This is a genomic window from Arthrobacter sp. 10T425, assembly GCF_056393985.1.
In genome coordinates this window covers 1-54,650 of record NZ_JBFTGZ010000001.1, presented here as the reverse complement: position 1 = coordinate 54,650, position 54,650 = coordinate 1, and the positions used below count along the sequence as shown (strand labels likewise).

At 67.1% G+C, this 54,650-nt stretch carries 55 protein-coding genes, 5 tRNA genes and 1 other RNA gene (1 of these 61 running past the window's edge); 24 read left to right on the top strand and 37 right to left on the bottom strand.

The features are described 5' to 3' along the window. Both tig and AC1DDH_RS00300 read right to left on the bottom strand, forming a co-directional pair. A protein-coding gene (gene tig, locus AC1DDH_RS00305) for a trigger factor (protein ID WP_476850146.1) crosses the window boundary here: on the bottom strand, positions 1-642 show its 5' end (the start). The gene continues 753 nt to the left of window position 1, outside the view; 642 of the gene's 1,395 nt are visible here — the first part of the coding sequence; it begins with the start codon at positions 640-642; its stop codon lies off the left edge, out of view. 68 nt (positions 643-710) lie between these two features. Continuing rightward, positions 711-785: transfer RNA gene (locus tag AC1DDH_RS00300), tRNA-Pro, on the bottom strand. 132 nt (positions 786-917) lie between these two features. On the opposite strand from AC1DDH_RS00300, the gene AC1DDH_RS00295 reads away from it, so the two are divergent. Beyond that, positions 918-988: transfer RNA gene (locus AC1DDH_RS00295), tRNA-Gly, on the top strand. A gap of 109 nt (positions 989-1,097) precedes the next feature. On the opposite strand, the gene AC1DDH_RS00290 is transcribed toward AC1DDH_RS00295, so the two are convergent. From AC1DDH_RS00290 to AC1DDH_RS00280, 3 genes are all read right to left on the bottom strand, one after another. Then, positions 1,098-2,015, bottom strand: a complete 918-nt coding sequence (locus tag AC1DDH_RS00290; protein ID WP_476954592.1) for an Fpg/Nei family DNA glycosylase — start codon at positions 2,013-2,015, stop codon at positions 1,098-1,100. Beyond that, positions 2,015-2,506, bottom strand: coding sequence for a ribose-5-phosphate isomerase (locus AC1DDH_RS00285; RefSeq protein ID WP_290370304.1), 492 nt, complete (start codon positions 2,504-2,506; stop codon positions 2,015-2,017). Before AC1DDH_RS00285 ends, AC1DDH_RS00290 begins: the two co-directional genes overlap by 1 nt. Before the next feature lie 228 nt (positions 2,507-2,734). Next, on the bottom strand, positions 2,735-3,736 hold the full coding sequence (locus AC1DDH_RS00280) for a hypothetical protein (RefSeq protein ID WP_476954591.1): 1,002 nt from the start codon (positions 3,734-3,736) through the stop codon (positions 2,735-2,737). A 372-nt stretch (positions 3,737-4,108) separates the two neighbouring features. Here AC1DDH_RS00280 and pepN point away from each other — a divergent pair, with 372 nt between their 5' ends. Both pepN and AC1DDH_RS00270 read left to right on the top strand, forming a co-directional pair. Next, positions 4,109-6,664 (top strand): aminopeptidase N, encoded by a 2,556-nt coding sequence (pepN, locus tag AC1DDH_RS00275; RefSeq protein ID WP_476954590.1) that lies wholly within the window; start codon positions 4,109-4,111, stop codon positions 6,662-6,664. Positions 6,665-6,750: 86 nt separating this feature from the next. Next, positions 6,751-7,236 (top strand): OsmC family protein, encoded by a 486-nt coding sequence (locus tag AC1DDH_RS00270; protein WP_476954589.1) that lies wholly within the window; start codon positions 6,751-6,753, stop codon positions 7,234-7,236. A 7-nt stretch (positions 7,237-7,243) separates the two neighbouring features. Here the strand turns inward: AC1DDH_RS00270 and AC1DDH_RS00265 are convergent, their stop codons facing one another. Beyond that, positions 7,244-8,269: an NAD-dependent epimerase/dehydratase family protein gene (locus tag AC1DDH_RS00265; RefSeq protein ID WP_476954588.1), complete on the bottom strand. Its 1,026-nt coding sequence runs from the start codon at positions 8,267-8,269 to the stop codon at positions 7,244-7,246. Positions 8,270-8,406: 137 nt separating this feature from the next. Between AC1DDH_RS00265 and AC1DDH_RS00260 the strand changes: the two genes are divergently transcribed. Together AC1DDH_RS00260 and AC1DDH_RS00255 are read left to right on the top strand one after the other, a co-directional pair. Beyond that, on the top strand, positions 8,407-9,066 hold the full coding sequence (locus AC1DDH_RS00260) for a mechanosensitive ion channel family protein (protein ID WP_028277840.1): 660 nt from the start codon (positions 8,407-8,409) through the stop codon (positions 9,064-9,066). Positions 9,067-9,070: 4 nt separating this feature from the next. Beyond that, complete coding sequence (locus tag AC1DDH_RS00255) at positions 9,071-9,529, top strand: globin (RefSeq protein WP_476873720.1); 459 nt, start codon at positions 9,071-9,073, stop codon at positions 9,527-9,529. 22 nt (positions 9,530-9,551) lie between these two features. Here the strand turns inward: AC1DDH_RS00255 and AC1DDH_RS00250 are convergent, their stop codons facing one another. Next, complete coding sequence (locus AC1DDH_RS00250) at positions 9,552-10,211, bottom strand: DUF8185 domain-containing protein (protein ID WP_476856923.1); 660 nt, start codon at positions 10,209-10,211, stop codon at positions 9,552-9,554. A gap of 62 nt (positions 10,212-10,273) precedes the next feature. Here AC1DDH_RS00250 and AC1DDH_RS00245 point away from each other — a divergent pair, with 62 nt between their 5' ends. Then, entirely contained in the window at positions 10,274-11,236 is a 963-nt protein-coding gene (locus tag AC1DDH_RS00245; protein WP_476873719.1) for an acyl-CoA thioesterase, read from the top strand. A 187-nt stretch (positions 11,237-11,423) separates the two neighbouring features. Here the strand turns inward: AC1DDH_RS00245 and ettA are convergent, their stop codons facing one another. Together ettA and AC1DDH_RS00235 are read right to left on the bottom strand one after the other, a co-directional pair. Then, positions 11,424-13,106, bottom strand: a complete 1,683-nt coding sequence (ettA, locus tag AC1DDH_RS00240) for an energy-dependent translational throttle protein EttA (protein ID WP_026266424.1) — start codon at positions 13,104-13,106, stop codon at positions 11,424-11,426. Positions 13,107-13,189: 83 nt separating this feature from the next. Then, positions 13,190-13,471, bottom strand: coding sequence for a DUF6993 domain-containing protein (locus AC1DDH_RS00235; protein ID WP_476858309.1), 282 nt, complete (start codon positions 13,469-13,471; stop codon positions 13,190-13,192). Between AC1DDH_RS00235 and AC1DDH_RS00230 the strand changes: the two genes are divergently transcribed. Further along, entirely contained in the window at positions 13,470-13,592 is a 123-nt protein-coding gene (locus AC1DDH_RS00230; RefSeq protein ID WP_476954587.1) for a hypothetical protein, read from the top strand. The two genes, AC1DDH_RS00235 and AC1DDH_RS00230, sit on opposite strands and share 2 nt — an antisense overlap. Before the next feature lie 260 nt (positions 13,593-13,852). On the opposite strand, the gene AC1DDH_RS00225 is transcribed toward AC1DDH_RS00230, so the two are convergent. Next, entirely contained in the window at positions 13,853-14,425 is a 573-nt protein-coding gene (locus tag AC1DDH_RS00225; protein WP_476849003.1) for a single-stranded DNA-binding protein, read from the bottom strand. A 245-nt stretch (positions 14,426-14,670) separates the two neighbouring features. Here AC1DDH_RS00225 and AC1DDH_RS00220 point away from each other — a divergent pair. Then, positions 14,671-14,743 (top strand) — tRNA-Arg (locus AC1DDH_RS00220). Positions 14,744-14,819: 76 nt separating this feature from the next. On the opposite strand, the gene AC1DDH_RS00215 is transcribed toward AC1DDH_RS00220, so the two are convergent. Continuing rightward, positions 14,820-15,836, bottom strand: coding sequence for a magnesium and cobalt transport protein CorA (locus AC1DDH_RS00215; RefSeq protein ID WP_243177208.1), 1,017 nt, complete (start codon positions 15,834-15,836; stop codon positions 14,820-14,822). Positions 15,837-16,152: 316 nt separating this feature from the next. Here AC1DDH_RS00215 and AC1DDH_RS00210 point away from each other — a divergent pair, with 316 nt between their 5' ends. Next, positions 16,153-16,656 carry a LapA family protein gene (locus tag AC1DDH_RS00210; protein WP_230008539.1) on the top strand — a complete coding sequence of 168 codons (504 nt, stop codon included), beginning with the start codon at positions 16,153-16,155 and terminating at the stop codon, positions 16,654-16,656. Positions 16,657-16,687: 31 nt separating this feature from the next. Next, positions 16,688-17,335 carry a GNAT family N-acetyltransferase gene (locus tag AC1DDH_RS00205; protein ID WP_476954586.1) on the top strand — a complete coding sequence of 216 codons (648 nt, stop codon included), beginning with the start codon at positions 16,688-16,690 and terminating at the stop codon, positions 17,333-17,335. Here AC1DDH_RS00205 and map read toward each other — a convergent pair. Further along, entirely contained in the window at positions 17,332-18,099 is a 768-nt protein-coding gene (gene map, locus AC1DDH_RS00200) for a type I methionyl aminopeptidase (protein ID WP_476856927.1), read from the bottom strand. The genes AC1DDH_RS00205 and map overlap by 4 nt on opposite strands. Positions 18,100-18,177: 78 nt before the next feature. Here map and AC1DDH_RS00195 point away from each other — a divergent pair, with 78 nt between their 5' ends. Further along, the gene (locus AC1DDH_RS00195; protein WP_476856928.1) at positions 18,178-18,861 is read left to right on the top strand and encodes a DNA alkylation repair protein; all 684 of its coding nucleotides are present in this window, start codon (positions 18,178-18,180) and stop codon (positions 18,859-18,861) included. Positions 18,862-18,873: 12 nt separating this feature from the next. Here the strand turns inward: AC1DDH_RS00195 and mptB are convergent, their stop codons facing one another. Then, entirely contained in the window at positions 18,874-20,499 is a 1,626-nt protein-coding gene (gene mptB / locus AC1DDH_RS00190) for a polyprenol phosphomannose-dependent alpha 1,6 mannosyltransferase MptB (RefSeq protein WP_476954585.1), read from the bottom strand. A gap of 168 nt (positions 20,500-20,667) precedes the next feature. Between mptB and orn the strand changes: the two genes are divergently transcribed. The 4 genes from orn (at position 20,668) to def (ending at position 23,435) form a co-directional block, all read left to right on the top strand. Continuing rightward, positions 20,668-21,300 carry an oligoribonuclease gene (gene orn / locus AC1DDH_RS00185; RefSeq protein WP_476954584.1) on the top strand — a complete coding sequence of 211 codons (633 nt, stop codon included), beginning with the start codon at positions 20,668-20,670 and terminating at the stop codon, positions 21,298-21,300. Positions 21,301-21,501: 201 nt separating this feature from the next. Continuing rightward, positions 21,502-21,574, top strand: a tRNA-His gene (locus AC1DDH_RS00180). 93 nt (positions 21,575-21,667) lie between these two features. After that, positions 21,668-22,822 (top strand): acyl-CoA dehydrogenase family protein, encoded by a 1,155-nt coding sequence (locus AC1DDH_RS00175; RefSeq protein ID WP_476848996.1) that lies wholly within the window; start codon positions 21,668-21,670, stop codon positions 22,820-22,822. 40 nt (positions 22,823-22,862) lie between these two features. Continuing rightward, positions 22,863-23,435 (top strand): peptide deformylase, encoded by a 573-nt coding sequence (gene def / locus AC1DDH_RS00170; protein ID WP_476848995.1) that lies wholly within the window; start codon positions 22,863-22,865, stop codon positions 23,433-23,435. 163 nt (positions 23,436-23,598) lie between these two features. On the opposite strand, the gene AC1DDH_RS00165 is transcribed toward def, so the two are convergent. The 8 genes from AC1DDH_RS00165 to rnpB form a co-directional block, all read right to left on the bottom strand. Then, positions 23,599-24,300: an alpha/beta fold hydrolase gene (locus AC1DDH_RS00165; protein WP_476930785.1), complete on the bottom strand. Its 702-nt coding sequence runs from the start codon at positions 24,298-24,300 to the stop codon at positions 23,599-23,601. A 9-nt stretch (positions 24,301-24,309) separates the two neighbouring features. After that, positions 24,310-24,768 carry a DUF1579 family protein gene (locus AC1DDH_RS00160; protein WP_230011585.1) on the bottom strand — a complete coding sequence of 153 codons (459 nt, stop codon included), beginning with the start codon at positions 24,766-24,768 and terminating at the stop codon, positions 24,310-24,312. Between the two features lie 30 nt (positions 24,769-24,798). Further along, positions 24,799-25,671, bottom strand: a complete 873-nt coding sequence (gene ppk2 / locus AC1DDH_RS00155) for a polyphosphate kinase 2 (protein WP_476954583.1) — start codon at positions 25,669-25,671, stop codon at positions 24,799-24,801. Positions 25,672-25,780: 109 nt separating this feature from the next. Next, entirely contained in the window at positions 25,781-26,578 is a 798-nt protein-coding gene (locus AC1DDH_RS00150; protein ID WP_476954582.1) for an HNH endonuclease family protein, read from the bottom strand. Between the two features lie 109 nt (positions 26,579-26,687). Continuing rightward, positions 26,688-26,897, bottom strand: coding sequence for a hypothetical protein (locus tag AC1DDH_RS00145; RefSeq protein ID WP_018773403.1), 210 nt, complete (start codon positions 26,895-26,897; stop codon positions 26,688-26,690). An 88-nt stretch (positions 26,898-26,985) separates the two neighbouring features. Then, a complete protein-coding gene (locus AC1DDH_RS00140) occupies positions 26,986-28,476 on the bottom strand; it encodes a glyceraldehyde-3-phosphate dehydrogenase (RefSeq protein WP_476954581.1) in 1,491 nt (496 codons plus the stop codon). Between the two features lie 229 nt (positions 28,477-28,705). Further along, positions 28,706-30,346: a GMC family oxidoreductase gene (locus AC1DDH_RS00135; RefSeq protein ID WP_476954753.1), complete on the bottom strand. Its 1,641-nt coding sequence runs from the start codon at positions 30,344-30,346 to the stop codon at positions 28,706-28,708. A gap of 175 nt (positions 30,347-30,521) precedes the next feature. Further along, positions 30,522-30,915: RNase P RNA component class A (rnpB, locus tag AC1DDH_RS00130), an RNA gene on the bottom strand. Positions 30,916-31,027: 112 nt separating this feature from the next. Between rnpB and AC1DDH_RS00125 the strand changes: the two genes are divergently transcribed. Then, entirely contained in the window at positions 31,028-31,879 is an 852-nt protein-coding gene (locus AC1DDH_RS00125; protein ID WP_223917477.1) for a slipin family protein, read from the top strand. Between the two features lie 62 nt (positions 31,880-31,941). Continuing rightward, positions 31,942-32,706 (top strand): YaaA family protein, encoded by a 765-nt coding sequence (locus tag AC1DDH_RS00120; RefSeq protein ID WP_476954580.1) that lies wholly within the window; start codon positions 31,942-31,944, stop codon positions 32,704-32,706. A gap of 15 nt (positions 32,707-32,721) precedes the next feature. Here the strand turns inward: AC1DDH_RS00120 and AC1DDH_RS00115 are convergent, their stop codons facing one another. Next, the gene (locus AC1DDH_RS00115) at positions 32,722-33,459 is read right to left on the bottom strand and encodes a zinc ribbon domain-containing protein (protein ID WP_476954579.1); all 738 of its coding nucleotides are present in this window, start codon (positions 33,457-33,459) and stop codon (positions 32,722-32,724) included. A 123-nt stretch (positions 33,460-33,582) separates the two neighbouring features. After that, positions 33,583-34,506 carry a Nif3-like dinuclear metal center hexameric protein gene (locus AC1DDH_RS00110; protein ID WP_476954578.1) on the bottom strand — a complete coding sequence of 308 codons (924 nt, stop codon included), beginning with the start codon at positions 34,504-34,506 and terminating at the stop codon, positions 33,583-33,585. Positions 34,507-34,605: 99 nt separating this feature from the next. On the opposite strand from AC1DDH_RS00110, the gene msrA reads away from it, so the two are divergent. From msrA to epsC, 3 genes are all read left to right on the top strand, one after another. After that, positions 34,606-35,130: a peptide-methionine (S)-S-oxide reductase MsrA gene (msrA, locus tag AC1DDH_RS00105; RefSeq protein ID WP_476848984.1), complete on the top strand. Its 525-nt coding sequence runs from the start codon at positions 34,606-34,608 to the stop codon at positions 35,128-35,130. 65 nt (positions 35,131-35,195) lie between these two features. After that, positions 35,196-36,131, top strand: coding sequence for a cysteine synthase A (gene cysK / locus AC1DDH_RS00100; protein WP_476873708.1), 936 nt, complete (start codon positions 35,196-35,198; stop codon positions 36,129-36,131). Between the two features lie 34 nt (positions 36,132-36,165). Next, on the top strand, positions 36,166-36,750 hold the full coding sequence (gene epsC / locus AC1DDH_RS00095) for a serine O-acetyltransferase EpsC (protein WP_018773413.1): 585 nt from the start codon (positions 36,166-36,168) through the stop codon (positions 36,748-36,750). Positions 36,751-36,797: 47 nt separating this feature from the next. On the opposite strand, the gene AC1DDH_RS00090 is transcribed toward epsC, so the two are convergent. Together AC1DDH_RS00090 and gndA are read right to left on the bottom strand one after the other, a co-directional pair. Beyond that, positions 36,798-37,640 carry an oxidoreductase gene (locus AC1DDH_RS00090; RefSeq protein ID WP_476954577.1) on the bottom strand — a complete coding sequence of 281 codons (843 nt, stop codon included), beginning with the start codon at positions 37,638-37,640 and terminating at the stop codon, positions 36,798-36,800. Between the two features lie 114 nt (positions 37,641-37,754). Next, the gene (gene gndA, locus AC1DDH_RS00085) at positions 37,755-39,191 is read right to left on the bottom strand and encodes an NADP-dependent phosphogluconate dehydrogenase (protein WP_018773415.1); all 1,437 of its coding nucleotides are present in this window, start codon (positions 39,189-39,191) and stop codon (positions 37,755-37,757) included. Between the two features lie 276 nt (positions 39,192-39,467). Here gndA and AC1DDH_RS00080 point away from each other — a divergent pair, with 276 nt between their 5' ends. Next, positions 39,468-40,196, top strand: coding sequence for a FadR/GntR family transcriptional regulator (locus AC1DDH_RS00080; RefSeq protein ID WP_028277812.1), 729 nt, complete (start codon positions 39,468-39,470; stop codon positions 40,194-40,196). A gap of 38 nt (positions 40,197-40,234) precedes the next feature. On the opposite strand, the gene AC1DDH_RS00075 is transcribed toward AC1DDH_RS00080, so the two are convergent. From AC1DDH_RS00075 to AC1DDH_RS00065, 3 genes are read right to left on the bottom strand one after another with little or no spacing between them, the layout of a single operon-like run. Further along, positions 40,235-41,299 (bottom strand): L-idonate 5-dehydrogenase, encoded by a 1,065-nt coding sequence (locus tag AC1DDH_RS00075; RefSeq protein WP_476954576.1) that lies wholly within the window; start codon positions 41,297-41,299, stop codon positions 40,235-40,237. Further along, positions 41,299-42,069 (bottom strand): SDR family oxidoreductase, encoded by a 771-nt coding sequence (locus tag AC1DDH_RS00070; RefSeq protein WP_476954575.1) that lies wholly within the window; start codon positions 42,067-42,069, stop codon positions 41,299-41,301. Before AC1DDH_RS00070 ends, AC1DDH_RS00075 begins: the two co-directional genes overlap by 1 nt. A gap of 3 nt (positions 42,070-42,072) precedes the next feature. Next, a complete protein-coding gene (locus AC1DDH_RS00065) occupies positions 42,073-43,035 on the bottom strand; it encodes an NAD(P)-dependent oxidoreductase (RefSeq protein ID WP_476954574.1) in 963 nt (320 codons plus the stop codon). Positions 43,036-43,100: 65 nt separating this feature from the next. Between AC1DDH_RS00065 and AC1DDH_RS00060 the strand changes: the two genes are divergently transcribed. After that, on the top strand, positions 43,101-44,165 hold the full coding sequence (locus AC1DDH_RS00060; RefSeq protein WP_476954573.1) for a D-2-hydroxyacid dehydrogenase: 1,065 nt from the start codon (positions 43,101-43,103) through the stop codon (positions 44,163-44,165). 262 nt (positions 44,166-44,427) lie between these two features. On the opposite strand, the gene AC1DDH_RS00055 is transcribed toward AC1DDH_RS00060, so the two are convergent. The 5 genes from AC1DDH_RS00055 to AC1DDH_RS00035 form a co-directional block, all read right to left on the bottom strand. Next, positions 44,428-45,687, bottom strand: a complete 1,260-nt coding sequence (locus AC1DDH_RS00055; protein WP_476886657.1) for an MFS transporter — start codon at positions 45,685-45,687, stop codon at positions 44,428-44,430. Positions 45,688-45,940: 253 nt separating this feature from the next. After that, positions 45,941-46,738, bottom strand: coding sequence for an IclR family transcriptional regulator (locus AC1DDH_RS00050; protein ID WP_476856943.1), 798 nt, complete (start codon positions 46,736-46,738; stop codon positions 45,941-45,943). Positions 46,739-46,904: 166 nt separating this feature from the next. Next, on the bottom strand, positions 46,905-47,735 hold the full coding sequence (locus AC1DDH_RS00045) for a fumarylacetoacetate hydrolase family protein (protein ID WP_476954572.1): 831 nt from the start codon (positions 47,733-47,735) through the stop codon (positions 46,905-46,907). 247 nt (positions 47,736-47,982) lie between these two features. Then, entirely contained in the window at positions 47,983-48,261 is a 279-nt protein-coding gene (locus tag AC1DDH_RS00040) for a hypothetical protein (RefSeq protein WP_476954571.1), read from the bottom strand. A gap of 106 nt (positions 48,262-48,367) precedes the next feature. Then, positions 48,368-49,636 (bottom strand): glycosyltransferase, encoded by a 1,269-nt coding sequence (locus AC1DDH_RS00035; protein ID WP_476856945.1) that lies wholly within the window; start codon positions 49,634-49,636, stop codon positions 48,368-48,370. A 172-nt stretch (positions 49,637-49,808) separates the two neighbouring features. Between AC1DDH_RS00035 and AC1DDH_RS00030 the strand changes: the two genes are divergently transcribed. Continuing rightward, the gene (locus AC1DDH_RS00030; protein ID WP_476954570.1) at positions 49,809-51,650 is read left to right on the top strand and encodes an FAD-dependent oxidoreductase; all 1,842 of its coding nucleotides are present in this window, start codon (positions 49,809-49,811) and stop codon (positions 51,648-51,650) included. A 131-nt stretch (positions 51,651-51,781) separates the two neighbouring features. After that, positions 51,782-51,967, top strand: a complete 186-nt coding sequence (locus AC1DDH_RS00025; protein ID WP_476856947.1) for a hypothetical protein — start codon at positions 51,782-51,784, stop codon at positions 51,965-51,967. 68 nt (positions 51,968-52,035) lie between these two features. On the opposite strand, the gene AC1DDH_RS00020 is transcribed toward AC1DDH_RS00025, so the two are convergent. From AC1DDH_RS00020 to AC1DDH_RS00005, 4 genes are all read right to left on the bottom strand, one after another. Further along, positions 52,036-52,111 (bottom strand) — tRNA-Val (locus AC1DDH_RS00020). A gap of 90 nt (positions 52,112-52,201) precedes the next feature. Next, the gene (locus tag AC1DDH_RS00015; protein WP_476954569.1) at positions 52,202-53,134 is read right to left on the bottom strand and encodes an NAD-dependent protein deacetylase; all 933 of its coding nucleotides are present in this window, start codon (positions 53,132-53,134) and stop codon (positions 52,202-52,204) included. Positions 53,135-53,138: 4 nt separating this feature from the next. Beyond that, entirely contained in the window at positions 53,139-53,654 is a 516-nt protein-coding gene (locus AC1DDH_RS00010) for a peroxiredoxin (RefSeq protein WP_476954568.1), read from the bottom strand. Then, positions 53,651-54,070: a DUF3052 domain-containing protein gene (locus AC1DDH_RS00005; protein WP_018773429.1), complete on the bottom strand. Its 420-nt coding sequence runs from the start codon at positions 54,068-54,070 to the stop codon at positions 53,651-53,653. Before AC1DDH_RS00005 ends, AC1DDH_RS00010 begins: the two co-directional genes overlap by 4 nt. Positions 54,071-54,650 lie beyond the last annotated feature (580 nt).

Below are 54,650 nucleotides of genomic sequence, written 5' to 3'. Positions count from 1 at the left end.
GGCGTCCTCGTCGGCGCTGAGGCCGGTGACGGCCTCGTCGAGGCCTTCGAGCATGGTGCCGGCGCCAACCTGGTAGGACAGGCCGGAAGCGGAGTCAACATCGGCGCCGTCGATCGAGGCTGCGATGTCGATCGTCAGGAAGTCGCCATCGGCGGCCGGGCGGTCCACGGACTTCAGCGTGCCGAAGCGGCCGCGGAGCTCGTCCAGGGCCTTGTCGACGTCGGCGTCGGAGGACTCGGCGGCGGCGACCTCAACCTTGATGCCTGCGTAGTCGGGCAGTTCGATTTCGGGGCGGATGTCAACCTCGGCGTGGAACTTGAGCTCGCCGTCGGTGGCGGACGGGTCCGGAACCTCGGTGATCTCGACCTCGGGACGGCTCAGCGGGCGGATGCCGGTTTCCTGCACGGCGGCCTGGTACCAGCCGTTGAGGCCTTCGTTGATGGCCGTCTCCAGGACGTAGCCGCGGCCAACGCGCTGGTCAATGAGCTTGGAGGGGACCTTGCCCTTGCGGAAACCGGGGACCTGGATCTGCGAAGCAACAGTCTTGTATGCCTCTGCGATGCTGGGCTTCAATTCCTCAAAGGGGACCTCAACATTGAGCTTGACCCGCGTGGGGGTGAGGTTCTCGACAGCGCTCTTCACAGTCTAAGTACTCCTGGTGTGGGGGGTATGGGGTTCTGCATTGCCACGTGCTGGCAGTGCTTGCAGAGTCGGGGTGACAGGATTTGAACCTGCGACTTCCTGCTCCCAAAGCAGGCGCTCTAGCCAAGCTGAGCTACACCCCGTAAGTGCACAGAACAGTCTACGGTCATACTGTGCCGATTTGCACATTTGACACCGGGGCCTTGAATTGGGTTTAGTTGTATCCGGCTTGAACAGCCGCCCGGAAGTTTTGCTGGAGTTCCAGTGAGATCCCCGGGGACGTAGCTTAATGGTAAAGCCTCAGTCTTCCAAACTGATTACGCGGGTTCGATTCCCGTCGTCCCCTCAGAAATATGACGAAAAAAGCCCCTCTCCGGAGGGGCTTTTTTCGTTCCTCTCCAGGCCCCGGCGGCCGGAGCTTGGAAGGGCAGGCGTGCAAGGGCAGGCGTACCGGCTCAGGCCGGCTGGCAGGCCGGGCACCAGTAAAGCTTCCGGGCGCCGAGCTCGGTCAGCGCCACCGGCGTTCCGCAGTCCCTGCAGCCAAGTCCGTGCCGCCGGTAGACGAAGTGCGCCTCCTCCGGGGCCGGCAGGACGCCGCGGGATATGCCGGCTCCGGCCCCGTTCCAGTACTGCGGCGGCGTCGTGATGATCCGGCCGTCCCGGACGCCGTCGGTCATCATGGCCGCGGTGTCGTCCCAGAGCCGGCGGGCCGCGTCCGGTGACAGTTCGGCGCCGGGCAGCCAGGGGTTGAGCCGCTGCCGGAACAGGAGTTCGGCCCGGTAGACGTTCCCGACGCCGGCAATCACCTTTTGGTCCATCAGCAGGGCCGCCAGCGGTGTGCGTTTGGCCGCCACGGTGGCGCTGAAGGTGTCCCGGTCTCCCGGAAGGTTCCGCAGCGGGTCCGGGCCGAGCCGCGCCAGTACGGCCGCCGCTTCCGCGTCCGTGATCGCCTCGCACGTGGTCGCGCCGCGGAGATCGGCCCAGCCGTGCGCGCCGGCGAGCCGGACGCGGACGGCACCGACCGGCGCGGGCGGGCCCTCATATGCGGCGGGACCGGCCGCCTCAGCGTCGTCGTAGACTTCCCGCTCCCCCACCTTCCGGGGCGCGCCAATGCTGGAGGCGCCGCGGAAGGTGGCGTCACCGCCGAAATCCCAGGCGCCATAGAGGCCCAGGTGGACGTGCAGGAAAAGCCCGTGCCCGAACTCCAGGAAGAGGTGCTTCCCGTGCGCCACGGAACTGACGAGGGTGTGGCCGTCCAGCAGCGCCGCGCCCTGGGCAAACCGGCCCTGCGGACTGGAGACCGCGAGCCGCTCCCCCGCGAAGACGTCCCCGAACTGGCGGGCCAGCCGGTGGACGGAATGCCCCTCCGGCACTAGTCGATGACCTCGCCGGTGCGCTCGTACGTGGCGATCTTGCCGATCCGGCGGACGTGGCGCTCATCGTTGCTGAAGGGTTCGGCCAGGAACGCCTCGATGATTTCCGTGGCCTCGTCGACGCTGTGCTGGCGGCCGCCGACGGCGACGACGTTGGCGTCGTTGTGCTCACGTGCCAGCTGGGCGGTGGACAGGTTCCAGGCCAGCGCGGCACGGACGCCCTTGACCTTGTTGGCGGCGATCTGCTCGCCATTGCCAGAGCCGCCGAGGACTATGCCGAGGGCGTGGGTTCCGGCCTCCTGGTCCGCGACGACGGCGAGGGCGGCGTTGATGCAGAACGACGGGTAGTCATCCAGGGCGTCGTAGACCTTCGGTCCGTGGTCCACCACCTCATAGCCCTTGGCGCCGAGGTGGCTGACCAGGTGGGCGCTGAGCTCCATTCCGGCGTGGTCGGTGGCAATGTGCACGCGGGGCAGGTCAGAAATGGTCACGGCTGTTCCGTTCGGTTGCGGCGCCGGGCGGCGGCCGGGGCGGTTGGGGTCTGGCCCAAGCCTACTAGGCCGGGCCTCCCGGGACCTTGCTGCAGCCCGCCGAACCCCTCACTGGACGGTCGTGTTACACAGGCCCGGCACGCCGTCGTACTCCGCCGTCCTGCTCCACCGGGGACCGACACCGGGGACCGACACCGCCGTGCTACACGGCCGTGCTACACGGCCGTGCTACACGGCGGTGGTCCCGCCGTTCCGCCGGGCCCTGTCCGCCACCCGGGACAGCGTTTGGGCGATATTGTCCGCCGCGGTGGCACTGCCGCCGCTCACCGCCAGCCGGCGCCCGTCCGAGCGGTCGATGACCACCGCGGGGCCGCTGCTGACCAGCATCGCGGTGGTATTGCCATGGGTCCGGTAGCCCCACCCGCCATAGTCCGCCGCCGTGACGTCCCTGGGCGTCGCGGCGTCGATGGCCGCGGCCGGAACTTCCATGACCCGGACGAAGCCTGCCGCGAAGACGTGCAGCCCGCCGCGGTCAACCCGGATCCGGGCCACCAGGAACGCCGCGGCCACCAGGGCCGCCGCCACCAGGAGGACAGACAGCCACGGCACGGCAACGGTCAGGAGGGCGGCCGGCAGAAGCGTTGCGATGCCGAGCATGACGAAGATGGAGCTGCGGGCGTGGACCCAGAGGCTGACCCGGTCCCTGGCCAAATCCGGATCCTGTTCGCGTTCAAGCGCCTGTCGGACGGCGACGTCGTCATCGACGGACCAGCGCTCGTCGGCCTTGAAGACAAACCCCATCACGATGCCCAGGCCGAGGGCCGCGCCGCTGCCGAGGGCCAGGACCGAGGCATCCACATGGGATCCCCGCGCATCGGGCAGGCCCAGCTGGCCCACGAGCACGGCGGCGAGGACTGTGGTGACGAACAGGCTCATGGACAGGCCGGCGCCCATCATTATGCGGCGCATCATCGCGGGGCGCGACAGCGGCACGGCCTGCAGCAGCACGGCCCAGCCAATCACCACGATCAGCGAGGCTCCGGCTCCCGCGACCGTCACGAACGGCGCGAAGTCGGCGGCACCGGCGGCGGTCCAGCGGACGGCCAGCGGCTCGGGCAGATCCGGGCGTACCAGAAGCGCACACACCACGAATCCTGCCGCCAGCATCAGGGGGAAACCGATGGCAAAGCGCAGCGCCCTGGCATCGACGGAGTCACGGATCTTTCCCATGCTCCAACGCTACCGCGGACGCCCCTTGATGGATCTGGGGACGTGCGCGCAGGTCAGGAGGTGGACGGGAAGCAAATGTGGGATCAGGCACGTAGTGCGGCGCCCGGACCTCGCCACGAGCAAGAAGAGACCGCCGGGGCAACGTCAACGTGGCCGCCCCAACCGCACCCATCTGACACGAATGGCCGCCAAGGGCATCGGCTAAGCGGCCATTCGTGGCAAATCGTGGACTGGGCGGAAAGGCCTTGGGGCCGGTTGTGACCGGGCTAACTTGCCAAGGGCCGCTAACGTGAAAGAATAATTTCACAGTATCGCCGGCGGCCGCGGCCGGCCGGCAGTATCCATCTTCTTCTGGAGGCCCCTTTGCCCGGTATGAACCTGACCCGCGCCGAAGCCCGCGAGCGCGCCGCCCTGATCGACGTCGACTCCTACGAGGTCAGCCTGGACCTGACCCGCGGCGAGAAGGTCTTCGGCTCCACCACGGCCGTGAAGTTCCGGGCCAAGCCGGGCTCGTCGACCTTCATCGACGCCGTCACCCACGCCGTGCACAGCGTGAGCCTCAACGGCCGCGAACTGGATCCGGCCGAGGTCTCCGACGGCGTCCGGATCCAGCTCCCGGACCTCGCGGCCGAGAACCACCTGCTGGTGGTCGCCGACGCCCCGTACATGAACACCGGTGAAGGCCTGCACCGCTTCGTGGATCCGGTGGACAACGAGGTCTACCTGTACACCCAGTTCGAGGTCCCGGATTCGCGGCGCATGTTCGCCGTCTTTGAACAGCCCGACCTGAAGGCCAGCTTCACGTTCACCGTCACCGCCCCCTCGCACTGGGATGTCGTGTCCAACTCCCCCACCCCGGTGCCGGTGGAGACCATCCCCGGCGCGGATGGGGGCGCCCGCTCTGTCTGGGAGTTCACGCCGACACCGCGGCTGTCCTCCTATGTCACCGCCCTGATCGCCGGGCCGTACCAGTCGGTGCGCAGCGAGGTCATTTCGGCGGCGGGCAAGGTCACCCCGCTGGGCATCTTCGCCCGCAAGTCGCTCATGCAGTACCTCGATGCGGACAACATCTTCGAACTCACCCGGCAGGGCTTCGAGTTCTTCGAGGCCCAGTTCGGCTGCCCGTACCCGTTCGAGAAGTACGACCAGCTCTTCGTGCCGGAGTTCAACGCCGGCGCCATGGAGAACGCCGGGGCCGTCACCATCCTGGAAGGCTACGTCTTCCGCGGCAAGGTCACCGACGCCCAGGTGGAACGCCGCGCCATCACCGTGCTGCACGAGCTCGCGCACATGTGGTTCGGCGACCTCGTCACCATGCGCTGGTGGAACGACCTCTGGCTCAACGAGTCCTTCGCCGAATACATGTCCCACCTGGCCGCCGTCGAGAACACCGAGTTCGGCCACGCCTGGACCACGTTCGCCTCCGTGGAGAAGTCCTGGGCCTACCGGCAGGATCAGCTGCCCACCACGCACCCGATCTTCGCCGAGATCAACGACCTCCAGGACGTCGAGGTGAACTTCGACGGGATCACCTACGCCAAGGGCGCGTCGGTGCTGCGCCAGCTCGTCGCCTGGGTGGGCCCGGAGCAATTCATGTCCGGGGTGCGGGAGTACTTCAGCAAGCACGCCTGGCAGAACACCGAGCTCAGCGACCTCATGGCCGAACTCGAGAAGGCCAGCGGCCGCGACCTGGAACGGTGGGGGCAGCTCTGGCTGGAGACCGCCGGCGTGAACACCCTGACACCGGAAATCTCGGCGGCCGCGGACGGCACCATCGAGTCCTTCGCCATCGTGCAGTCGGCGATCGAGAGCGAACCGACCCTGCGCCCGCACCGCCTCGCGGTCGGCTTCTACAACCTCAACGGGGCCGGCAAGCTGGAGCGGGTGCACCGCGAGGAGCTCGACGTCGACGGCGAGCGCACCGAAGTTCCGGCCCTGGCCGGCCTGGCCCAGCCGGACCTGATCCTGCTCAATGACGACGACCTCGCCTATGCCAAGGTCCGCCTGGATCCGAAGTCCCTCGCCACCGCAACGGCGCACCTGAAGGACTTCAGCCAGAGCCTCCCCCGCACGCTCGTGTGGGGCTCGGCCTGGGATGCGGCGCGCGACGGCGAGTCCCCGGCCCGCGGGTACGTGGAGCTGATCCTCGCCAACATTGCCGAGGAATCCGATTCCTCCGTGATCCTGGTCCAGCTCCGGCAGCTGGCCACCACGCTGACTTTCTACGTGGCCGAGGAGCACCAGGAGGCGACCGCCGTGGCCGCGGCCGACAAGCTCTGGGAGCTCGCCTCGGCGGTGCCGGCCGGCTCGGACGCCCAGCTGCAGTTCGTGAAGTCCTACGCCCTGCTGGCCCGCAGTGCCGGGCAGCTGGACACGGTCTCGGGGCTGCTGGACGGCTCACTTTCCCTCGATGGGCTGAGCGTGGACCAGGACCTGCGGTGGGAGCTGCTGGCCTCCCTCGTGGCCGGCGGCCGCGCCGGGCAGGAGCGGATCGACGAGGAACTGGAGCACGACAACACCTCCAACGGCCAGAACGCGGCGGCCCTGGCCAAGGCCGCCATCCCCACCCCGGAGGCCAAGGCCGCGGCCTGGGAATCGATTGTGGTCAAGGGCGATCTGTCCAACGCCCTGCAGGGCTCCGCGGTGACCGGCTTTACCCGGGTCCTGGACACGTCCCTGCTCGAGCCGTACGCCGAGAAGTACTTCGAGGCCGTCCCCGGCATCATGGCCAGCCGCACCCACGCGCTGGCCTCGCAGATCGTCGTCGGGCTCTACCCGGCCCAGCTGACCACGCAGGCCACGGTGGACCGCACGGATGAGTTCCTGGCCTCGCTGCCGGAGGGCAGTGCGGCGCTGCGCCGGATGATGCTGGAGAACCGCGACGGCGTTGCCCGCGCCCTGCGCGCCCGCCAGGCCGACGTCGGCTAACGACCAAGGCACCGGACCCCCGAAAGCCTGGAACCCCGGTGCCGCCCCTGTGCGGCGCCGGGGTTCTGTCGTTCTAGGCTGGAGTCATGAGCCTTGACGAACATCACTATGCGCTGACCGTCCGCTGGACCGGGAACCGCGGGGCCGGGACGTCCTCGTACCGCGGTTACTCACGGGACCACGACGTCGAGATCCCCGGGCTGCCGGTGCTGCGCGGCTCGGCCGATCCGACCTTCCACGGGGACCGGGAGCGCTACAACCCCGAACAGCTCCTGCTGGCCGCGCTCTCGCAGTGCCACATGCTCTCCTTCCTGCACGTGGCCGTGAAGCGCGGCGTTGTGGTGACGGCCTACGAGGACCGGGCCGAGGGCCTGATGCGGACCAACAGGGACGGCAGCGGGCAGTTCGAATCCGTCACGCTGAGGCCCCGGGTGACGGTGGCGGAAGCGGCGGCTCCGGATGTCCTCGAGGAACTCCACGTGGAGGCCAACAAGGTCTGTTTCATCGCCCGCAGCGTGAACTTCCCGGTGTTGCACGAGCCGACGGCTGTGGTGGAGGGCCAGGCTGACTGAATAGTTTTCAGGCGGCGCCGTCAGCCGGGTCGGCCGAGGCCTCTGTCCGGTACTCGGACACGAGCCGGCGCTCCGTCTCCGGGCTCATTCCGGCCTTGCGTTCACGGCCGAGTCCGCGGCGGCGTTCATCCGCCAGGGTGTCCCGCAGCGTGTCCATCCAGGGCCGGAGCCGCAGCCCTGCTGTCCGGGCAGCGTCGTTGCTGCGGGTCGCGAAGCCCTCGTGGCCTGGCGGCAGCCACAGCGGCAGCGAGTCCGGGCCGGCCCAGTAGTTCGCACCGTGCGACGCCAGCCAGTCCTCGGGGGCGACAACCACCTCTGAGTCGGCGTCGGCGAGCTGGCGGGCTTCCTCCAGGTAGGCGGCAAAGGGCACCGGCTCACCGACGGCGTTCAGCGCCCCTGTGGTTCCGTTTTCGGCGGCGGTGAGGATCCAGGCCGCGAGGTCGCGGACGTCGATGATCTGGGTGGCGTCGGCGGGGATGTCCGGGACCAGGACGGGATCGTTGTCCCGGGCGAATCGGGCCGGCCAGTACCCGTAGCGGTCGGAGCCGTCCCCGGGGCCGCCGATCAGGCCGGCGCGGCACAGATGCGTCTTGTCCCCTGCCAGTTCCCGGGTCAGGTGCTCGATCGCGGACTTGGCCTCGCCGTAGTTTTCCATGGTCAGTTCCGTGCCCGGGGCCAGCGGCGGGAGCATCTGGGCGTCTTCGGCCTCGCCGGCCACTGAGTGGTCAGCGTAGACCGAGCAGCTGGAGATGAAGGTCCAGTGCCGGGCCGAGCCGGCCAGCGTCTCGAGGGCCTCCCGTGCCTGGGCGGGGTCCCGCGAGACGTCGACGACGGCGTCCCACCCGCTGCTGCCGGCGGCCCCTTGGTACGCGGCCTTCCCCTGCGCGCGGTCCGCGCGCAGCCAGGTGGCGCCGTCGGGCGGCGCGGCGGCGGTACCGCGGGCCAGGCACGTAACGTCGTGACCGGCGGCGAGGGCCTGCCGGGCTATTTCAGCTGACAGGAAGACGGTGCCGCCAACGACCAGGATGCGCATGGGGCCACGCTACGGCGCTAATGTTGAAGTAGACCAGAGCGTTATGCGCCCGGCGAACGCCAGCCGTCTTTCCGGACGCCCAGCCCTGCTGCCGGCCGGCAGCAGGGCTGCAGTAAACAAGGAGTTTTCCCTCACCGATGATCAGCCTGACCACCATCGAACCAATCACCGCGCCGGACATCTCGGCTGTCAACCTGCCAGGTGGCCTCATCAGCCTGGGCATCGGCGTCGCCGTGTGGCTGGTGGCATCCTTCGTGATCACCGGAATCACCAAACGGGTCGCGGCGGGCAGCACACTTTTCAAGAAGTCGCACTTCCGCTGGGTGGCTCCGGCGTTCCGCGCCCTGGACCACGAACGCCGCGTCCAGCGGGCAGAGACTATCGGCGCACTGCTCCGCAGCGTGGTCGGCGTCCTGATCGCCGTCCTCACCATCGTGTACGTGCTCAAGTACCTGAACGTGGACGTGGCTCCCATCCTGACGAGCGTCGGGATCCTCGGTGTGGCGATCGGCTTCGGTGCCCAGCAGTTGATCCGCGACTTCCTCGCCGGCATCTTCATTACCTTCGAGGACCAGTACGGCATTGGCGACATTATCGAGACTTCCGAGGTGGTGGGCACGGTCGAGGCCATGAACCTGCGGATCACCCGGGTCCGGGCCGACGACGGCACCATCTGGTACCTGCGCAACGGCGAAATCCTGCGCGTGGGCAACCGCTCCCAGGGCACATACATTCCGCCCGAGACGTCCCCGGCGGACGAGGCCGACAGCGCACCCCAGCAGAAGGCCGGAGAATAGTGAAATGACGATTCCCAGCGCCAGCGACCCCAGCCAGCCCAGGCAGCTGCTGCAGAACGATCCGTTCAGCCAGCCCGGCTACACGGACAACTTCTATGACGCCGTGGGCGGCCACGAGACATTTGTGAAGCTCATCGACGTCTTCTACGACGGCGTCGCAACAGATCCGCTGTTGCGCGCCATGTACCCGGAAGAGGACCTTGGCCCGGCCAAGCGGCGCTTCCTGATGTTCCTGGAACAGTACTGGGGCGGGCCGACGACGTACGGCGAGGAGCGCGGGCATCCGCGGCTGCGGATGCGCCACATGCCGTTCCGGGTGACGCCGGAGGCCAAGGAGCGCTGGCTGTTCCACATGCGTGCCGCGGTGGATGCCCTGGAACTGCCGCCGCTGTATGAGGGAACGCTCTGGGATTACATGGAGCGGGCAGCCCTGTCCATGGTGAACAGCCCGTCAGAGGCCTGAGTGCGGAGGGCGCCGGAGCTTCCTAGAGCCCGGTGCCGGTCCGGACCAGCACGTGGCCGCGGGTGCCGCTGAGCCGGAACCAGCGCCCGGCGCGGTAGAGCCGTTGTTCGCTCTCTGCCAGGAAACCCAGGGTGAGCGCGGCGAACGCGGCCCCGGCCGGCAGGCCGCCGGCGTCGGGCAGTTCCCGGCCCCAGACCGTTGCCCTGGCGTTGTTGACGATCAGCGCACCGGGCTTGTCCGGAATGATCGCGGCGATCTCCCTGATCCCGGCCTCCGCTGCGGTCCGCAGGGCAGTGTCCTGGACGGTGCCGAGCAGTTCCCAGCCGGCCCGCGGCGCGCCGATCCCGGCCCACGACTCGCTGACGGTCACCGGCGGGACGGGAAGTTCGACGTCGTGCTCCCCCGCCCGTGCCAGGCGGTCCAGCACGGCGGACAGCGGCACTGTCACGTCAGTGTCCGCCGGCTGCGCCAGCGCCATGGTCCGCAGGCCCAGGATGGTGGGGGTGGATTCGCCCAGGAGCCGGGGCCGCAGGACGCAGACGTAGGCGGCCAGGACGGGGCCCGCGGCCTGGAGCCGGATGGCGCCGTCGTCAATGGACCTGGCGCGCGTCGCGAAGGTGCGCAGGTCGTCGAGGTCGCGGGGATCGGTGAACTGCAGGGGCTGGGTTAGGACATCAGACACACTACTGACTCTACCGGCTGCGCTTCTTTGGAGCGGCGCTGGACGCCGTCTAGAGTCAGACCATGACTGAAGCCGAAGCCGGACTGCTGGGGCTCCCGACCCAGGACCCCACCTCCTCGCTCATCCAACTTCTCAACCTCGGCGAGCTCGAGGGCGCCCGGACGGACGAGGACATCTTCATGGGTCCCTCCCAGCAACAGCCCAAGCAGCGCGTCTTTGGCGGCCAGGTGCTGGCGCAGTCCCTGATAGCCGGCAGCCGCACCGTCGATCCGGATCGCAGCGTGCACTCCATGCACGGTTACTTCCTCCGGCCCGGAGACGCCAACAAGCCGATCACCTTCGGTGTGCAGCGACTGCGCGACGGGCGGTCCTTCTCGGCCCGCCGGGTCCACGCCTATCAGGAGGGCATGCCCATCCTGTCGATGATCGCGTCCTTCCAGGCCGAGGACGACGGGATCGAGCACCAGTCCGAGATGCCCGCCGGGATCCCGGACCCCGAATCGCTGCCGAGCACGGCCGACCTGCTGGGCAAGTTCGATCACCCCGTGGCCCGGCACTGGGCCTACGAGCGGCCGTTCGACATCCGCCACGTCGATCCGGCGCTGTATGTCTCGGCCAAGGGACCCCGGGAAGCCCGCAACGCCGTGTGGATGAAGACGTTCGGTCCGATGCCCGACGACGCCGGCCTGCACCGGGCGGCCCTGGCCTACGCGAGCGACTACACTTTGCTCGAATCCATCCTCCGCAAGCACGGCATGAGCTGGATTACGCCGGGGATGTCCGTGGCAAGCCTGGACCACGCCATGTGGTGGCACCGGCCGGTCAGGGTCGACGAGTGGCTCCTGTACGTCCAGGAATCGCCCAGCGCGCAGGGCGCACGGGGCCTCGCGACGGGCAAAATCTTCAGCCGGGACGGCCGGCACGTGGCGACGGTGGCCCAGGAAGGCATGATCCGCGTCCCGAACGACTTCAAAAACACCGACCTGAAGAACACGGAGAAGGGCGCCGTGCAGGCCGCCGTCTGATCGAGGGCGCTGCAGCACCAGATCCGCAAGGCCAAGGGCTGCCAGTACTCCCCAGCAGCGGCTGGCACACGGCGTCAACGGCACACAGGCCCACCGCACACAGGTCCACTGCACACAAAAAGCCGGCTCCCCCTGAAGCAGTTCAGGCGGGAGCCGGCTTTTTCGTGGCGCTGTAAGCCTTGCGGGCTTAGTCGCGGGTGAGGCGGCGGTGGGTTACGCGGTGCGGCTTGGCCGCATCCGGGCCCAGGCGCTCGACCTTGTTCTCCTCGTAGGACTCGAAGTTGCCCTCGAACCAGTACCACTTGGACGGGTTCTCCTCGTCGCCTTCGTAGGCGAGGATGTGGGTGGCCACCCGGTCCAGGAACCAGCGGTCGTGCGAGACGACGACGGCGCAGCCCGGGAATTCGAGCAGGGCGTTTTCGAGGCTGCTGAGGGTTTCGACGTCGAGGTCGTTGGTCGGTTCGTCGAGGAGCAGCAGGTTGCCACCCTGCTTGAGGGTCAGCGCCAGGTTGAGGCGGTTGCGCTCACCACCGGAGAGCACCCCGGCCTTCTTCTGCTGGTCCGGGCCCTTGAAGCCGAAAGCGGCCACGTAGGCGCGGGACGGCATTTCGACGTGGCCGACCTGGATGTAGTCGAGGCCGTCGGAGACGACTTCCCACAGGGTCTTGTTCGGGTCAATGCCGCCGCGGCTCTGGTCGGCGTAGGAGATCTTGACGGAATCGCCGATCTTCAGTTCGCCGCCGTCGAGCGGTTCCAGGCCCACGATGGTCTTGAAGAGGGTCGATTTGCCGACGCCGTTGGGGCCGATGACGCCGACGATGCCGTTGCGGGGCAGGCTGAAGGACAGTCCGTCGATCAGGGTGCGGTCATCAAAGCCCTTCTGGAGCCCCTTGGCCTCCAGCACGAGTCCGCCCAGGCGCGGGCCCGGCGGGATCTGGATCTCTTCGAAGTCGAGCTTGCGGGTACGGTCTGCCTCGGCAGCCATTTCCTCGTAGCGGGCCAGACGGGCCTTGGACTTGGTCTGGCGTCCCTTGGCGTTGGACCGGACCCATTCGAGTTCCTCGGTCAGGCGCTTGGCCTGCTTGGCGTCCTTCTTGCCCTGGACCTCCAGACGGGCGCGCTTCTTCTCCAGGTACGTGGAGTAGTTGCCCTCGTACGGGTACAGGTGGCCGCGGTCGACTTCGGCGATCCACTCGGCCACGTGGTCGAGGAAGTACCGGTCGTGGGTGACGGCAAGGACGGCACCGGAGTAGCTGGAGAGGTGCTGCTCCAGCCACAGCACGCTCTCGGCGTCAAGGTGGTTGGTGGGCTCGTCGAGGAGCAACAGGTCCGGCTTCTGCAGCAGGAGCTTGCACAGCGCGACGCGGCGGCGCTCACCACCGGAGAGCAGGGTGACGTCGGCGTCGGCGGGCGGGCAGCGCAGTGCGTCCATGGCCTGTTCCAGCTGGGAATCGATGTCCCAGGCGTCGGCCGCGTCGATCGCTTCCTGCAGCTGTCCCATTTCCTCGAGGAGGGCATCGTAGTCAGCGTCGGGGCTGGCCATTTCCTCGGAGATCGCGTTGAAGCGCTGGATCTTGCCGTAGATTTCGCCGACGCCTTCCTGGACGTTGCCCAGGACGGTCTTGTCTTCGTTCAGCGGCGGCTCCTGCAGCAGGATGCCTACCGTGTAGCCGGGGCTGAGCCGGGCCTCACCGTTGGAGGGAGTGTCCAGGCCGGCCATGATCTTGAGAATGGTGGACTTACCGGCACCATTCGGGCCGACAACGCCAATCTTGGCCCCCGGGAAGAAGGACATGCTTACGTCATCGAGGATGAGTTTTTCGCCGACAGCCTTACGGGCCTTGGTCATTGTGTAGATAAATTCCGCCATGCCTACAAATCTAGTGGTTCGGGCGGGATATCTCACATTCCGTGAGCCCGGATCGGCCACTTAACGGCGTCCGGGGGTTCGGCTCAGTCCCGGACGCCCACGAGGCAGCCGCCGGAGGCCAGACCCGGCAGCACAGCTACGGTGACGCTGCCGGTGCGGATCTGGGCCACGATGCAGTCGCTGCCGTCGCGCACTCCGGCCTCGACGGCGTCGACAGCCAGGCCGGTGGGCGTCCGCCCGGCTGTGACTTCCACAGCGTCGGCCGGAATCCCTGCCTTAACCAACGACGCGCGGAGGCCCGCCGTTTCGGGCTGACCGCCGGCGCGGATGGCGGCGTTCAGGACCGCCTCGACCGTGGACTTCATGGCGGATTCCCTGTCGGGTTTCAGGCCGGGTTTCGCCACCGGCGACGTCGTGGCTGCCGGTGCCGGCGACGCAGTGGCTGCCGGTGCCGGGGCCGGCGACGTTGCGGAAGGTGTCCCCTGAGAATCCGCCGCTTCAGAAGCCATGGCTCCGCTGCTGCCGGCCGGCGTCGCACAGGCGGAGGCCGAAAGCAGGAGCACCAAGGTTGCGGCGGCCGGAACGGCCCAGCCGCCGCGACGGGCGTCCCCTCCCGCAGTGCGAGTGGGGCCCGCCCGTCCCGCAGCGATCCTGGCGTGTTGCATCGGGCAATTCTGCCACGCGGCAGTGCCGCGTTCCGGTGCCCAGTCCCGGCGTCCACGGCGCTGCCCGCCGGTCTAGCGGATTCAGGCTGCGGCCCCTTTCAGTTCTCCGGTTTCCTGGTCCACCTCCTCCTCCTCACCGCTCTCGTCATGGATGAAGGTCCCGTGGTCGTGGTGGTCGGCACCGTGGTCGCCGTCCCCGTCGTCGTCCCCTGGCTGGCTCTGCGGTCCGCCGCCGTCGCCGTCACCGCTACCGGGCGCGTCTGGGGAACCGGATCCGGCGGCCGCCTGGCTTCCGGCTGCGGCTGAGCGGGTGAAGTTGGCAGAGCCCCACATGAGGTCGTGGCCAACTGACTCCGCGTCAATTTCGGCGACGTGGTAGACCCTGCCGTCCTTCTCCCAGCTCCGCATCTTCAGCCTGCCAACCACGATGACCCGCTGGCCCTTCTTGATGCTGCAGCCAATGTTGCCGGCCAGCTGCCGGTATCCCTGGACGGTGAACCAGTTGGTGTTGCCATCCACCCAGGTGCTGGAGCCGCGGTCGTACCGGCGCTCGGTGGCGCCGAACCGGAAGGACGCCGTGGCCACGCCACCGGGTGTGGTCGAGCTTCTGATCTCCGAGGCGACGAAGCCACGGACCGTAATGTTGTCGCTCATTCTCATGTCCTGTCTCGAATTGTCGTGCCCTGCCGGGCAGTTCCAGCATCCCGCCGTGGACCGTGGCCGGGGAGGACCCGGCTGTGCCATGTGGATAACCGGCTGCCGGCAACGGTGTGGGGACCGTGTTGGGGAGAAGTCAGGGCCGGCAGGGCCAGCCAACCGGACGGCGTTGACCTCCACCGGCCGTCCGGCACTGTAAACTTTTTGAGGCGTCACCGGCAGCAGCCGGTGGGCGCCAGCGCGCCCCAGTAGCTCAGGGGATAGAGCAGCGGCCTTCTAATCCGCCGGTCGGGGGTTCGATTCCCTCCTGGGGCACAAGAGAGCGGCTCTGACCTGCGACAACGCAAGGTCAGGGCCGCTTCCTACGCCAACTCCGATTTCAACCAGAACATCAGATCCACTTGTTGTGTTTGAACGTCAGGAACAGGATCCCGCCCATGCCGAGCATGAGCGCGAGTGCCATCGGATAGCCGAAGATCCAGTCGAGCTCGGGCATGTCGCGGAAGTTCATGCCGTAAATCGACGCGATCAACGTCGGCGCAAACAGGATGGCAGCCCACGACGAGATCCGCTTGACCTGCTCGTTCTGGGCGAAGCTCGACTCCGTCAGGAGCCGCATTTCGTCGTTCTGCCGCTGGGCAACCAGGGCCGCGTTGACGGCCAGGGCGTTCTGCAGCAACGCCCGGAAGGCAGACACCCGCTCCCCCAGCCTGATGGCGTGGTCCAGGACGTCGCGGAAATGATCCTGCAGTTCGGGGTCCGGCACGCCGTCCGGTCCGCCGCCCATGAGGCTCTGCAGGATTCCGGCCAGCGGGGCCGTGGCACGCTGGAACGTGATGACCTGGCGGGAGAGTTCATAGATCCTGCGCGATACGCCGGGGTCGGCAGCGAACAGGTCGTCTTCGATTTCATCGATATCGTTTTCCAGCCCTGCCGCCACCGGCTCGTACTCGTCCACCACCTGGTCCAGGATCGCGTACAACACCGCATCCGGTCCGAGCGCCAGGAACTCCGGCTCGGACTCCATCCGCCGGCGCACCCGGGCCAGGTCGGGAGACTCCGCCCGGCGGACGGTCACCACAAAGTCCGGGCCGGAGAACACATGGATCTCGCCGAACTCGACCTTCTCCACATCGTCCAGGTACCGCGCGGGCCGCAGCACCAGGAACAGCGTCTCGCCATAGTGTTCCAGCTTGGCCCGCTGGTGGCCGGCGAGCGCGTCCTCCACGGCCAGGTGGCTCAGGTCAAATTCCTCGGCCACGGAGCGCAACTCCTGGGCTTCGGGCCGGTAGAGCCCGATCCAGGCCATGCCCTGGCGCTGCCGCAGCAGAAAGTACGTTTCCTCGAGCCCTTCCGGGTCGGCGGTCCGGTGACCGTCCACATAGACGGCGTTGTCAATAATCGTCACGGCCGCGCCTCCTCTTCAAGGCATTCGCTTTGCTGTGACGTTATACCGTCCCCGGGCCGGTGCCAACAGCCTTCACTGCCCCACGAGCGCCGCTGGTTTTCCGGGAAGGACCCCGGAAAGATTGCCTGGAAGAACGACGCCGACGGCGGCCGCCAGGGAGCGCCAAAGCACGATTGCTGGCGCGGGGCGGATCGCCGGACCGTGCCGCCCACTGCCCTGAGCCCCGACAGCCCTCAGCACGCTTAGTATTGAGTGGACTGGCAGGCCGGCAGGGATAGCCTGTGCGCCCTGCCCGCAATCGAAAGGTACGGCCGCCATGACCGAGACACCCCGCAGATTCGACCCCACCAATCCAGACGACGCCCCCACCTCCCCGCACGCGGGGTCCGCTGACGCCACGCCCGCGTCCGCCGAGCAAGGCCTCAGCACCGATGTGGCCGCAACCGGCACCGATGTGGACGCCACGACGGCGGGGCGCGCCGAAACCTCCCGCCCCGAGGAACCCACGGCTCAGGCTCCCGCGCCGGCGCCCGCGCCGGACACGCGCCAGGTCACCCGTGCGGGAATGGTCTGGGCCGCGGTAGCCTGCGCGCTCGTGGTGCTGATCCTGCTGATCGCTTTCATCCTGCAGAATCAGGAGTACGTGCAGGTGAAGTTCTTTGGCCTCGAAGGCTCGGTCCCGCTGGGCATCGCCTTGTTCATCGCGGCCGTCGGCGGCGGCGTTCTGGTCGCCATCGCTGGAGCCGCCCGCATCATCCAGCTCCGGCTCGCCGCGCACCGCGTCCGCCGCCAGGCCAGCCCGGGCACGCACACGCGCTGACGCGGAAACCGCCAGGCGCTACCCTCTTTCCATGCGCGACGCAGAACCCCGGGCCCAGGCAGCCTTCACCACCGCCGCGGCGGACTGGCCCGACGTCGAGCGTCTCTTTGGCGTCCGCGGCGAGCCCTCACGATGCTGGTGCCGGTTCTTTGCCTTGACCGGCCCGCAGTGGTCCGCGTCCACCCCGGAGGAGCGGAAGAACCAGTTGCGGGACAAGTTCGACGGCGCCCAGCCGGCGCCCGGGGTCCTGGCCTTCCGCGACGGTAATCCGGTGGGCTGGTGCGCCGTCGAGCCCCGCGGGTGCTACCCAAGGATCCTGCGCTCGAAGGTGCTGGCGTCGGCCCCTGACGCCGCCCGGGATCCCGGCGTGGACCATGTGTGGTCCGTCAGTTGCTTTGTCGTCTCCCCCGGCCACCGACGGACCGGCGTGGCGGGGGCGTTGCTTGCCGCCGCCGTCGAACACGCCGCCGCGCACGGCGCCACGGTGGTGGAGGGTTATCCGGTCGACCCCGCGCAACGGCCCAAGGCCGGCCCGGCAGACCTCTACCACGGCACGCTGGGACTCTTTTTGGCGGCTGGCTTCACAGTAGTCAGCGGCGAAGTGGTCAGCGGCGCGGTGCCGGGACGCGCCGTCGTCCGCCTGACGGTGCCCCGGCCCGGCAGGGACCGCGGGCGCTAGGGCAGGGTCAGGATCACCGGCCCGTCGGCGGTGATGGCCACGGTGTGTTCGCTGTGCGCGGCGCGGCGGCCGTTCGCTGAGCGGAGGGTCCATTCGTCGTCGTCATGGTAGTAGTCGTCCTTGCGGCCGAGAATCAGCATTGGCTCGATGGCGATGACCAGGCCCTCGGTCAGTTTGATGCCGCGACCGGGACGTCCGTCGTTGGGCACGTGCGGCTCGGCGTGCATGGTCCGGCCGATCCCGTGGCCGCCGTGGTCGGCGAGCAGCCCGTAGCCTGCCCGGCGCGCTGCCCCGCCGATCGCGTAGGCGAGATCCCCCATCTTGTTCCCGATCCTTGCCGCTTCGATCCCCCTGGCCAGGGCGGCGTCCGTGGCGTCGATGAGGGCCTGGTCCACCGGGTCCACGGTCCCCACGATGAAGCTGACTGCCGCATCGCCGCACCACCCGGCCAGGAACGCGCCGCAATCCACGCTCAGGAGGTCCCCGTCCTGGAGCCGGTACTCATTGGGGATGCCGTGCACGACGGCGTCGTTGACGGACGTGCAGATGACCCCCGGGAACGGCACTGACGCCCACCGCGGCCGGTAGTTCAGGAACGCCGGAGTGGCTCCCGCGTCGGCGATTGACGCCGCGGCGACATCGTCCAGTTCCTTGAGCGAAACGCCGACGGCGGCCGCGTCGCGGACCCGGGCGAGGGTGGTGGCGACCACCCGGCCGGCCTCGCGCATCAGTGCGATCTCTTCGGGACTCTTGATCATGGACATGGCTTTCCCTTCCGACGCGGAGCCGCGGCTTGCTGGCTTCAACTCTAAAGCCCGGCGCGGCGTGTCTACAGTGGCCTCATGACCACCACGGAACTCATAGACGCGATCCGCGGCAGCCTCCAGGCTGCTGCCGATCCTGGCCGCGCCGCGGGGGCACAGGCCTACATGAAATCGCAGATGCCATCCCTGGGCGTGCGGGTTCCCGAGGTTCGCAGCATTGTCAGGGCCGCGGCCGCGGACCACCCGCCGGGCAGCCTGGCGGAACTGCAGTCCGCGGTTCTTGTGCTGTGGCGCAACGCCGGCCACCGTGAGGAACGCTACGCCGCGATCGAGCTCACGGGGCTCAAGCCCGCAGCCGGGGAACTGAGCATGCTGGCCCTCTATGAGGAAATCATCCGCACCGGAGCCTGGTGGGACCTGGTGGACGGGGTGGCCCACCGGCTGGGCGCCCTGTTGCAGGCCCACCGGGCAGAACTGACGCCGGTGCTCGAACGCTGGAGCCGGGACGAGGACTTCTGGGTCCGACGGGCCGCGATCACCGCACAGCTGGGGGCGAAGGGCGCCACGGACACGGAGCTCCTGGCCGCTGTGATCGAGGCCAACCTCGAGGACCGGGAGTTCTTCATCCGCAAGGCGATCGGGTGGGCGCTGCGCCAGTACGCCAGGACGGATCCGGCCTGGGTGAAAGCATTCGTGCGGCGGCATGCGGACCAGCTCAGTCCGCTCTCGCGCAAGGAAGCGCTCAGAAATCTGGCGGCTTAGCCAGAATCAGCGCTAGATGATCGGCCGAGTGGTGACCGGCTCGTCCGACTTGGTGAACAGCAGCTTGGTCTTCGGGTCAAGGAAGATCAGGTACAGCGCGAACAGCAACGCAATGATCGCCGCGGCGTTGCGGGCCAGCGCCAGGGCCAGGCCCAGATCCGCGGTCTGCAGGTACGGGAAGACGTCGAGCTGGTCCGAGATCGCGTACACCATGAAGAAGGACACGATGAAGTAGAGCGCCTTGACCTGCCAGTCGTCGCGGATGCCCGTGACGGCGAAGAGCGGGATGAGCCAGACGATGTACCAGGACTGGATCATCGGGGACAGCAGTACGACGGCGGCGAAGGCCAGGGTGAGCCGGCGCATCAGGCGGTCGTAGTCGCCGCGGAAGATCTGCCAGGCGACGATGCCGACGGCGAGCAGCTTGCCGGCGTCGAACGCCCACTTGGCCAGTCCCCAACCGTCGAGCCCGAAGGCGTTGGAGATGGAGGCCACGATCAGGCCCACCAGGCCAACAGGCGCGTACCAGATCCAGATGCTGCCCGGGGCGGACAACCCGTTGATCCAGCCGAAGCCGAAGCCATTGACCCGGCTCATGAGATACAGCAAGGCCAGGCTGATGCCGGCCGTGAGGGCCCAGAAGACGAACTTGCGCGGCCAGCTGGCGCCCTTGCCCGCCCAGAGCAGGCCGATGAACGGCAGGAAAACCACCGTGATGGGCTTGACCGAGATGGAGAGCGTGACCAGCACGATTCCGAGGATGACCCGGCGCGTGGCGCAGTAATAAAGGCCGGCCAGGGCCAGGCCGATCATGAGGGCATCGTTGTGGACGCTGGCGATGAAGTTGGTGAGGAACAGCGGGTTGGCCGCCGTCAGCCACAGGGCCCGGTTCGGGTTCACTCCGTGCAGTTCGGCCAGTTTGGGCACGTAGATCACGCAGAGGACCACGCCCACCAGGGCCGCGATCCGGAACAGCATGATGCTGCCTTCAGGGTGCACGTTGGTGGCCCAGACCACGAACTGTTCGATCCACAGGAACAGTTGCCCGTAGGGGACGGGAGCTTCGGTCCACATTCTGTCGGCGCCCAGCTGGAAGTAGTTGGACAGCGCCGAAATGCCGTTTTCGTAGGGGTTGAAGCCCTCCACCATGAGCCGGCCCTGGCCGATATACGCGTAGACGTCGCGGCTGAACAGCGGCACAGAGAACATCAGCGGCAGCCCCCACGCCGCCGTCGCCTGGAGCGTGGCCTTGCGGGCGCCGGCCCCCCAGACCCGGACGCGCTGGCCGAGCCGCAGCCAGGCGCGGACCAGCAGCATGCCGCCGAAGGCCAGCAGGACAATGCAGAGGGCGACGCCCAGGGCCTCGGTGCGCATAAAGATGAACAGCGGGACGCGGCGGAGTTCGGACGCGGGGGCAAGCCAGCCGACGCCGATCGAACCGATCGTCATGAACAGCGAGCCCAGGAACCCGGCAAGGATCGGGGACCGCGGGTTGTCGACGTCGCCGACGGCCCCTTCCCCCTCAGTGGAGGCCGCAGCCGGGGTGAGCGCGGTCCGGCCGGACGCGGAGGGGCGGGACGTGGACGGGCGGGACGTACCGGCAGCCGTTTCCCCCGCCGCAGGCACAGGCGACGTCATGTCAGGATCGTCCAATCTGTTGTGGGCCACAATTCCGCCCACAGCCGGCCGCAGTGTCCGGCCCGGGGCGCCGCGTCGAAGAAATCAGTGCCGAAATAATTCGGCGGCCGCGTATTCGAAATCCTAGCACCGGACGGCTCTGTGGCGTCGGAACGGTAGGCTGGGCGGGTGCCTATTACTAACGAACGCATCGTCTGGATCGACTGCGAAATGACCGGCCTGGACACCAAGAATGACGCCCTTATCGAGGTGGCCGCGCTGGTGACCGATTCGGAGCTCAACATCCTGGGGGACGGCGTCGACGTCGTGATCAAGCCCGACGACGCCGCGCTGGCCCAGATGAACGACTTTGTCCGCGACATGCACACACGCTCCGGCCTGCTGGCGGAGCTTCCGCAGGGCAAGACGATGGCCGAAGCGCAGGCAGCGGTGCTCGCCTACATCAAGAAATGGGTGCCGGATCCCCGGAAGGCGCCGCTCGGCGGCAACTCGGTGGGCACCGACCGCGTGTTCCTTGTCCGCGATATGCCCGACGTGGTGGAGCACCTGCACTACCGGGTCATCGATGTGAGCACCATCAAGGAACTCTCCCGCCGCTGGTTTGCCCGGGCCTACTTCCAGTCCCCGGCCAAGCTGGGCGGCCACCGGGCGCTCGGCGACATCAAGGACTCCATCGACGAACTCCGGTATTACCGCGAGGCCGTGTTTGTCCCCGCGCCGGGCCCGGACAGTGCCACGGCGCAGCGGATCGCCAAACGCGTCATGGGCGGCGAACCAGCCGAGCCCACCCCGGCGGAGTAGCGGCCGCACACCTACCCTCCGCGCAGCGGGGCCGGTGAAACGTCGCCGGGGACGTGGCGCGGAAAAGTAATCTGCGCCACGTTTCGCGGAAATTTCGGCGAAAATCGCAAAAGTGGCAAAACCACCCCCAAACAGCAGGTAAGCTATTTGTCGTTGCCTTTCCAGCCAGCCGGTTCGCCGGAGGGCCTGATATGGCACATGGTGGGCGTAGCTCAGTTGGCAGAGCGCCTGGTTGTGGTCCAGGAGGTCGCGGGTTCAACCCCCGTCGCTCACCCTCATGAAGGACGGCAGTGATTGTCCGACCTTTTCCAAAGGCCGCACCGGTTATCCGGTGCGGCCTTTGTTGTCTGTATGGGAAGGAATCGCAGTGAAGCGCAAGCTGTTTGAAGAAGACCACGAGATGTTCCGTGAGATGGCCGCCGAGTTCAACGCACGCGCGGTCGCTCCCCACTACACCCAGTGGGACGAGGACCACATGATGCCCCGGGAACTGTGGTCCGCTGCCGGCGAGCAGGGCCTGCTGGGCCTGGCCGTGCCGGAAGAGTTCGGCGGCATGGGGATGTCCGACTACCGCTTCCGGACAGTGCTGGACGAAGAATTCGCCAAGAGCAACCACCTCGCGGTCGGCCTGGCCTTCCACCTGCACGATGACATGGTCCTCCCCCACCTGCTGGCCTACGGCTCCGATGACCTCAAGGCCCGCTGGCTCCCGGGCATGGTCTCGGGCGAAAAGGTCACCTCGGTCGCCTGGACCGAACCGGGGGCCGGCTCCGACCTGCGCGGCATCCGCACCAAGGCGGTCCGCGACGGCGACGACTGGCTGATCACTGGCCAGAAAACGTTTATTGGCAACGGCATCTCCGGCGACGCCTCCCTGGTTCTGGCCCGCACCGACGGCGGCACCGGACGCGGAAACCGCGACTCGTTCTCGCTTTTCATGGTCCAGAAGGGCGAGGGCTACAACACCGGCAAGCAGCTGGACAAGATGGGCCTCAAGGCTTCCGACACGGCCGAGCTGTTCTTCGACAACGTCCGCGTCCCGCACGCGGACCTCGTCGGCGAGGAAGGCAAGGGCCTGCAGTACGCGGCCGAACAGCTCCCCCAGGGCCGGCTGGCGATCGCCGTGGCCAGCTCCGCCGTCGTGCGCGCCACCTATGAGGCGACTGTCCGCTACACGAAGGACCGCAACGCGTTCGGCGAGCGGATCATCGACTTCCAGAACAGCCGCTTCGAACTCGCCGACATCCTCACGGAGGTCGAGGTCACCGAAGCGTATGTGGACCAGGCCATCCTGGCGTTCAACGCCGGAGAGCTCGACGCCGCAGGTGCCGCCCGTGCCAAACTGTGGGCGTCCGAGCGCGCCAAGTCCGTCACGGACCGCTGCCTGCAGCTGCACGGCGGGTACGGCTACATCATGGAATACCCGGTGGCCCAGGCCTATCTCGCCGCCCGGCTGCTGACGATTTTCGGCGGCACCAACGAAATCATGCGCGACGTCGTCGGCCGCACCATCGCCGGCTGAGACGCCGCGACTCCACCTGCACCCGAGGAATATTCCTGATATGACCGTCCTGCCCATCACGATCTGGGGCGAGCCCGTGCTGCACCGCCGGGCCGCGGAAGTCGAAGTCTTCGACGACGAGCTCCGCAGCCTGATCGCCGACATGTTCGAGACCAACGACGCCGCGAACGGCGTCGGGCTGGCGGCCCCCCAAGTGGGGGTCGGCAAGCGGCTCTTCGTGTACAAGTACGACAACGACGACGGCGCCGCGCCCACCGGCGTCGTGGTCAACCCTGTCCTGACACTTTCCAAGATCTCCGGCGCCCTGCCGGACCCCGACGAGGAAGAGGAAGGCTGCCTGTCCTTCCCCGGCGGCCAGTATCCGCTCAAGCGGGCGGAATGGGCGAGGGTCCAGGGCTTCGACGGTGACGGGAAGCCGGTGGAATTCGAGGCGACCGGCTGGTTCGCCCGGGTCATCCAGCACGAGTACGACCACCTCGATGGCAAGCTCTACGTCAACCGGCTCATTGACCGCTATGCCCGCCGGGCCATGAAGCAGGCCAAGCGCAGCGGCTGGGGCGTTCCCGGCCTGACCTGGATGCCGGGAGTGGACCCGGACCCGTTCGGCCACTGACGGCCGCGGCTGGGCGCTGCTGCACGCGGATTTCCCCCACGTTTGACGCCGATGCGCAGGAAATCGCCGGCGGTTTGGCGGGACGCGCCGGCGGCGGGTCCCAAAGGTGGGGAATTTCGGCGGGATTTCCCCAGTTCAGCAGTGACCCGGCCAGCCGGTTCCTTTAGGTGCGGTCGACGGCGGCCAGGATCGCGGCGCCGAGCTCGGCCGGCCTGGTGAACTGCGGCCAGTGTCCGGTAGGCAGGTCCACATAGTCGACCTGGCGGATCCGTCCGAGCTCCGCCACGAACGGGTGGCCGCCGGCAACCATTTCCGTCAGCATCGAGGACGGGAATTCGCAGGCGATGATGGTGACCGGAACCTCGAAGCGGCGTTCATCCGAGAGCTGCTGCCGGTCCTGGGCCACGCCGCGGGGCTGCGGGATGGCACGGGCACGGAACATGGCGCGCAGCTCGTCGGTCAGGTCGGTGAGGTCCTGGTCCTCGAAGAGCTCCCACGGCGGCAGCGGCACCTCGTCGCCGTCGGCCGGGAGTTCGTCATTGATGACCCCACCCTCCCCCAGCGGTCCGCTGTCCACGTAGACAGCCCGGGCCACCCGGTCCGGGCGGGCGTCGACGGCGCCGTGGATGATGGCCCCGCCGCCGGAGTGGCCCACCAGGACCACCGGCGCGTCGAAGGAATCGATCTTCTCCACGACGGCGTCGATGTGGGTGCGCAGGCCGATCCCGGCGCGCGGCGCATCCGCCGACTCCAGGCCCGGCAGGGTCAACGGATGGACCTTGTGCCCGGCCGCGGTCAGCGGCGGGGTGACGTCCGCCCACGACGAGGCGTCCAACCAGAATCCGGGTACGAGGATGATGTCCATGCCGGTACCCTACCGGTCGAGTACCAGCTCCACCACCTGATAGGGGTCCTCGCCCGGGACCAGGTTGTGCATGGTGATGCGTCCGCCCGAGCCGTCCGCCGGGTGCAGGTGGATCTGCCAGCCCCAGTCCGGGCCGGTCGGCGCCGCATAGGAGCCGTTGAGCCGGAGGACACCGTCGCCGCCCACAGTGCCGGAGAACTGCATCAGCGCCTTGCCCGTGTGCCAGGAGTCCAGCCACACAGCGGTGGCGGGATCCGCGCCGGACGCGCCGCCGGCCAGGATCAGGAGGCCTTCCTGCGGGCTCTCACCGTCTGACCAGGTGTAGGCGACACTCGCGAAGTGTGCGGCGGTCACCGTCACCGTGGCGGTGGCCGCCGAAGCCTTGTAGTCGTCCGTGGGCATGAGCCGCAAGCGGTTTTGTCCCTGCCAGGCGCCAAGGAACGGTGTCACGTATTTCACAATGTCCATGCTGCAGTCTACTGAGCCAATCGATCCTGCTCAGTCCTTGGCCGGCTTTTCGAGGCTCGCCGCGAAGTCCGGGACGTAGCGGAACAGTTCCCGCGGCGGGCGCGTGTAGTTGATGGCCTTCGGCCGCTCCGGCAAGGTCACCTGTTCTGTCCGTACTTCGGTGTAGTCGATGCTGGAGAGCAGGTGGGCGATGAGGTTGATCCTTGCCCGGCGTTTGTCTTCGGCTTCCACGACGTACCAGGGAGATTCCGCGGTGTCTGTCTGCACGAACATGTCGTCTTTGGCCCTTGAGTAGTCTTCCCAGCGCAGGATTGCCTCCCGGTCCATCGGCGAGAGCTTCCATTGCCGCATCGGATCATCCATCCGGGATTTGAACCGCCGCTCCTGTTCCCCATGGCTGATCGAGAACCAGTACTTGAAGAACAGGATGCCGTCCTGGATGAGGAGCCGTTCAAAAACCGGGCACTGGGCCATGAAGCGTTTGTGCTCCGCCGGGGTGCAAAAGCCCATCACGTGTTCGACGCCGGCGCGGTTGTACCAGGAGCGGTCCATCAGGACGATTTCCCCGGCGGCCGGCAGATGCGCCACATAGCGCTGGAAGTACCATTCACCGCGTTCGCGCTCAGTCGGCGCCGGCAATGCGACTATCCGGGCAAACCGCGGATTCAGGTACTCGGTGACCCGCTTGATCGCACTCCCCTTGCCGGCTGCATCCCGCCCCTCGAAGATGATGAGGACCCGCGCCCCGGTGCTCCGGACCCACTCCTGGAGGGCAACCAGTTCCGCCTGGAGCCGCAGAAGTTCGGCCTCGTAGATTCCGGCATCGAGCCGGGCCGGCCGCCGTGCGGAGCCCTTCTTGTGGCCGGCGTGCCCCTTGCCTGATTTGTCCGTGCGATGTGCCATGGTTTCCGTTCCAGCATTTGGGGCGCGCGGTTTGTCCCGCCGCGCCCATTCTCGCCGTGCATCAGAACGGCTGCAAGGGTCCTCCAGCCCGGACGCCGGGACGGGCTCGTCAGCGCGGCACGATCGTCTGTTGCCCTGGGCACGAGGCCAGGATCCGTTTCATCGCCTCCTTTTCTGCCGCAGTGACCCACAGCCGGTAGGCCGCCTTAACCGAAATTTGGCGGGCGACGTAGTGGCAGCGGAAAGCCTTGTTTGGCGGCAGCCAGGTGGCGGCGTCGGAGGCACTTTTGTCCTGGTTGGCGGGACCGTCGACGGCGATCAGGTTGAGCGGATCGTTGGCCAGGTGTTCACGCTGCAGCGCGGTGAGCTGCTGGGCGCCCTTTTGCCACGCGTCCCCCAGCGCCACGACGTGGTCGATCTGCACCGCAGCACTGGTTTCGGCGCCGCGTCGGAACACGATCATGCGGCCGGTGTACGGTTCCTGGAACGTGCCGCCGGCCACCTGGCAGCGGGAGCCACTGACGAATTCGGCGCCCGCCAGGTCGCGGCGGAGGATGTCGTTGCGCGTATCGCAGCCGTTGCGGTCGACGTCGAGCCACGCCTGGCCGAAGGCGCCCCGGTCATAGTTGTTCTTCGCCGACCGTCCCTTGACCGCGAGGGTGTCGAGCACGCCGGCAGCGCTTCCCTGCGGCACGGCCCGGACGGCGTCCACCGCGTTCATCCACCCTCGGGCAATGACGGGGGCCTCGCGGGGGCCGGCGATTTGCGGCTCCGCGGCGGCAAACTGGCCAGCCGTGAAGAACCAGACCAGACCGCCCAGGACGGCCAGGCAGGCCGCGGCCAGGAGAATCCAGGCCTGGCGGGAGTGGCGGCGGGCGCGGCGGAAATCCATCCAGGTGACGGTCATGTGGGCGGCCGCTCGCGGCGTTTTGGCTGCACGCCCTGAGCCTATGTGGACGCCAAGCCACTCGGGCGGTTGTCCACAGTGTTGGGGACCGGTGGCGGAACGCGGGGGCCTATTGCTCCCGTGTGACCCGTTTCAGGTCTTCGTTGGCCAGATCCAGCAGGCCCTGGAGCTGGGTCACCCGGTCGTCGTTGACCTCACCGGACTGGCGTTTGACGAGGGCGTCGTCCAGCAGCCGCTTCGCTTCTTTCGCGTTGCTCCGCGCGACGTCCAGCGCGTGTTCCAGGGTGGTCTCGTGTTCAACAGCCGGGTTCGGTTCCATGGCTCCATTGTGGTTCCCTTTCCCGGCCGATTCCAGTGCATCGGCCGGGAAAGGAGGAACATGTCCCGGTCAGGGACATTCGCCCTGACTAGACCTCGACGGGCAGCCCTGCGGCCTCGAGGATGGACGCAGCGTCCTTGGCGGGGAAGGACGGCGGGTTGACCCCGGCCATTTCTTCCATGACGCGGACCACCTGGCAGCTGTAGCCGAACTCGTTGTCGTACCAGACGTACAGGACGAGGTTCTTCTCGTTGGAGATGGTGGCCAGGCCGTCGACGATGCCTGCCCGGCGTGAGCCGACGAAGTCCGTGGAGACAACCTCGGGCGAATCGATGTAATCGATCTGCTTGCGCAGCTCGGAGTGCAGCGACATTTCCCGCAGGTAGTCGTTGACCTCGTCCTTGGTGGTGCCGTTCTCCAGGTTCAGGTTCAGGATGGCCAGCGAGACGTCCGGGGTGGGGACGCGGATGGAGCTGCCCGTGAGCTTGCCGAGCAGTTCCGGCAGGGCCTTGGCCACGGCCTTGGCGGCACCGGTCTCGGTGATCACCATGTTCAGCGCGGCAGAGCGTCCACGGCGGTCGCCCTTGTGGAAGTTGTCGATCAGGTTCTGGTCGTTCGTGAAGGAGTGGACCGTCTCCACGTGGCCGTGCACCACGCCGTAGCGGTCGTTGATCGCCTTCAGCACAGGGGTGATGGCGTTCGTGGTGCAGGACGCCGCCGAGACGATCGTGTCCGAGTCGTCGATGGTGCCGTGGTTGATGCCGTGCACGATGTTCTTCAACTCGCCCTTGCCCGGTGCGGTGAGGAGAACGCGGGCAACACCGTTGCTCAACAGGTGCTGGGACAGGCCCTCGGCGTCGCGCCAGCGGCCCGTGTTGTCCACGACGAGCGCGTCCTGGATGCCGTAGGCGGTGTAGTCCACTGTGGAGGGGTTGTCCGAGTAGATGACCTGGATCTGGACGCCGTTGGCCGTGATGGTGTCGTTTTCGAGGTCAACCTTGATGGTGCCTTCGAAGGAGCCGTGGACGGAGTCGCGGCGCAGCAGGCTCGCGCGCTTGGCAAGGTCGTTGTCTGAACCGCGGCGGACCACGATGGCACGCAGGCGCAGGCCGTGGCCGCCGCCTGCCTTTTCGATCAGGAGCCGGGCCAGGAGCCGGCCGATGCGGCCGAAGCCATAGAGGACGACATCGGTGCTGGTGCGGTCGTCGCCGCCGCGCTTGCCGACAACCTCGGCGAGTTCGGCGCGGAGGAACTCATCCAGGCTGGCGCCGTCGCCCTCGGCGCGGTATTTCTCGGTGAGGCGGGCAATGTCGATCGCCGCGGCGCCGAGGTCCAGCTTGGTCAGGGCCTCCAGCAGCGGGGCCGTCTCCTCAAGGCGCAGTTCTTCCTTGCTCATCCGGCGGGCGAAGCGGTGGGCCTTGAGGATATTCATGGTGGACTTGTTGATCAGGCTGCGTCCGTGGATGGAGGTCACCACGTTGTTCTCGCGGTACAGCCGGCCGATCACGGGGATCATCGCCTCGGCGAGTGCCTCACGGCCCATCCACGTATCAAGACAAGAATCTGACGTCTGGCTCACAGAACTACCTTCCTAGAATCCACCCCCTACGTCCTCGTAGGGGGAAGTCGGCCGCCGGAGGGTGTCCGGTACCGGGCACCGGCGGGGATTCGGTCCACCCCGGGCGCCTCATCGAGCGCAAAGAAAAACCGCCGGCTGCGAACGCAGACCCGGCGGCAGAACTTCTACGTTCACCATCAATTCTACGGGCGGCCAGGCAGGGTCGGGTGCCTGTTGCGCGTGAATTGACTCACACACTGTCCGGGGCCACGTCGAAGTCGGCAAAACCATCCGCGCCGGGCGTCAGCCCCGCCGCGTCCTCAAGGATCATGTCGACGGCCTTTTCCGCGATCATGATGGTGGGTGCCTGGGTGTTGGCACTGACCAGCCGGGGCATGATCGAGGAGTCAACGACCCGCAATCCCTCCAGCCCGTGGACCTTGAGCCGCGGGGAGACAACGGAATCGTCGGTGGTACCCATGGCGCAAGTGCCGACCGGGTGGTACGAGGTCCGCCCGTAGGAGCGCACGAAATTCACGTACTCGTCGCGGGTTGCCACCCGGGAGCCGTCGCCGATGTGCTCCTTCTGGATGAACGCCGCCATCGATGACTGCTCCATGATCTGCCGGCTCTGCTGCACCCCGGCGATCGTCATCTCCAGATCGTACTCATCCGCCAGGAAATTCGGATCGATGAGCGGTGTCATTGTGGGATCTGAGGACGCGACGCGAACTGTCCCCCGGCTGCGGGGGCGCAGGAAGTACGAGTTGAGCGTCGCCCCGAATCCGGGCCGCAGCGACGCAATGCCCGGCTCCGACCTCGCCGCGGGCAGGAAGTGGAACTGCAGGTCCGGGGTCTTCTCATCCGTGTTGGCGTAGCTGAAGCCACCGGCCTCGACGAGGTTGGACGCGAACGGTCCCGAGCGGAAGGCCAGATACTCGAGGCCCGCCAATACTGTCGCCGGGCGCACCCGATTGAACCGGTCCAGACTGTGGTCATCGGTGAGTTCGTAGATGATGTCCAGGTCGAGGTGGTCCTGCAGGTTCTTCCCTACCCCGGGCAGGGCGTGGACCACGTCGATGCCGGCGGCAGCAAGGTCTGCCGGGTCGCCGATGCCTGAAAGCTGCAGCAACTTGGGCGAGCCAAACGCGCCGCTGGTGATCAGCACCTCGCGCCGGGCACCGTAGGTTCGCGCGACTCCGCCTTCAATCGCCTGGATGCCGACGGCGCGGCCATTCTTGATGACCACCTTGGAGACGGTCACGTTGACGCGGACAGTGAGATTGGGCCGCCTGCGCGCGGGTTTCAGATAGGCGACGGCTGCGCTGCACCGGCGCCCATTCCTGGTGGTGGTCTGGTAGAAGCCAACGCCGAGCTGCTTCGCCCCATTAAAATCGCTGTTGTAGGGCAGCCCGAACTCCTGGCCCGCCTGAACGAATGCCGCCGAGAGCGTGTGCGGACGCCGGAGGTCAGAGACGCCGAGCGGCCCTGTGGTTCCATGGTGGGGTCCTGAGAGCCTGGTGTTTGACTCCGAGCGAATGAAATACTTGGACACCTCGGCAGCGGACCAGCCCTCACATCCATAGTCCCCGGCCCACCCGTCGTAGTCCCCAGCCACGCCCCGGGTGAAGACCTGGGAGTTGATGGACCCGCCGCCGCCAAGCCCGCGGCCTTGAGGGAGTGGGATGCTCCGGCCGTTGCTGTGCTTTTGCGGAACACTGCTATACGCCCACTGGTACGGTCCTCCCTTCAATCTCGGGAAGCCCGCGGGCATATGGATGAAGGGATGGCGGTCGGACCTGCCCGCCTCGAGCAGAAGCACACGGACTGAGGGGTCTTCACTCAATCTGCCAGCCAGAACGCTGCCGCCGGTACCACCCCCGGCGATCACATAGTCGTACTCAGCATCGTCCGGCACTATGACTCCTCAACCATCGCCGAAGCTACCGCTCCTTGAAGCGTTGATTGAAGTGTGTTAGTTCCGCGGCCATGATGTCAAGCATCCGGGGCTGGCGTGCACAGCCGCCGGTAGGCGGCACACGGCGGAACGGACGGGGCCAAGTGGGTGGATGGGTTGACCGATACGCCGGGTTCTGTGTTCCCGCGCTGTTGCCGGCGCGAGAGTAGCGGCCATCCATCTACGGACGCCGTTGCCGACGCCCTCCAGCGGCCTACCCGAACACTCGGGCGAGCAGCCCTCAAACGTGTCCTGTCTGGCCTTGCTCCGGGTGGGGTTTACCTAGCCTTCCCGGTCACCCGGGAAGCTGGTGGTCTCTTACACCACCGTTTCACCCTTACCTGCCCTGTGGCCTGTGCACGCACACGCCGCATGCAGGCGGTCTGTTCTCTGTGGCACTGGCCTGCGGGTTACCCCGAGTGGGCGTTACCCACCACCCTGCTCTGCGGAGCCCGGACGTTCCTCGAGCCACTTGCGTGACGCGCGGCCGCCTGGTCAACCCATCCGCCGTCCATTCTACGTTCTCCCGGCCGGCACAGCCGCACCGCGGCCTTTCGGGGCTGCCGGTGGGAGAATTTAAGCAGGGTTTCTGCTAGTCAAGGAAGAGTGATTCCGATGAACTGGACCGCCATCATCATCTGGCTGTTGGCCATCGTCCTGGTGGCTATTCTCGCCAAGATGTCGATCAAGATTGTGCGCCAGTACGAACAGGGCGTCCTGTTCCGCCTGGGCCGGGTGGTCGCGGTACGGATGCCCGGCCTGCGGTTCATCATCCCGGTGGTGGACCGGCTTCAGCTTGTGAGCCTGCGGATCGTGACAATGCCGATCCAGTCACAGGGCATCATCACCCAGGACAACGTCAGCGTCGATATCTCGGCAGTGGCGTACTACCGGGTGATCGACTCCGTGAAGTCCGTCGTGGCGATCGAAGACGTGGCCGCGGCCATCAACCAGATCGCCCAGACCACCCTGCGGAAAGTGGTCGGCCGCCACAGCCTGGACCAGACGCTGTCGGAGACTGAGCGCATCAACAGCGACATTCGGATAATCCTGGACGCGATGACCCTGGAATGGGGTGTCGAAGTGACGCTCGTCGAGCTCAAGGACATCCAGCTCCCGGAGAGCATGAAGCGGGCGATGGCCCGGCAGGCGGAGGCCGAGAGGGAGAAGCGGGCCAAGATCATTTCGGCCGAAGGAGAGGCGATCGCCGCCGTGGCGCTCGGCGCGGCATCTGACACGATGATGGCCCACCCGGTCGCCCTGCAGTTGCGGAATCTTCAGTCCCTTGTGGAGATCGGGGTGGACAAGAACTCAACCGTCGTCTTCCCGGCGCCCCTGATGAGCACCATCGCCGAACTGGCCGCTTTCCTGGCACGCGAGGACCATGTGGCCAAGACGGCGATGACGGCGACGGCGACGCCAGAGGCACCGACAACGACGCCGGCACCACCGATCAAGGCCGCGTAGCCCCGACCGCCAGACCTAATTATCGCGGAACCCACGGCACGCGCCGCCGGTAGGATCGTACGGTGCTAATTCTGTTGCCGCCCTCCGAGGGCAAGACTCCCGCTGTGCGCGGGGACGCCGCCGACTGGGGCGCCTTGAGCTTTCCCGCCCTCAACAGCTGCCGCGCCAAGGTCCTGGAGGCGCTCGGCACCGTCAGCGCCCACGAGGACGCGCTGGCGCTGCTGGGCGTCGGCGCTTCCCTGAGCGCCGACGTCGAACGCAATACGCGGCTGCACGCGGAACCTGCCGCCCCGGCCCACCAGGTGTATTCCGGGGTGCTCTTTGACGCCCTCGGCTACAACTCGCTGACCCCGGCGCAGCGGAGGAAGGCCGACGAATCGGTGCTGGTGGTCTCCGCCCTGTGGGGCGCCATCCGCTTCGCCGACCGTGTGCCCGCCTACCGGCTGTCGATGGGGACTTCGCTGCCCGACGTCGGACGGCTCGCCTCATTCTGGAAGCCGCAACTGAACGACGCCCTGGCGGCGGCCACTACGGGTGAGCTGTTAGTGGATTGCCGGTCCAGCACCTACGCCGCGGCCTGGACTCCCCCGCCGGAACAGACGGTGGCCGTGAACGTCTTCACCGAGACCGCCGGCGTGCGCAAGGTGGTCAGCCACTTTGCCAAGCACACACGGGGCGAACTGGCGCGGCATTTGCTCAGCCGCCGGGGCAAGGCGCCCCAAACCCCCGCACAGCTGCAGAAGGCGGCGGCGGAGAAGTGGGTTGCCGAACTGGTTGAGGGCACTGCCCGGAAGCCGCACACCCTGAACATCATCCTGCCGAACTGACGTGCAGGCGGGTGCTTAGGCCCACTCGGACGAGCGCACCAGGATGCAGCCGGAGTCCGGGCAGAACACGATGTCGTCCTCGGCCGCGGCCTTGATCTCGGCCAGGTCGCCCGGGCTCAGGTGCATGCCGGAGCCTTCCGAGGTGCCGTGGAAGAGCCGGGCAGCGCCGACGCCACGCTTGGCCAGGGTCTTCTCGTAGACGGCGAGCATTCCGGCGTCGAGTCCGGCGGCGAACTCGGCACGCTGCCCGCGCACCACCGTGGCTTCGGCGGCGATCTCGGCCAGCTGCTCGTCCAGCTCGGCACGGATGGAGCCGAAGGAGCCCTGGATGTCGTTCACAATCTGCTGCTGGGCCGCCTGGCGGGCGCGGAGCGAGTCGAGCCGTTCGAGGACTTCGAGCTCCACGTCCTCGAGGTCCGAGCGGCGCTTGTTCAGGGAGACGAGGTCCCGCTGCAGGGCGACGAGGTCCTTGGACAGCCCCGTGCCGCTGTTGAGCCTGGCCTCGTCGCGTTCGATCCGGGAGGCGACCTGCTCGACGTCGGCCTCTGAGCGTTTGAGCTCCAGTTCAGCATCGTGGACGGCCACCTTCGCGGCACCGAGCTCACCGTTGGCCACGCTGAGGGCGGCTTCCAGGTCCGTGATGCGGGAATCGCTTTCAAGGCTTCGCCGGCGGTTGGACAAGGACTTGAGCTTGGCATCGAGTCCCTGCAATTCGAGCAACTTCAACTGTTCCGCCGGTGCTGCCTTGGCCACTATTTACCTCCGCTAAATCCAATCCGGCCGAAGCCGGGCACCGTCCCGGCGCTCCTTAGACTCTAGCGCCTAGCGTACTCCCCGGCCTCGCTACGCTCACCCGGGGCCCCTCGCACGCCAGGCTTAGCCCGGAGTCAGAATGAAGTCCCACGGGTCGCTGTTGGTTGTGCTGACCCGGATCTCGACGTCGTGGCCCTGGTCGGTGAGCACATTGCCCAGCGCTTCGGCGGCCGCAGGCAGCCACAGCCATTCGCTGGCGAAGTGGGAAACGTCGATCAGGTACGGCCGGTCGTTGACCGCCGCCTCCCGGGCTTCCGATGCCGGGTGGTGCCGCAGGTCCGCCGTGACGTAGACGTCCGCGTTGCTCGCCCGCACCTCGCCGAAGAGGGAATCGCCGGCGCCGCCGCAGACAGCCACCCGCCGGATCAGCCCGTCCCGGTCCCCCGAGACACGCACGCCGCCGGCCACCGAGGGCAGGATGCCGTACACGCGGGCCGCGAAATCACCCAGCGTCAGGACCTCGTCGAGGTCACCGACGCGGCCGATGCCCTCCTCGGGGAGCCCGTTCGCGGCCGGCGTCAGCGGGGCCACGTTCTGCAGGCCCAGCGCTTCGGCCAGGACGTCGGAAACGCCCCCGACGGCGGAGTCACCGTTGGTGTGCACGGTCAGCAGCGCGGTCCCGGACTCGATGAGGCGGTGCACGGCCTTGCCCTTGGCCGTATTCGCGGCCACGGACGTCACGCCCTTGAGCAGCAGCGGATGGTGCGTGATGAGCAGCTCGGCACCGAAGTCGATCGCTTCCTCGATCACGTCAATTGTCGGATCGACCGCGAACATGACCCGGCGCACCTCGGCGTTCGGGTGGCCGGCCACCAGACCCACCTCGTCCCAGTCCTCGGCCAGGGATTCGGGCCAGAGCTCCTCCACCGCCAGCTGGATCAGGCCCAGCGTCGCGGCGCCGGTGTCCTCCCCGGGGCCGGCACCGGCGTCGACGGCGGCAGCAGGGCGGTCGGATTCCGCTGAAACATCGGTGTTCACAGGTTCCATACCCCCATTTTTACCCTATCCGCGGGCGGCCCGGTCACTCGTAACACTCTCGTAAGGTGGGTGGGGAATCATCGGAGCCCTCGAACCATTGAAGAGATCATGAGAACTTTTGTCCTCGGCGGAGGCTGCTTCTGGTGCCTCGACGCCGTCTACCAGAAAACCAAGGGCGTCAGCTCGGTCGTGTCGGGCTACACCGGAGGCCATGACCGCAGCCCCGACTACTACTCTGTGTGTTCCGGGACCACAGGCCACGCCGAGGTGGTGGCAGTGACGTTCGACGAGGACGTCATTCCCGCCGAGGTCATCCTGGACATGTTCTTCGCCCTCCACGACCCCACCACGCTGAACCGGCAGGGCTACGACGTCGGAACCCAGTACCGTTCCTCGATGTTCTACGAGACCACCGAGGAAAAGATCCTGTTCGAGGAGGCGATCGAGCGGAACCAGGCCCTGTGGCGGCACCCGATCGTCACCGAGGTCAGCCGGCTGCCCCAGTTCCATGTGGCCGAGGAAATCCACCAGGACTACTTCGCCAAATACCCGGAGCAGGGCTACTGCCAGGTCATCATTAACCCCAAGCTGGCCAAGGCGAGGAAATATTACTCTGCATGGCTTAATGCTTAGCTAGGGCCTGTAGGCGCTCGTTAGGCTGACCTCAGTCAACCCTCTTCAAAGACAGGCATACATACATGGCACCGATCTATGACGATGTAACCCAGCTGGTAGGCGGAACTCCGCTGGTCCGTCTGAACCGGCTGACCGAAGGCCTTGACGCCACCGTGGCCGTCAAGCTGGAGTTCTACAACCCGGCCAACAGCGTCAAGGACCGGATCGGCGTCGCGATCGTTGACGCTGCCGAGAAGTCCGGTGCACTCAAGCCCGGCGGCACCATCGTCGAAGGCACGTCCGGCAACACCGGAATCGCGCTGGCCATGGTGGGCGCGGCCCGCGGCTACAAGGTCATCCTGACCATGCCGGAAACCATGTCCACCGAGCGCCGGGTCATGCTGCGCGCGTACGGCGCCGAGATTGTCCTGACCCCCGGTTCCGAGGGCATGCGCGGCGCCGTGGAGAAAGCCCAGGAGATCGTGGCCAACACGGAGAACTCCATCTGGGCCCAGCAGTTCGCCAATGAGGCCAACCCGGAGATCCACCGCCGCACGACGGCCGAGGAAGTCTGGGCCGACACCAACGGCAAGGTGGACATCTTCGTCGCCGGCGTCGGCACCGGCGGCACCGTCACCGGCGTCGGACAGGTCCTGAAGGAACGCAAGCCGGAGGTCCAGATCGTGGCCGTCGAGCCGAAGGACTCCCCCATCCTCAACGGCGGCGCCCCGGGCCCGCACAAGATCCAGGGCCTCGGCGCGAACTTCGTCCCCGACATCCTGGACACCAACGTCTATGACGAGGTCATCGACGCCACGCTGGAAGATTCCGTCCGGGTGGCGCGCGAACTCGGCATCAAGGAAGGCATCCTGGGCGGCATCTCCTCCGGCGCCATCGTCTGGGCGGCCCTGGAGCTCGCCAAGCGTCCGGAGAACGCCGGTAAACTCATTGTTGCTGTGGTTTGCGACTTTGGTGAGCGCTACATCTCCACCGTGCTGTACGACGACATCCGCGGCTAAGTCCGCTGACCCACGATTGCCCAGAAAGGTCTTTGTGAGCTTCTTCGCAAGACTGAAGGAAGACCTCGACGCCGCCCGGTCCCACGACCCGGCGGCTCGAGGTTCTTTTGAGAACTTCTTCGCCTATTCCGGCCTGCACGCGATCTGGTTCCACCGCCTGACGCACCGGCTGTGGCAAAACCCGGCGCTGCGGTTCCCGGCGCGGCTGATCTCCCAGCTCGCCCGGTTCCTGACCGGCATCGAGATCCACCCCGGCGCGACGATCGGCCGGCGCTTCTTCATCGACCACGGCATGGGTGTGGTCATCGGCGAGACGGCCGAGATCGGCGAGGACGTCATGATCTACCACGGCGTGACCCTCGGCGGCCGCTCGCTCGCCAAGATCAAACGCCACCCCACCATCGAGGACCGTGTGGTGATCGGCGCGGGCGCCAAGATCCTGGGCCCCATCACCATCGGCCGGGACAGCGCCGTCGGCGCCAACGCCGTGGTGGTCAAAGACGCTCCGGCCGAATCAATCGTCACCGGCGTGCCGGCCACCTGGCGGCACCGCGACGCGCAGCGCGAGACCAAGCCCGCCGTCGACCCGGCCGAGTACCTGATCGAATACCGGATCTAGACCGGGCTCTGGACCGGCTCCCGACCGACTCCCGGCTGAACCGGTATCTAGGCAGCCCTACCCGGGAACCGCTTGTAGATGTTCCACAGGACGGCGTCGAACGCCCGGTCCGGCAGCAGGTGGCGCAGCAGCAGGATCCCGCGGGCGCTGGCACCCACCGGGTAGCGGGTCCTGGGCCGCCGGGCGGTCGCTGCATGCAGGATCGCCTCGGCCGCGAGCTCGGGCCGCGACGACGTTGCGGGGTTGTCCGTGGTGCCCAGCGCCGCCGCCACCACCTTGGCCTGGGCCGCATATGGGCCGTTTCCGGAGCTGGCCAGCAGCCCCTGCGCCGCAATGGCGCCCCACTCGGACTGCGTCCCGGCCGGCTCGATGACGGCCACATAAATACCGTGCGGTTTGAGCTCGAGCCGCAGCGAATCGCTCAGGCCCTCCACGGCGAACTTGGTCGCGTGGTACCAGGCGCCCAGCGGCTCGTACATCTTGCCGCCGATCGATGAGATGTTAATGATCCTGCCCGCACGGGCGGCCCGCATGGCGGGGATCACGAGCTGCGTCATGCGCGCCAGGCCGAAGACGTTCACGTCGAACTGCCGCCGGCCCTCAGCCAGTTCGACCTCCTCGAGCGAACCGTACGTCCCGTAGCCGGCGTTGTTGACCAGGACGTCGATCCGGCCGTGCGCGGCCAGCACGTCCCCGACGGCAGCGCTCATCGAGGCCTCATCGGTCACGTCCAGTGCCACCACCTTTACCCCGGATGCCTTCAGCGGCTCCATCAGCTCCACCCGGCGGGCCCCGGCATAGACGGTGAAGCCGGCCGAGGCAAGCTTTTTCGCGGTTTCGAAGCCGATGCCGGTGGAGGCACCGGTGACAAACGCTACGGGCTGGGGCATGAGTTGAACTCCTTGGGCGCTGAACTCCTGGGGTCGGAGCGGTGCGGAAACACGGACGGCCGGCGCCTCCCAGCGTATCTGGAAGTACCGGCCGTCGCGTCGGAACGGGCTGGGTCAGTGGGTGTCGACTGCCTCGATCTCGGACTTGTCCTCGCCCCAGAGGGTGTGGAACGTGCCCTCGGCATCGACGCGGCCGTAGGTGTGCGCCCCGAAGAGGTCACGCTGGCCCTGGATGACGGCAGCCGGCAGGCGCTTGCGGCGCAGGCCGTCGTAGTAGGCCAGCGAGGAGGAGAACACCGGCACCGGGATGCCGAGCTGCACCGCGGTGGACACCACCCGGCGCCAGGCCGGGAGGACTTCGGCGATCGCCTTGGTGAACGCCGGGGCGAAGAGCAGGTTGGCCGGCTTCTCCGCAGCGGCGTAGGCCTTGGTGATCTCCTTGAGCAGTTCCGCACGGATGATGCAGCCGCCGCGCCACAGCGAGGCGATTTCATCCAGCTTCAGGTCCCAGCCGTATTCCTTGGCCGCGGAGGTGAGCATGTCCAGTCCCTGGGCATAGGAGACCAGCTTGGAGGCGTAGAGCGCCTGACGGACGTCCTCGACAAAGCTCTCGGGGACCTCGACGGCGGCCTCGCCGCCGGCCAGCAGCTCCTGTGCCAGCACGCGCTGCTCGGCCTGGGAGGACAGGGCACGGGCGAAGACGGACTCGGCGATGCCCGACGTCGGGGAGCCGAGCTCAAGGGCGGAGATGACCGTCCAGCGGCCGGTGCCCTTCTGGCCGGCGGCATCCACCACGACGTCGACGAACGGCTTGCCGGTCTTCGCATCGACGTGGCCGAGGACCTCGGCGGAGATTTCGATCAGGAAGGAGGCGAGGTCGCCCTTGTTCCACTCTTCGAAGATCTTGGCCTGCTCGGCCGGTTCGATCCCGGCGCCGGAGCGCAGGAGGTCGAAGGCCTCGCCGATGACCTGCATGTCGGCGTATTCGATGCCGTTGTGGACCATCTTGACGAAGTGGCCGGCGCCGTCGGTGCCGATCCAGGCGCAGCAGGGCTGGCCGTCGACGTGCGCGGCGATCTTTTCCAGCAGCGGGCCCAAGGCGTCGTAGGACTCCTTGGAACCGCCCGGCATGATTGAGGGGCCGTTGAGGGCACCCTCCTCGCCACCGGAGACACCGATGCCGACGAAGTGCAGGTCCTTCTTGGCCAGCGCAGCCTCGCGGCGGCGGGTGTCCTCGTAGTGCGAGTTGCCGGCGTCGATGATGATGTCGCCCGCTTCCAGCAGCGGCTCGAGCTGCTCGATCACGGAGTCGACCGGCTTGCCGGCCTTGACCATGATCAGCACGCGGCGCGGCTTCTCCAGCGAATCAACGAGTTCCTGGAGGGTCTCGGTGCGGACGAAGTCGCCCTCATCGCCATACTTGGCTAGCAGGGTGTCTGTCTTTTCCACGGACCGGTTGTGCAGGGCAACGGTGAAGCCGTTCCGGGCCAGGTTGCGTGCGAGGTTGGCCCCCATCACCGCGAGGCCGGTAACACCGATGTGTGCTGACATCAAAAACTCCAATTCATTTTTGTACACGATGATTTCTGTAGACCACGTGTACGGCGATTCGTCTCAGACGTTCATCTAGGACTCGGCAGGTTGCGCCGCGGAGGGCGGAACCCACTCTTGAGGATTGTGGCTGTCCTTAAACCATATGTATTTCCGCGGGCCGCGGGAAAGCCGCGCCCACGGAGCGGAATGCTGCGCGTCATAAACAGTCTATGATCACCGGCGTCCGCCCCTCCGGTCGGCCCGGACCGGGCCCACCGCATTATGCTTACGACTATGTCAACCAGCCTCCACCACCGTGCCATTGAGCACCTCGGGACCCGGATCGTGGCCGGCGAGCTTCCGGCCGGGCACGTCATGCTTGCCGAGCACCTTGAGGACGAACTCAAGGTCTCCCGCTCGGTGGTCCGGGAGGCGGTCCGGGTCCTCCAGTCCCTGGGCCTGGTGGAGACCATCAAACGCGTCGGCATCCGGGTGCTGCCCTCGAACCGGTGGAACCCCTTCGACCCGCTCGTGATCCGCTGGCGGCTGGCCGGCGAAGGCCGCGGCGCCCAGCTGCGCTCCCTGGCCGAACTCCGCACCGCCGTCGAGCCGGTGGCCGCCGAGCTGGCCGCGGCCAACGCCCCCGAGGAGCTCCGCCGCGAACTCGTGGAGATCTCGCACGCCATGCGCGACGCCGGGCAGGCCGGGGACGTGCCCCGGTTCCTCGAGCTGGACATCCTGTTTCATTCCCTGCTGCTGACCGGCTCGGGAAACGAGATGTTCGCCAACATGGTGGGCCAGGTGACCGAGACGCTGACCGGCCGCACCATCCACGGCCTGATGCCGGACCACCCGCGCGAGACGGCGCTGCGCTGGCACGTGGAGGTCGCCGAGGCCATCGCCGCCGGGGATGCCGCCGCCGCCCGCGAGGCCTCGAACCGGATCATGCGCGAGACCATCTCGGAGATGGAGCCGAGCTGGAAGAACCAGCCGCGGGTGTTTGTCCCGGTCGAGCGCCACTAACCCGCCACTGGCCGTCCCGGGCCCGACGGCGGCGCTCCTCACGCAGGGGCCCGCCTGAAGTCCAGCAGCACCTTCCCCGAAACAGCCGAGTTCCTGGCGACCTCGAACGCTTCCAGTCCGCGGTCCAGGCCAAAGGTGTGGGTCACCACGGGGTCCACCCGCAGGGAGCCGTCGGCGAGCGCCGCTATGACCTCATCGATTTCGTCATTGAAGCGGAAGGAGCCCACCAGCTCCAACTCGCGCGTAATGGCCAGGGAGATCAGGACCGGCTGCGGGCCCGAAGGCAGCAGCCCCACCATCACCACCCTGCCGCCACGGACCGCGCCCGTGATCGCCGAGGCCAGGCCCCGGTGGCTGCCCGAGGACTCGATGACGACGTCCGCCTCAACCGCGGCGATCGCCCCGGCGTCGTCCCCCTTGAGGACCGCGTCGGCCCCCGCAGCACGGGCTATCTCCAGCGGCAGCTCGTGCATGTCCACGGCCACGATCCGGCCGGCGCCGGCGCGTTTGAGCACGGCCACGGCCAGGGCACCGATGGGACCGCTGCCGATCACCAGCGCCGTCTTTCCCGCCACGTCGCCGGCGCGCGACACGGCGTGCCAGGCGACGCTGGCCGGTTCCGCCAGTGCCGCGGTCCGCAGGTCCAGCCCCGCCGGCAGCGGCCGGAGCATCCGGGCCGGCAGGTTCACATACCGGCTGAACGCTCCGTCGGTGTGGGGAAAGCGTGCGGCGCTGCCCAGATACGTGCAGCCCGGCGACAGATTCGGACGCTCCGCCGGGTACCGGGCGCCGCCCGGGCCCGGCGTGGCGGGATGCACCGCGACGGCCGTGCCGGGCCCCGGCCCGGAGCCGTCAGCGGCGGCGCGGATCACAGTCCCTACGATCTCGTGGCCCAGGACCATGGGAGCCTTGAGGACGGATTCGCCCGCGGCACCGTGCAGCCAGTAGTGCAGGTCGGAGCCGCAGATGCCGCCGAAGGCCACGTCGATGACGGCTTCACCGGGCGCCGGCGCGGGCACGGGGATGTCCTCGATCCGCAGGTCGCCCGCGGCGTGGGCCACCACCGCCGCGGCCGTGGCCGGAAGTGCTGCCACGCCGCCCATCAGACCACCACCGTCATTCCGCCGTCGATGAAGATGGTCTGGCCGTTGACGAAGTCGGACCCGTCGGAGGCCAGCCACACAGCGGGTCCGGCCAGGTCCTGCACGGTCCCCCAGCGGTGCGCGGGGGTCCGGCCCAGGATCCAGGCGTTGAACTGCTCATCGTCGACGAGGTTTTGGGTCATCTCGGTGTGGATGTAGCCCGGCGCGATCCCGTTGATCTGCAGGCCCGAGGCGGCCCATTCCGCGGTCATGGCCCGGGTCAGGTTCCGCAGGCCGCCCTTCGCCGCGATGTAGGGCGCGATGGTGGGCCGGGCGAGGTCGGTCTGGACCGAGCAGATGTTGATGATCTTGCCCCGGCCCCGAGGGATCATGTGCCGGGCCGCTTCCCGCCCCACCAGGAACGCGCTGGTCAGGTCCGTGGAGATGACCCGTTCCCAGTCGGCCACGTCGAGCTCGAGCATCGGGACCCTGTGCTGGATGCCGGCGTTGTTGACCAGGATGTCCAGCGGGCCGACGTTCTCCTCCACCCAGGCGATGCCCCGGGCGGCCCCGGTGTCGCTGGTGACGTCGAAGGCGCAGCTGTGCACCCGGCCCGGCGCGTAGTCCGCGGCCATCGCGGCCTCGGCGGCCTTGAGCCGCTCGGGGTTGATGCCGTTGAGCACCACGGTGGCGCCGGCGCCGGCCAGGGCCCGGGCCAGGGCGTTGCCGATCCCCCGGCTCGAACCGGTCACCAGGGCCACACGCCCGGTCAGGTCAAAAAGTCCACTCATGGTTCACTGATCCTCATCGGTCTTTGCTGCTGTGTTGGCTGTTGGCTTATCGCTGGCGTTGTCACGTGCGTTGTCGCTGAGATTGGCGATGGTTTGCCGCACGACGGCGAGGTCCCGGTCCCCCAGCCCCTGGCGCAGCAGGGCAGCGTAGAGCTCGGCGCCGGCGGCCGCCATCGGCACTGCGGCACCCGCGGCCGCGGCGCTCTCGAGCACGAAGGAGAGGTCCTTGTGCATGAACTTGGCGGGCCCGGTGGGCTCGTAGTCCCTGGCGGCGAGCCGTGGGCCCACGATGTCCAGGACCCGGCTGCCCGCCAGTCCGCCCGCGAGCACCTCGTAAAGGGCGTGCACCTCCATGCCGGAGCGTTCGGCGAGCTCCGCGGCCTCGGCGAGCGCCGCCGTCGTGGTTCCCACGATCAGCTGGTTGCACGCCTTGGCGAGCGACCCCGATCCCAGCGGTCCCAGCCGCCGCACGGTGCTGCCCATCGCGCCAAAGAGCGGCAGGAGCCGGCGGAAGTCGCTGTAGCTGGCGCCCGCCATGATGGCGAGGGTACCGTCCGCCGCGCCTTTGGTGCCGCCGCTGACCGGCGCATCGACGACGACGGCGTTGCCCCCGCTCGCCTCCGCGACCCGTGCCCCGAAGTACCGCACGCCGGACGGCGACACGCTGCTCATCACCACGACGGCGGTTCCGGGCGCGGGCGGGCTGGCGGTCCAGCCGGCCAGGAGCGCGGCACTCGCATCCTCAATGTCGGACAGATCCGGCAGCATGAAGACAATGACTGGCTGGTCTCGAAGCGCTTCGACCCTGGCCACACGCGAGCCGCCCAGGGTCTCGAAGGCGTCCAGCGCCGCCGGCGAACGGTTCCAGGCCGTGACGGTCCATCCTGCCGCGAGGAGGTTGGCGGCCATCGGCGCGCCCATCAGGCCGAGGCCGACAAACCCGGCCTCCCTGCGGTCCATCTCCATGCGTTGCCCTCACTTCGTCGTGGTTAATCTTGGAATTCTGTTCAGCATCCTAGCCTCCATTCAGTATGATGAACACTATGACGACCAAAACCACCGTAGCGATCGCCGTCCCGCTCGAAGCAGAGCTGGTGGACCGCATCCGCGCCGTAGATCCGTCCGTGACCGTCCTTTACGACCCCGAGCTCTTGCCGCCGGAACGCTTTCCCGCCGACCATGCGGGTGACCCGGACTTCCTCCGGACGCCGGAGCAGGAAGAGCGCTACTGGGACATGCTCAACAAGGCCCAGGTCCTGTACGGGCTTCCCAACGAAAGCCCGGCAGGCCTCGCCTGGATCGCCGGCAGCAATCCCCGGCTTGAGTGGATCCATGCCATGGCGGCCGGCGCCGGCGGTGCCGTGAAGGCATCGGGGCTGGACGCCGCGACGCTGCAGAAGTTCAGGGTCACCACCTCGGCCGGGGTGCACGCCCTGCCGCTCGCCGAGTTCGCCGCCCTGGGCATCCTCAACGGCTTCAAGCGCAGCGCCGAGCTGGCCCAGGACCAGGCGGCCAAGCTCTGGCCCGAGCTCCGCACCCCCACCCGCCTGGTCAACGGCTCCCGCCTGGTGGTCACCGGGCTCGGCGAGATCGGGCTCGAGACCGCACGGATCGCCCGCGCCCTGGGCATGAGCGTCAGCGGGACCAAGCGGACCGTGGAGGCCATCGACGGGATCGAGACGGTCACGGACAACGACGGACTCGCCGGCCTGCTGGGCACCGCAGACGCCGTCGTCAATACCCTGCCCGGCACGCCGTACACCGAGAAGCTTTTCAGCCGCGACGTCTTCGCCGCCATGAAGCCCGGAACAGTCTTCGTCAACGTGGGCCGCGGCACCGTGGTCGATGAAGAGGCGCTTCTGGAGGCTCTGGGCAACGGCCAGGTCTCCTATGCCTGCCTCGATGTCTTCGCCGTGGAGCCACTGCCGCAGGACAGCCCGCTGTGGAACCACCCCAGGGTGATGGTGTCCCCGCACACCTCGGCGCTCAGCGCCGCCGAAAACCGGCTGATCACCGAACGCTTCTGCAGCAACCTGCGGACCTACCTCGACGGTGGCGAACTCCCCCACCTGGTGGACACGGTGCACTTCTACTGAGTCCACCCTTTCGCACTGCACCAGCGCCGCAGCGCACACAGGGCGGCCCACCGGAAACGGTTGGGCCGCCCTTAGCGTTGGGCGAGGAAGGTTCCGCCCAGCAACGCGGGACCGTGCCTGCGAGGCCGGCATTCGGGCGCGCCGGGTATTTTGCCCGTCGACGCGGGTATTCCGTGGCGCAGAAACGGCCGTGGCCCCTTCCTGGGTGGAAGGGGCCACGGCCTGTGCGGCGCGGACGGAGGGTCTGCAGCCCGGATACCGCCTAGCGCGCATCCTCCGTCAGGAGAAGGTCGCGTCCCACCGTCTCGGGCGTGAAGAAGGTGGTGACAAACGAGATCAGCGCCAGGACCAGCGAGTAGATGGCGAGCACCAGCCAGGAATGGTCCGTGGCGGCCAGCAGCGCGGCGCCGACCAGCGGGACCAGGCCGCCGGCCAGGACGGCGGAGAGCTCCCGGCTCATGGCCACGCCGGTGAAGCGGTACTGCGAGCCGAAGAGTTCAGGCAGCAGCGGGCACTGCGGGCCGAGCATGGACTGAACGCCGAGGGCGATGCCCACCACCATGACAATCCAGACCAGCGTGACATTGCCCAGCGTCACCAGGTAGAACGCCGGCAGCGCGATGAGCGCCTGGAACAGCGCGCCGTAGCGGTAGACGGGCACCCGGCCGAACCTGTCGGACAGCGCACCGAAGGTGATCACCATGACGGCCGCGAAGCCCGCGGCGATGAGCAGGCCGACCGGACCGATGAACTTGTCGCCGGGAAAAACGCCGTCCTTGGCCGCCAGGAACGCGATGAGCAGCGCGGAGTAGATCGAGGAATTGCCGTTTTCGCCCATCCGCAGGCCGATGCCGATCAGCACGTTCTTCTTCGAGTGCTTCCACAGCTGGCCGATGGGGTTCTTGACCACGCTCTTGTGCTTTTCCAGTTCCTGGAAGACGGGCGTTTCCTTCAGCCGGAGCCGAATGAAGATGGCCACCACAACCAGGAGCACGCTGGCCAGGAAGGGCACCCGCCACAGCCAGCCCTCCAGGACGGCCTTGTCTGCCATGGCAATGAGCGCGAACGTTCCGGCGCCGAGCAGGGTCCCCAGCTGGATGCCGACGAACGGGAGCGACGCGAAGAAGCCACGACGGCGGCGCGGCGCGACTTCGGAAATGAGCGTGGTGGCGCCCGCCTGTTCAGCGCCGGCACCCAGTCCCTGCAGGATGCGCAGCGTCACCAGAAGAACGGCGCCGAGCATGCCGGCCTGTTCGTACGTCGGCAGCAGGCCGATGGCGAAGCTGGCGGTCCCCATCAGGCCGATGGTGAGGATCAGGACCATCTTGCGGCCGAACCGGTCGCCGATGTAGCCGAAGACCATCCCGCCGAAGGGTCGGGCCGCGAAGCCCACACCGTACGTGGCGAAGGATGCAATCAGGGCCCCGTCCTCGCCGAGCGGCTTGAAGAACAGCGGGCCGAAGATCAGGGCGGAGGCCAGCCCGTAGATGTAGAAGTCGTAGTACTCCAGCGCGGAGCCCACAGAGCTGGCAAGCGTTGCCCGTCGCAGCTGTTCCGGATCGACGACGGCGCCGTCCGCTTCAGCGAGCGGTGTATTAGTACTAGTTGTCACAAGCACTCCCTCAAGAACACTCCAGACCCCCGTTGGTCTGGTGGGTGTGAGCAACCCCAAGGAGTCGATCACTATGCTGAACAGAGTACAGCATAGTGATCGGCTAGCCAATGAATAATCAGATTATTCCGGGGCGTCCCGAAACGCCCAGCGGCGCGGGCCCCTAGCCCATGGGATTGCCGAGGGACCGGGCGAGGTCCTGGAGTTCCTTCACCATCAGGGCGCCCTGCTCCTGCGAGTAAGTCGCCTTCAGCGCGGTGACCGACAGGCCTAGGCTGGGCCCGTGTGCGCCCCGGGTCGGGACGGCGACGGCCAGGCACACGACTCCGGTGGTGGATTCCTCGTCCTCGAACGCATACCCCTGCTCCCGGATGAGCGTGAGCTGCGCCTTGAGCTCGGCACCCGTGCGCAGCGACTTCGGCGTCAGGACCGGAAGAGTGGCGTCGTCGGGAAACATCTCGTCGACGTCGTGGTCATGCAGCCGCGCGATCAGGGCCTTGCCCACGGCACAGAGGGACACGGGCATCTTGTCGCCAATATTGGACGTCAGGCGCACCGCCGGGTGCCCTTCGTAGCGGGCCAGGTAGATGACATTTGTTCCGTCCAGCATGGCGATCCGGACCGTCTCTCCCGAGAGCGTCGGGGCCTGTTCACAGAAGCGGTAGAACTCCTGGACCTCGTCGAGGCGGCTGAGGTAGGCAGCACCGAGCTCAACCAACTTCCGGCCGAGGGTGAACTCCGCGCCCTGGCGGCTGATCAGCCTCGCCTCCTCGAGCGCGAGCAGGAGGTTGGAGGTGGAGGACTTCGGGATTCCCAGTTCCCGGGACAGATCACTGAGCGTGAGGCGTCCGGTCGCGGATGCCGCCAGGGCTTCCAGCACGGCGGCGGCACGGGTGACAGCCGGCGCGGGTGACGCGCTCCCCAATCCGTCGGAGGGTCGGGAAACTCGGGAATCGGCCATGATTCTCCTTCAGGTATCGCGCGCAAGTCGCCGCGCCACTCGTTCGAATGCCGTCCAGTCAGCTGAACACTAACCATCATAATGTCTGGCGCCCTGAACCGGGACCGGCAGGGCCCGCGCATCCATTGCTCCCCGTCGGCGGGCCTCGTCGGGGACCGCAGGCCCCTTAGGCGGCAGACACCACGGGATTCGTCAGCTCGCCGATGCCGGCAATGTGGCAAGTGACGGTGTCGCCGGGGACGATCGGCGCACACTCGGCGGGGAATCCCGTCAGCACCAGGTCACCCGGGTGAAGGGTCATGAAGGATGTGAGATAGGCGAGGATTTCCTCGACCTTCCAGCCAAGGTCGGCGGAGCTGGCTGCCTGGAGTTCCTGACCGTTGTGTTTGATGCCGATCGCCAGGTCGTCACCGTTCAGGTCCGTGACAATCCAGGGCCCCACGGGCGTGAACGTGTCCTGGCTCTTGGCGCTGATCCACAGCTGATCGGATTCCTGCAGGTTCCTGGCGGAGACGTCATTTCCTATGGTGTAGCCCAGGACCGCGCCCATGGCGTTGCCGGGCGTCAGTCCGCGGGCGCTGCTCCCGATCACGAGGGTCAGTTCGGCCTCCGGCTCGACGCGGCCCACACCCGGCCGGAGTTCAACCGCGTCCCCCGGGCCAACCACACTGGTGGCCGCCTTGTGGAAGGCCTGCGGCGGAAGTCCGCGGCCCGCGGCACCCGTATTGTGCGCCATGCCCAGGACGTTGGCCGGGACACAGGGCGCGAGGAACGTGAACGACGCTTCCTCCACTGCCGCGCCGAACTCCCAACCGCTGCGGGGCAGGCTGCCGGCATTGGCGGCAGAACCCGGGAACGGAGAGGGTGTCACCGTCCACACCCTGCCCGCCGCACTGCCAAAGTCCGCTGCGTCGTTGGCGACGAAGAAGTTTTCGTCCCCGGCAGCCGGGGAAAGCGGGCGGACTCTGGCGATTCGGCGGGCACTCGTGGCGGTCATGAAAACATCCTAGGCGGCGGACTCCCGGGGCCCGCGATTAGGCCATCGACTGGCGTAATTCTGGCGCGCAGAAACGCCGCCGGTGTTTCACATTTCCAAGTGTTCACGGTATATTCATTACAAGCCTTCCACCGCGGCATCCCCCAATAGTCGCGGTGGAAGGCTTTTCCAATGCCCGGGTGATACCAGGGTCCGGGGTCCCCTTTTGAGCGGGCCGGGCCGGGCGATTGTTGCCCGCGCAGGCGGACTACGCGGCGTCCGCAACGGCCCCCCGCAGCCGCCAGCCCCCACCGAGGCCGTCCCGGATCAGTTCCATGGTGGTCAGGGCAGATCCGCGGTTGCGGCCGAGCCTCGCCTGGACCTGCCAGACCTCGACATCCACGCGGCTCAGGCCCTTGGGCATCCGGCGCTCGGCCTCCCACCAGCTGACCCGCTCGAACCAACGCACGGGCTCGGCGCCGATCAACCATTCCCTGCCCCCGCGCACTACCGCCAGGGGCCGCCCGTCCGGGGCTGTTTTCACCATCACGTGTTCCATGCCCGTCACAGTAGGGCGGAGCCCTGACATTTTCGGGGCGTGCAGCATCCCCCGCCGGGACGCACAAAACCCCGCCCTGGGGGGCCTCCGGTCTTTAGTCGGCGGCGTGCACCGCAACGACGCGCGGCTGGCGCAAGCGGATGAAAACGTCTGCGGGCTGGCGATTCTTGCCCTTGAGTGTGATGCCGGAGATGCTGACCCCTTTGGGCAGCAGAAGGCTTTGACGCACCACGCCGCGCGCATTTTTCGACCACACCTGACGATTCAACCCATAGATGGAGCTCTCCCGCAGCCCGAGTTCCTCGGGATCGATGCCCTCCGCACCTTGAAGCTGATAGGAGACCACGCCAAATCCTCCCTGGAGCCTGCTCCTCGACTCGAACTCAAACTCGAACTCGACCAGCCCCGCCTCAATTGCCGAATCCAACGGAAAAGTCAGCACCGTGTCCTCGGTCAGGCGCAGGGGTTCCGCGCCCGGCGCGGAAAGCTCGTGCAGCACAGGTTCGCCGCGGACGATGTCCTCGATGAGACTCGGCCATTTTTCCGCAGAAATGTCGGCCGATCGCACAGCCGGCAGTTTGTCCAGCCGCGCCAGAGAGGCTGCGACGCGCTCATGCGGGGTTTCGTTCAACGTCGAGTCCTGATCGCTGTGACGGACTTGGAAGAACATGTGTTCCCGGGAGTCAAGGATGGTCGGCATCACCTGGTCTACACCATGGTGCGGCCCGGGCGTAACGATCGAGAGGCTGCGCTGGCGCGGGTCGAACGCGGACACGAAGGCCATCCCTTGGGCGGACTTCGGGTGGTAGAACTCTCGGAGGTTCACCAGGTCATGCTGGCCCTTGTAGGCCGTCAGGCCGAGTCCGAATGAAATGGCCATCCCCACGTGGTTCAGCGTCCGGTACACCTCAAGATGGGTCAGATAGTCGGCGGCGAGCAGGTCGTCGTCATCGAGACGGAACCACGCGACCGGCTGCACGCCGGCGTCGGCGTCAAACTTGCTGGCGAGGTCCTGCTCAATCAGGGGCTTGACTTCTTCGATGCCTGTTCCCCGGACGACGTCGTTCCATTCCACCGGAACCAGGAACGGGTATCTGGCCGCGGCCGCGAACAAAATTTCCTGATGCCGCTTCGGGAGCAACTCGGAATACATCACGAAGTGTTTGTAGTCATGGTTTTCCGCCATGGCGGAAAGGGCAGGCACGGCCTTCTCGAAGAACATCTCAGCTCGAAGACTGAGGCGCTTTTCCGAGAACAAGTACTGCATGTAGTCTGCCGGGGTCTTGAAGACGCCGCTCCGCGACGTTTTCCAAGAGTGTGATCCGGGAGAGAAAAGGCTGTAGCGCGTGACGCCATAAAACATGGTGGTCCCCATGGTCTTTCGAAGCTGAACAAATCACCTAACTGTACTCTGCAACCACCATGCCTTAGGGACGGGTCCGCCCCCTACCCTCCCCTCACTGATGTCAGGCATTTCGGACCGCGGTGCCCGCACCCGCGCACAGGCACCGCTTGGGTCAACTATCGTTGTCAGAATGAACCTTGCCACCCAGACAATTCCGCGTTTCAAGGAGTTTGCACCCGGCGAGAAGCCGAACGTCGTTGATCCGATCAGCGCCCGGCAGCGGGCGGCATGGAAGGAAATACCCGATGTCTTGGATCGGTCCTGCGAGGTAGTTGTTGCCGGCGGAGGACTGTCGGGGGCAGCTGCGGCCATCGCGGCAACGAGGCGCGGCGCCTCCGTGATCATGGTGGAACCGACCCACATGGTCGGTGGGCAGGCGACAGCCGGCGGCGTCAGCGCGTTCGACATCACGTTCCACTACGACCACGCGCTCAATGACTTTGGCATCTGGTCAGAGATCCTCGCCCGGATTCAGCACATCTACGACGTCGAGTTAAACCGGCCAGTAAATGTCGGGCACTACAGGAAAATCTCGTTTACGCCCAACGTAGTCGTCGTTGAACGGGTGCTCACCGAGATGCTCGATGCCGCGGGCATACCCGTGCTCCGTAACACCGGGATCAGTGCTGCGTGCCGCGAGGCCGGCCGGGTCACCGGCCTCCTCACCACCGCGGGACCGATTGAGGCTAAGGTCGTCATCGATGCCACCGAGGACGGGCAGGTTCTCGCCCTCGCCGGCGTCCCGCACAGGCTGAGTAACGGAGTCTCCAACGGAACCAGCACCCGCGGGATCACTTCCAAACGGCAAGCCATTCAGGACATCACCTACACCGCGATTATCCAGGCCTATCCCGGCGGCATCCCCGACGAACTCCGCGTCACCGTGGCGCCGGAAAACTACGGCACGTATGCGACGGAATTCCGCAGCGCATACCCGCCAGAAGGCGGCTTCGATAGCCTCAAGAAAAAGCCCGGGCCGTTGGGATTTGCAGGCTTCCGTGCCGCCCCGGACCTGAGCTCCGAGAACATGCAAACGGGCGACGACTACAACGCAGTCACCCGAACGAACCTGAATCATTACAACGACTTCCCCGTCGGCGCCGACTACCTCACCGATCCGGATGCACGCGCCCGCTACGAGGCGGAGGCGAAGCTGAAAACCATCTGCATCATCTACTACCTGCAGAACGAACTCGGCCTGCCCTGGTCTGTCGCAACGGACGAGGGCTACGCTGACGGGCCCACGCCGCCGCGCAACCCCTACGTGCCCGACATTTACATTCCGATCGAGCAGCACATGCCCCTCATCCCCTACATACGCGAATCACGCCGCGTGATCGGGACAGCAATCATCACGGGCAAGGACATCATCCGGGAACCGAACCGCACCGAAGCGCCCTGGCGCGACGACAGCGTGGTTGTAGGGACCTACCACCCAGACCTCCACGGCGGCCGGGCCGAAACGGACTTCGAGACCTATCTCGGCGAGTCCCTGGCCGACAAGCCCACCGTCTGGCGGGAGGGGCCCTTCCCCATCCCGATGGGAGCACTCATCCCTGAGTGGGTGGACGGGCTCCTCGCGGCGGAGAAGAACATCTCCACCACACGGCTCGCGTCCGGCGCGATTCGGCTGCACCCTACCGTGACAGGCATCGGCGAAGCCGCTGGCACGGCCGCTGCGTTGGCCGTGCACCATGGCGTGCAGCCGGCAGCGGTCCCGGTCGCGGCGATCCAGTTGTCGCTTGCTGAGGGTGGCGCATTATTGACGCCCCTGGCCGTGGAGGGGCTGGACCGAGGGTCGCCCGAGTTCATCGCTGTCACCCTGGCCCTCGCCCGAAACAGGGCTGACAAGGAGATCCTGCGCCCGAAGAAAATGGAACCCTACATCATCACCGACACAGAGGCTGCTGAGGCCGCCGGGCAGGTGTCGATCCAGTACCTGAAGGACTGGCGAGTCAGCATTCAACGCTAACGAATGGCGCCCCAGCCCGCGGCGTCCGCCTTTCACCGCCGTCACCAATGTCAGACATTTCCGAGCAGATGGTAAATTCGACGCGTGCCGGGCGCACAGGGCGCCCTGCGAAGGACCAAGGGGAATGCAAGATGGCTGAATCGAACGCTCAGAAACTGGAGAAGGCGAAAGCCGTGGTGCTGGATTCGATCGTAAAGGGTGGCGTGTCGACCAATCAGTCTCAGGCTGTGCAGCGGCTCGCCAACGCCTACGCCCTCCTTGAAGGGACCGTAGCCCCGATCAGCGGTCCCAACGAATCGGCGCCGAAAAGCTCCTGATCGGGTCAACCGGACGCACAAAACCCCGCCTTTCCGGACCGTATGGTCCGGAAGGACGGGGTTTTCTGTGGTGGGTCCTACCGGGATCGAACCGATGACATCCACGGTGTAAACGTGGCGCTCTACCAGCTGAGCTAAAGACCCAAACCGCGGTTTCCGCGCCTCAGCGCTTCAACCAACGAACAGCTACTGTACCGGATGTCACCGGCCAAGCGCCAATCGGCCCGGCCGTCGCTACAGGGGCGGCAGCTCTGCGGCGAGCCAGGTCAAGGCCCCGCTGACGCCTGCCTCCAGCTTGATGGTGGCGAGGCCGTCCCCGCGGGTCGGTCCCCTGTTGATGATGACCACGGCTTTGCCCTGCTTCGCCGCGTGGCGGACAAAACGCAGGCCGCTCATCACGGTCAGCGACGAGCCGGCCACCAGGAGCGCCCGGGCGGCGTCGACCATGGCGTAGGAGCGCTCCACGCGGTCCTTGGGCACGTTTTCCCCGAAGTACACGAAGTCCGGTTTCAGGGTGCCGCCGCAGGCCGGACAGCGGGCGACGATGAACGATCCAATCAGTTCGCCGTCCTCGACGGCGGCATCGGCGTCCGGTGCCATTTCAACCACCCCGGCCGCCTGCGCCCGTTCCAGGAACCCGGGGTTGAGTTCTTCCAGGACACCGGCCAGCATCCGGCGGCTGAACCGCCGGTGGCAGTCCAGGCACACCACCTGGTCGAACCGGCCGTGCAGGTCCACGACGTTGACGCTGCCGGCGTCCTCGTGGAGCCGGTCCACGTTTTGGGTGATGAGGCCGGTGAGAAGCCCCCGCTGCTCCAGCCGGGCTACAGCGGCATGGCCATCGTTCGGATCCGCCCTGCGCAGATGTGACCAGCCGATGTGGTTGCGTGCCCAGTAGCGCTGCCGGTTTCCCGGCTCGCCGATGAATTCCTGGTAGGTCATGGGGGTCCGCGGTGCGGCGCCGGGCCCGCGGTAGTCCGGGATGCCTGAATCCGTACTCAGGCCGGCACCCGTCAGCACGGCGAACTGCTCCCCGGACAGGAGGCCGTGGATGTCCTGCAGGGCCTCCAGCTCGGTGCGCTGGAGTTCCGCGGCGCTCCCGGCGGCCGTGACCGGCGGGAGGCTGGCAAACCCGGTCATGCCGATTCCTGGCCGCCGCTGCCTCACCGGATCAGCTCCCGCCGAGTCCCGCGAGAGCCGCCCGGTATTCGGCGAAGTCCCGGGCCTGGCCGCGCGGATTCACCACGACGTAGCGGACGATTCCCGCCGCGTCGATGATGAAGGTGCCGCGCAGCGCCATGCCGCTGTCGGGGTCGAACACGCCGTAAGCCGAGGCCACAGCCCCGTGCGGCCAGAAGTCGGCCAGCATATCGAAGCCGTAGCCTTCCTTTTCGGCATAGGCACGCTGGGCGAATTTGCTGTCCACCGAGACTGCCAGCACAGCGGCGTCGGCATCCTCGAACAGTGCCAGGTTGTCCCGGATTTCGCACAGTTCCCCGGTGCAGATCCCGGAGAAGGCAAACGGGTAGAAGACCATGGCGACGTTGCGGCCGCGGAAGTCTGAGAGGCGCACCGGTTCCCCGAATTGATTGGCGAGCTCGAAATCCGGCGCGGCATCGCCGACACCGGGAACGGGGCTCACGGCGGAGCGCGGCCCGGAGGCCTCGTGCTGGACCGCTTGGGTCACTTGTTCTTCCGCGTGACCAACCGGGTGGCGCTCCAGTCCTTCGAGACGCCGGCGGAGGTGGTGTAGTGGAGCCCTGCGGTGGGCGCGGCATCCTGGATGTCCGCGGGCGAGACGTAGCCGTCCCGGCCGGACTTGGGAGTCAGGACCCAGACAACGCCGCCCTCGGTGAGAGTGGTCAGCGAATCGACCAGCGTGTCCACAAGGTCTCCGTCACCTGCCCGCCACCAGAGAATGGCGGCATCGACCACCTCGTGATCGTCCTCATCGAGAAGCTCAGAGCCCGTGAGATCTTCGATATCGTCCCGCAAGTCGAAGTCGACATCGTCGTCATAACCGAATTCCTGAATCAGGTCCCCGTCTTTGAAACCCAGTTTCTCCGCCACATTTACCGAAGTGGCGGCGTCGGCCTCGCTCACGTGTTGCTCCTATGCTTTTTGAATTGCTTCATGTTTTCAATGGCACTAGTGATTTCCATTACTCCAAGCCAACACCCTTTGGGCTCTCGCTTCAAGCTGTTGGTACCGCGATCCGCCATATTCTGCGTCACACAGGCCGATCCGGAGGCTGCGGGGCAGCGCTTCGTCACACAACCAGTATGCCCGTGAAATACGGGGACGGGTCCATAGGGCGGCTACGCATCCATCAGCCCGCACGGCTAGAGTGGCTGATGACGACTACGCCTGCGCGGGCAACCGCCCGGCTAATACAGGCAGGCGTACCGTGATTGGACCTTGCCCGGCGCATACGACCGGGCTGATGTAACCGATATGTCGCACACGTCGCGTTCACGCCAGGCAGTCACCCTGCCCGGAGCTGAGGGTGCCGATAGATGCGCTCAAAGAGAGGTTGGACGTGGCTGCAGGAGAAGATACCTCCCATATCCTCAGCGGGTTGACAAACCAGCTGCCTGATCGTGATCCGGAAGAGACCGCCGAATGGCTGGAGTCCCTGGATACCCTGATTCAGGAACAAGGCACCGAACGTGCCCAGTACATT

Excerpts from the sequence above, each read along its gene's own strand:
- AC1DDH_RS00280 (WP_476954591.1), bottom strand. The coding sequence starts at position 3,736 with ATGGGAAAGATCCGTGACTCCGTCGATGCCAGGGCGCTGCGCTTTGCC.
- pepN (WP_476954590.1), top strand. The coding sequence starts at position 4,109 with ATGAACCTGACCCGCGCCGAAGCCCGCGAGCGCGCCGCCCTGATCGAC.
- AC1DDH_RS00270 (WP_476954589.1), top strand. The coding sequence starts at position 6,751 with ATGAGCCTTGACGAACATCACTATGCGCTGACCGTCCGCTGGACCGGG.
- AC1DDH_RS00265 (WP_476954588.1), bottom strand. The coding sequence starts at position 8,269 with ATGCGCATCCTGGTCGTTGGCGGCACCGTCTTCCTGTCAGCTGAAATA.
- AC1DDH_RS00260 (WP_028277840.1), top strand. The coding sequence starts at position 8,407 with ATGATCAGCCTGACCACCATCGAACCAATCACCGCGCCGGACATCTCG.
- AC1DDH_RS00255 (WP_476873720.1), top strand. The coding sequence starts at position 9,071 with ATGACGATTCCCAGCGCCAGCGACCCCAGCCAGCCCAGGCAGCTGCTG.
- AC1DDH_RS00245 (WP_476873719.1), top strand. The coding sequence starts at position 10,274 with ATGACTGAAGCCGAAGCCGGACTGCTGGGGCTCCCGACCCAGGACCCC.
- ettA (WP_026266424.1), bottom strand. The coding sequence starts at position 13,106 with ATGGCGGAATTTATCTACACAATGACCAAGGCCCGTAAGGCTGTCGGC.
- AC1DDH_RS00230 (WP_476954587.1), top strand. The coding sequence starts at position 13,470 with ATGGCGGATTCCCTGTCGGGTTTCAGGCCGGGTTTCGCCACCGGCGAC.
- AC1DDH_RS00235 (WP_476858309.1), bottom strand. The coding sequence starts at position 13,471 with ATGAAGTCCACGGTCGAGGCGGTCCTGAACGCCGCCATCCGCGCCGGC.
- AC1DDH_RS00225 (WP_476849003.1), bottom strand. The coding sequence starts at position 14,425 with ATGAGCGACAACATTACGGTCCGTGGCTTCGTCGCCTCGGAGATCAGA.
- AC1DDH_RS00210 (WP_230008539.1), top strand. The coding sequence starts at position 16,153 with ATGACCGAGACACCCCGCAGATTCGACCCCACCAATCCAGACGACGCC.
- AC1DDH_RS00205 (WP_476954586.1), top strand. The coding sequence starts at position 16,688 with ATGCGCGACGCAGAACCCCGGGCCCAGGCAGCCTTCACCACCGCCGCG.
- map (WP_476856927.1), bottom strand. The coding sequence starts at position 18,099 with ATGTCCATGATCAAGAGTCCCGAAGAGATCGCACTGATGCGCGAGGCC.
- AC1DDH_RS00195 (WP_476856928.1), top strand. The coding sequence starts at position 18,178 with ATGACCACCACGGAACTCATAGACGCGATCCGCGGCAGCCTCCAGGCT.
- mptB (WP_476954585.1), bottom strand. The coding sequence starts at position 20,499 with ATGACGTCGCCTGTGCCTGCGGCGGGGGAAACGGCTGCCGGTACGTCC.
- def (WP_476848995.1), top strand. The coding sequence starts at position 22,863 with ATGACCGTCCTGCCCATCACGATCTGGGGCGAGCCCGTGCTGCACCGC.
- AC1DDH_RS00165 (WP_476930785.1), bottom strand. The coding sequence starts at position 24,300 with ATGGACATCATCCTCGTACCCGGATTCTGGTTGGACGCCTCGTCGTGG.
- AC1DDH_RS00160 (WP_230011585.1), bottom strand. The coding sequence starts at position 24,768 with ATGGACATTGTGAAATACGTGACACCGTTCCTTGGCGCCTGGCAGGGA.
- ppk2 (WP_476954583.1), bottom strand. The coding sequence starts at position 25,671 with ATGGCACATCGCACGGACAAATCAGGCAAGGGGCACGCCGGCCACAAG.
- AC1DDH_RS00150 (WP_476954582.1), bottom strand. The coding sequence starts at position 26,578 with ATGACCGTCACCTGGATGGATTTCCGCCGCGCCCGCCGCCACTCCCGC.
- AC1DDH_RS00145 (WP_018773403.1), bottom strand. The coding sequence starts at position 26,897 with ATGGAACCGAACCCGGCTGTTGAACACGAGACCACCCTGGAACACGCG.
- AC1DDH_RS00125 (WP_223917477.1), top strand. The coding sequence starts at position 31,028 with ATGAACTGGACCGCCATCATCATCTGGCTGTTGGCCATCGTCCTGGTG.
- AC1DDH_RS00110 (WP_476954578.1), bottom strand. The coding sequence starts at position 34,506 with ATGGAACCTGTGAACACCGATGTTTCAGCGGAATCCGACCGCCCTGCT.
- msrA (WP_476848984.1), top strand. The coding sequence starts at position 34,606 with ATGAGAACTTTTGTCCTCGGCGGAGGCTGCTTCTGGTGCCTCGACGCC.
- cysK (WP_476873708.1), top strand. The coding sequence starts at position 35,196 with ATGGCACCGATCTATGACGATGTAACCCAGCTGGTAGGCGGAACTCCG.
- AC1DDH_RS00090 (WP_476954577.1), bottom strand. The coding sequence starts at position 37,640 with ATGCCCCAGCCCGTAGCGTTTGTCACCGGTGCCTCCACCGGCATCGGC.
- gndA (WP_018773415.1), bottom strand. The coding sequence starts at position 39,191 with ATGTCAGCACACATCGGTGTTACCGGCCTCGCGGTGATGGGGGCCAAC.
- AC1DDH_RS00080 (WP_028277812.1), top strand. The coding sequence starts at position 39,468 with ATGTCAACCAGCCTCCACCACCGTGCCATTGAGCACCTCGGGACCCGG.
- AC1DDH_RS00075 (WP_476954576.1), bottom strand. The coding sequence starts at position 41,299 with ATGGGCGGCGTGGCAGCACTTCCGGCCACGGCCGCGGCGGTGGTGGCC.
- AC1DDH_RS00070 (WP_476954575.1), bottom strand. The coding sequence starts at position 42,069 with ATGAGTGGACTTTTTGACCTGACCGGGCGTGTGGCCCTGGTGACCGGT.
- AC1DDH_RS00065 (WP_476954574.1), bottom strand. The coding sequence starts at position 43,035 with ATGGAGATGGACCGCAGGGAGGCCGGGTTTGTCGGCCTCGGCCTGATG.
- AC1DDH_RS00060 (WP_476954573.1), top strand. The coding sequence starts at position 43,101 with ATGATGAACACTATGACGACCAAAACCACCGTAGCGATCGCCGTCCCG.
- AC1DDH_RS00050 (WP_476856943.1), bottom strand. The coding sequence starts at position 46,738 with ATGGCCGATTCCCGAGTTTCCCGACCCTCCGACGGATTGGGGAGCGCG.
- AC1DDH_RS00045 (WP_476954572.1), bottom strand. The coding sequence starts at position 47,735 with ATGACCGCCACGAGTGCCCGCCGAATCGCCAGAGTCCGCCCGCTTTCC.
- AC1DDH_RS00040 (WP_476954571.1), bottom strand. The coding sequence starts at position 48,261 with ATGGTGAAAACAGCCCCGGACGGGCGGCCCCTGGCGGTAGTGCGCGGG.
- AC1DDH_RS00035 (WP_476856945.1), bottom strand. The coding sequence starts at position 49,636 with ATGTTTTATGGCGTCACGCGCTACAGCCTTTTCTCTCCCGGATCACAC.
- AC1DDH_RS00030 (WP_476954570.1), top strand. The coding sequence starts at position 49,809 with ATGAACCTTGCCACCCAGACAATTCCGCGTTTCAAGGAGTTTGCACCC.
- AC1DDH_RS00025 (WP_476856947.1), top strand. The coding sequence starts at position 51,782 with ATGGCTGAATCGAACGCTCAGAAACTGGAGAAGGCGAAAGCCGTGGTG.